40 protein-coding genes and 1 tRNA gene (1 of these 41 running past the window's edge) are annotated in these 57,671 nt (G+C 44.7%); 20 read left to right on the forward strand and 21 right to left on the reverse strand.

The features are described from left to right. Nucleotides 1-367: 367 nt before the first annotated feature. From IE103_RS05925 to IE103_RS05945, 5 genes are all read right to left on the reverse strand, one after another. Entirely contained in the window at nucleotides 368-2,965 is a 2,598-nt protein-coding gene (locus IE103_RS05925; protein WP_189345138.1) for a DUF1631 family protein, read from the reverse strand. A 37-nt stretch (nucleotides 2,966-3,002) separates the two neighbouring features. Further along, on the reverse strand, nucleotides 3,003-5,591 hold the full coding sequence (locus tag IE103_RS05930; RefSeq protein ID WP_189345139.1) for a DNA topoisomerase III: 2,589 nt from the start codon (nucleotides 5,589-5,591) through the stop codon (nucleotides 3,003-3,005). Between the two features lie 182 nt (nucleotides 5,592-5,773). Further along, nucleotides 5,774-6,268 (reverse strand): Smg family protein, encoded by a 495-nt coding sequence (locus tag IE103_RS05935; protein ID WP_189345140.1) that lies wholly within the window; start codon nucleotides 6,266-6,268, stop codon nucleotides 5,774-5,776. A gap of 73 nt (nucleotides 6,269-6,341) precedes the next feature. Further along, on the reverse strand, nucleotides 6,342-7,451 hold the full coding sequence (gene dprA, locus IE103_RS05940) for a DNA-processing protein DprA (protein ID WP_229827128.1): 1,110 nt from the start codon (nucleotides 7,449-7,451) through the stop codon (nucleotides 6,342-6,344). Between the two features lie 31 nt (nucleotides 7,452-7,482). Beyond that, nucleotides 7,483-8,580 (reverse strand): LysM peptidoglycan-binding domain-containing protein, encoded by a 1,098-nt coding sequence (locus IE103_RS05945; RefSeq protein ID WP_189345142.1) that lies wholly within the window; start codon nucleotides 8,578-8,580, stop codon nucleotides 7,483-7,485. Between the two features lie 183 nt (nucleotides 8,581-8,763). Between IE103_RS05945 and def the strand changes: the two genes are divergently transcribed. The 5 genes from def to IE103_RS05970 all read left to right on the forward strand — a co-directional run bounded on the left by def (nucleotide 8,764) and on the right by IE103_RS05970 (nucleotide 13,321). Continuing rightward, a complete protein-coding gene (def, locus tag IE103_RS05950; RefSeq protein WP_189345143.1) occupies nucleotides 8,764-9,288 on the forward strand; it encodes a peptide deformylase in 525 nt (174 codons plus the stop codon). Then, nucleotides 9,285-10,250 carry a methionyl-tRNA formyltransferase gene (gene fmt, locus IE103_RS05955; RefSeq protein WP_189345144.1) on the forward strand — a complete coding sequence of 322 codons (966 nt, stop codon included), beginning with the start codon at nucleotides 9,285-9,287 and terminating at the stop codon, nucleotides 10,248-10,250. Before def ends, fmt begins: the two co-directional genes overlap by 4 nt. Before the next feature lie 119 nt (nucleotides 10,251-10,369). Further along, nucleotides 10,370-11,389: a transporter gene (locus tag IE103_RS05960; protein ID WP_189345145.1), complete on the forward strand. Its 1,020-nt coding sequence runs from the start codon at nucleotides 10,370-10,372 to the stop codon at nucleotides 11,387-11,389. A gap of 94 nt (nucleotides 11,390-11,483) precedes the next feature. Continuing rightward, the gene (locus IE103_RS05965; protein ID WP_189345146.1) at nucleotides 11,484-12,704 is read left to right on the forward strand and encodes an MFS transporter; all 1,221 of its coding nucleotides are present in this window, start codon (nucleotides 11,484-11,486) and stop codon (nucleotides 12,702-12,704) included. Continuing rightward, nucleotides 12,701-13,321 carry a helix-turn-helix transcriptional regulator gene (locus IE103_RS05970; protein ID WP_189345147.1) on the forward strand — a complete coding sequence of 207 codons (621 nt, stop codon included), beginning with the start codon at nucleotides 12,701-12,703 and terminating at the stop codon, nucleotides 13,319-13,321. The genes IE103_RS05965 and IE103_RS05970 overlap by 4 nt, the downstream gene beginning before the upstream one ends. 9 nt (nucleotides 13,322-13,330) lie before the next feature. Here the strand turns inward: IE103_RS05970 and IE103_RS05975 are convergent, their stop codons facing one another. The 3 genes from IE103_RS05975 to IE103_RS05985 all read right to left on the reverse strand — a co-directional run bounded on the left by IE103_RS05975 (nucleotide 13,331) and on the right by IE103_RS05985 (nucleotide 16,993). Further along, a complete protein-coding gene (locus tag IE103_RS05975; protein ID WP_189345148.1) occupies nucleotides 13,331-14,017 on the reverse strand; it encodes a riboflavin synthase subunit alpha in 687 nt (228 codons plus the stop codon). An 18-nt stretch (nucleotides 14,018-14,035) separates the two neighbouring features. Next, on the reverse strand, nucleotides 14,036-15,019 hold the full coding sequence (locus IE103_RS05980) for a LysR family transcriptional regulator (protein ID WP_189345149.1): 984 nt from the start codon (nucleotides 15,017-15,019) through the stop codon (nucleotides 14,036-14,038). A 126-nt stretch (nucleotides 15,020-15,145) separates the two neighbouring features. Continuing rightward, complete coding sequence (locus IE103_RS05985; RefSeq protein WP_189345150.1) at nucleotides 15,146-16,993, reverse strand: phosphoenolpyruvate carboxykinase (GTP); 1,848 nt, start codon at nucleotides 16,991-16,993, stop codon at nucleotides 15,146-15,148. A 350-nt stretch (nucleotides 16,994-17,343) separates the two neighbouring features. On the opposite strand from IE103_RS05985, the gene IE103_RS05990 reads away from it, so the two are divergent. The 3 genes from IE103_RS05990 (at nucleotide 17,344) to IE103_RS06000 (ending at nucleotide 23,303) form a co-directional block, all read left to right on the forward strand. Next, nucleotides 17,344-18,312, forward strand: coding sequence for a D-2-hydroxyacid dehydrogenase family protein (locus tag IE103_RS05990; RefSeq protein WP_189345151.1), 969 nt, complete (start codon nucleotides 17,344-17,346; stop codon nucleotides 18,310-18,312). Between the two features lie 189 nt (nucleotides 18,313-18,501). Continuing rightward, nucleotides 18,502-19,908, forward strand: a complete 1,407-nt coding sequence (locus IE103_RS05995) for an L-cystine transporter (RefSeq protein ID WP_189345152.1) — start codon at nucleotides 18,502-18,504, stop codon at nucleotides 19,906-19,908. 335 nt (nucleotides 19,909-20,243) lie between these two features. Next, nucleotides 20,244-23,303: a TonB-dependent receptor gene (locus IE103_RS06000; protein WP_189345153.1), complete on the forward strand. Its 3,060-nt coding sequence runs from the start codon at nucleotides 20,244-20,246 to the stop codon at nucleotides 23,301-23,303. A 729-nt stretch (nucleotides 23,304-24,032) separates the two neighbouring features. Here the strand turns inward: IE103_RS06000 and IE103_RS06005 are convergent. From IE103_RS06005 to IE103_RS18640, 3 genes are all read right to left on the reverse strand, one after another. Next, nucleotides 24,033-25,685, reverse strand: coding sequence for a TonB-dependent receptor domain-containing protein (locus IE103_RS06005; RefSeq protein WP_373295233.1), 1,653 nt, complete (start codon nucleotides 25,683-25,685; stop codon nucleotides 24,033-24,035). 24 nt (nucleotides 25,686-25,709) lie between these two features. After that, nucleotides 25,710-26,423, reverse strand: a complete 714-nt coding sequence (locus tag IE103_RS06010) for a TonB-dependent receptor (protein ID WP_189345155.1) — start codon at nucleotides 26,421-26,423, stop codon at nucleotides 25,710-25,712. A 301-nt stretch (nucleotides 26,424-26,724) separates the two neighbouring features. Then, complete coding sequence (locus tag IE103_RS18640) at nucleotides 26,725-26,988, reverse strand: DUF6289 family protein (protein ID WP_373295230.1); 264 nt, start codon at nucleotides 26,986-26,988, stop codon at nucleotides 26,725-26,727. 913 nt (nucleotides 26,989-27,901) lie between these two features. On the opposite strand from IE103_RS18640, the gene IE103_RS06015 reads away from it, so the two are divergent. The 5 genes from IE103_RS06015 (at nucleotide 27,902) to IE103_RS06035 (ending at nucleotide 38,068) form a co-directional block, all read left to right on the forward strand. Next, nucleotides 27,902-30,778: a TonB-dependent receptor gene (locus tag IE103_RS06015; RefSeq protein ID WP_189345156.1), complete on the forward strand. Its 2,877-nt coding sequence runs from the start codon at nucleotides 27,902-27,904 to the stop codon at nucleotides 30,776-30,778. Nucleotides 30,779-30,939: 161 nt separating this feature from the next. Then, nucleotides 30,940-32,904 carry a S9 family peptidase gene (locus tag IE103_RS06020; protein ID WP_189345157.1) on the forward strand — a complete coding sequence of 655 codons (1,965 nt, stop codon included), beginning with the start codon at nucleotides 30,940-30,942 and terminating at the stop codon, nucleotides 32,902-32,904. Between the two features lie 235 nt (nucleotides 32,905-33,139). Further along, on the forward strand, nucleotides 33,140-34,735 hold the full coding sequence (locus IE103_RS06025; RefSeq protein ID WP_189345158.1) for an amidohydrolase family protein: 1,596 nt from the start codon (nucleotides 33,140-33,142) through the stop codon (nucleotides 34,733-34,735). Between the two features lie 121 nt (nucleotides 34,736-34,856). Continuing rightward, nucleotides 34,857-36,167: an HD-GYP domain-containing protein gene (locus IE103_RS06030; RefSeq protein ID WP_189345159.1), complete on the forward strand. Its 1,311-nt coding sequence runs from the start codon at nucleotides 34,857-34,859 to the stop codon at nucleotides 36,165-36,167. Beyond that, a complete protein-coding gene (locus tag IE103_RS06035; protein ID WP_189345160.1) occupies nucleotides 36,164-38,068 on the forward strand; it encodes a PAS domain S-box protein in 1,905 nt (634 codons plus the stop codon). Before IE103_RS06030 ends, IE103_RS06035 begins: the two co-directional genes overlap by 4 nt. Nucleotides 38,069-38,092: 24 nt before the next feature. On the opposite strand, the gene IE103_RS06040 is transcribed toward IE103_RS06035, so the two are convergent. Both IE103_RS06040 and IE103_RS06045 read right to left on the reverse strand, forming a co-directional pair. Beyond that, complete coding sequence (locus IE103_RS06040) at nucleotides 38,093-38,557, reverse strand: nuclear transport factor 2 family protein (RefSeq protein ID WP_189345161.1); 465 nt, start codon at nucleotides 38,555-38,557, stop codon at nucleotides 38,093-38,095. A 52-nt stretch (nucleotides 38,558-38,609) separates the two neighbouring features. Next, nucleotides 38,610-38,957 (reverse strand): hypothetical protein, encoded by a 348-nt coding sequence (locus IE103_RS06045; RefSeq protein ID WP_229827129.1) that lies wholly within the window; start codon nucleotides 38,955-38,957, stop codon nucleotides 38,610-38,612. Nucleotides 38,958-39,288: 331 nt separating this feature from the next. On the opposite strand from IE103_RS06045, the gene IE103_RS06050 reads away from it, so the two are divergent. Both IE103_RS06050 and dinB read left to right on the forward strand, forming a co-directional pair. Further along, nucleotides 39,289-40,059, forward strand: coding sequence for a DUF481 domain-containing protein (locus IE103_RS06050; protein ID WP_189345162.1), 771 nt, complete (start codon nucleotides 39,289-39,291; stop codon nucleotides 40,057-40,059). Nucleotides 40,060-40,115: 56 nt separating this feature from the next. Continuing rightward, a complete protein-coding gene (gene dinB, locus IE103_RS06055; RefSeq protein WP_189345163.1) occupies nucleotides 40,116-41,174 on the forward strand; it encodes a DNA polymerase IV in 1,059 nt (352 codons plus the stop codon). Nucleotides 41,175-41,254: 80 nt separating this feature from the next. Here dinB and IE103_RS06060 read toward each other — a convergent pair whose 3' ends face one another. From IE103_RS06060 to IE103_RS06070, 3 genes are all read right to left on the reverse strand, one after another. Beyond that, nucleotides 41,255-42,709: a pyridoxal phosphate-dependent decarboxylase family protein gene (locus IE103_RS06060; RefSeq protein WP_189345164.1), complete on the reverse strand. Its 1,455-nt coding sequence runs from the start codon at nucleotides 42,707-42,709 to the stop codon at nucleotides 41,255-41,257. Nucleotides 42,710-43,149: 440 nt separating this feature from the next. Further along, on the reverse strand, nucleotides 43,150-43,530 hold the full coding sequence (locus tag IE103_RS06065; protein ID WP_189345165.1) for a flagellar protein FlaG: 381 nt from the start codon (nucleotides 43,528-43,530) through the stop codon (nucleotides 43,150-43,152). Nucleotides 43,531-43,801: 271 nt separating this feature from the next. After that, nucleotides 43,802-43,878, reverse strand: a tRNA-Arg gene (locus IE103_RS06070). 230 nt (nucleotides 43,879-44,108) lie between these two features. Here IE103_RS06070 and IE103_RS06075 point away from each other — a divergent pair. After that, nucleotides 44,109-44,648: a c-type cytochrome gene (locus tag IE103_RS06075; protein ID WP_189345166.1), complete on the forward strand. Its 540-nt coding sequence runs from the start codon at nucleotides 44,109-44,111 to the stop codon at nucleotides 44,646-44,648. A 72-nt stretch (nucleotides 44,649-44,720) separates the two neighbouring features. Here IE103_RS06075 and IE103_RS06080 read toward each other — a convergent pair whose 3' ends face one another. Continuing rightward, on the reverse strand, nucleotides 44,721-46,754 hold the full coding sequence (locus IE103_RS06080) for an NADPH-dependent 2,4-dienoyl-CoA reductase (protein WP_189345167.1): 2,034 nt from the start codon (nucleotides 46,752-46,754) through the stop codon (nucleotides 44,721-44,723). Nucleotides 46,755-47,041: 287 nt separating this feature from the next. On the opposite strand from IE103_RS06080, the gene IE103_RS06085 reads away from it, so the two are divergent. Continuing rightward, nucleotides 47,042-47,665, forward strand: a complete 624-nt coding sequence (locus IE103_RS06085) for a hypothetical protein (protein WP_189345168.1) — start codon at nucleotides 47,042-47,044, stop codon at nucleotides 47,663-47,665. Between the two features lie 32 nt (nucleotides 47,666-47,697). Here IE103_RS06085 and IE103_RS06090 read toward each other — a convergent pair whose 3' ends face one another. Continuing rightward, on the reverse strand, nucleotides 47,698-48,099 hold the full coding sequence (locus IE103_RS06090; protein WP_189345169.1) for a BLUF domain-containing protein: 402 nt from the start codon (nucleotides 48,097-48,099) through the stop codon (nucleotides 47,698-47,700). A gap of 89 nt (nucleotides 48,100-48,188) precedes the next feature. Continuing rightward, nucleotides 48,189-50,684, reverse strand: coding sequence for a zinc-dependent metalloprotease (locus tag IE103_RS06095; RefSeq protein WP_189345170.1), 2,496 nt, complete (start codon nucleotides 50,682-50,684; stop codon nucleotides 48,189-48,191). 333 nt (nucleotides 50,685-51,017) lie between these two features. On the opposite strand from IE103_RS06095, the gene IE103_RS06100 reads away from it, so the two are divergent. The 3 genes from IE103_RS06100 (at nucleotide 51,018) to IE103_RS06110 (ending at nucleotide 55,106) form a co-directional block, all read left to right on the forward strand. Continuing rightward, nucleotides 51,018-51,806, forward strand: coding sequence for a substrate-binding periplasmic protein (locus tag IE103_RS06100; RefSeq protein ID WP_189345171.1), 789 nt, complete (start codon nucleotides 51,018-51,020; stop codon nucleotides 51,804-51,806). A 43-nt stretch (nucleotides 51,807-51,849) separates the two neighbouring features. Beyond that, nucleotides 51,850-53,202 carry an MATE family efflux transporter gene (locus tag IE103_RS06105; protein ID WP_189345172.1) on the forward strand — a complete coding sequence of 451 codons (1,353 nt, stop codon included), beginning with the start codon at nucleotides 51,850-51,852 and terminating at the stop codon, nucleotides 53,200-53,202. A 395-nt stretch (nucleotides 53,203-53,597) separates the two neighbouring features. After that, nucleotides 53,598-55,106: a peptide MFS transporter gene (locus IE103_RS06110; protein WP_189345173.1), complete on the forward strand. Its 1,509-nt coding sequence runs from the start codon at nucleotides 53,598-53,600 to the stop codon at nucleotides 55,104-55,106. 214 nt (nucleotides 55,107-55,320) lie between these two features. On the opposite strand, the gene IE103_RS06115 is transcribed toward IE103_RS06110, so the two are convergent. Further along, on the reverse strand, nucleotides 55,321-56,835 hold the full coding sequence (locus IE103_RS06115; protein ID WP_189345174.1) for a YdgA family protein: 1,515 nt from the start codon (nucleotides 56,833-56,835) through the stop codon (nucleotides 55,321-55,323). Nucleotides 56,836-57,092: 257 nt separating this feature from the next. Next, nucleotides 57,093-57,671, reverse strand: partial view of a sensor domain-containing protein gene (locus IE103_RS06120; RefSeq protein ID WP_189345175.1) — the 3' end only. Its footprint extends 1,857 nt past the window's final position; the window shows 579 of its 2,436 coding nt (coding positions 1,858-2,436); the start codon falls outside the window, past its right edge; the stop codon is at nucleotides 57,093-57,095.

Raw genomic sequence — 57,671 nt, forward strand, 5'->3', positions numbered from 1 at the left:
ACCTAAGCAACTAGTCGCTATCACTATCAAGTGCCCACATTTATTGACTGTTAATTGTTAAAGATCTTCAATTCTTTTCTGCTTTTGCTTCGAAGCGTTGTGTTCGTCAGCAGCAGAGAAACGAAATTATGCAGCACTTCTAACTTCTCGTCAACCCCCTGTTTTTAGTTTTGATTTAAATCGTTTCTTGCTACTCGATTCAAACCTCAGGAATATCAACGCCTTACTGTTTGCATTACTCTTATTTCAAACCCAGCATTTCTGCGGGAGGCGAACTATAGCAAAACAAAAGGCATCTGACAAGCAAGTTGTCAGATGCCTTTTTATTATTTTTACTAATCAGTGAAAGGCCAGAATTAACTGCGCTTCACGCTAATTTAGGGGCTTCAGTCACATCAGCTGATTTCAGCAATGACTGAACCGCACGCTCAAACAAAGGTTCCGTTTCCAGAAACTTGACCCTTCCATGCGCGATCATACGTCGGAACATACGAACACTCAGCATCGATGGTTGCTCTTGTCCATCCAAAGTTAAGATGACATTGGTCAAGGCTGGGTCGATCCAATTTAATTTTCCCTGGCTAGGCTCACCACCCAAGTTAATTTCAACCAAGACACCCGTCTTCAATTGCTCCATCACTTGATCAATGCCCGCATCTTTAACAGCCGGAATCTCTTCACTACTCTCTTTTGGCAATTCTTTGACATAAACTTGATCGAGTAATTGAACCTTGATGTCTAGTTCTTTAATCGCATTATCGAGAAACTTGTTTACATCAGAATCATCAGGCTTCTTCAGTGCATCAAAATTCTGTAAATCAGGATCCGCGAAAAAATTATTGAAGTGCTGATGAATCGCCGACAACGAAACTTGCTTATGAATTGTGCCTGAGTGATTTAATCGCATGGATTTAGTATGCGCATCTACCAACCAATTCATGAGGCCTTCTTGCAATGCGGGATTACAATTGATACTAGCCATCCCTTCTTTCAGCGTGCGCAAAATAATCGGCAATAATGCCAGTAGCTGCGTGCGCTCTTCTTCATTCGATTTTGGAATGATGCTCCACAGAAGATCCGGTACTAGCAAGCGCAGGCGATGCGCCAGCTTAGGATCTTCTCGATCAGCAAGCTCTAAGGCATAAACCCAAACCGTTTCAAAGAAGTTTTGCAAGTATGGGTCGATTGTCAGACCCAACAAGGCTTCATGCAGTTGTGCGGAAGTATGTGCAAAGCGTAATGTGCGATTACGAATTTGCTCGGCACCTTCAATTGCGCTCTCGGTTTGACTATCACTAGCACGGAGTTCTTGCGCAATGAAAGCATCGAATTCATCGAGCATTTTTGAAAAAATATCAGGGTTTTCACTCTCATCCTGAAGAATAATTTCAACAATACGGCAAATTTCTTTGGTGATCTTGATGCCACTTGGATCAACTTGCTTTAAGCCCAAAGAAATCGAGCCAATTCGATTTACCAACAATCGTGCTGGATGACCTTTTTGCGTCAACAGCGTATTGTCTTTTAGCGCTAACTTTAAAACCAAGAATTGAAGGCGTCCAAGTTGAGCACGAATCTCGGCGGGCACTTGCGTATCACGCAAGATAAACTCAAACAACATAGCAACAATATCGATGGTCATCTTCTCATCGATACTAGAAGCTAAGTTATTCAGCGCCCCTCGCTGCTCCAAAATCAAATTACGCAGGCCACCTCGTCCATCAAACATTTCCTCACCGGATGGCGTGTATGTCTTCTGGAAACTTGGAATAGAACTAGATAGCGAACCTCGATCAAGCGAAGAACCTGTGTGTGAGAAATCACTTGTTGAATGTGTTGAGGATTGCGTCACACCTGCAATCCCGCCTGCTGCGACACTCGCACTAGACGAAAATTCACCCGCTTGCTCAGAAGAAGCACCACCCCTTGATTGATTAACCGACTGTGAGCCACCGAAAAATCCACGGATTGCATCACTTACCGCTTCACCATTTTTCAGCCAAGAAAACGGCCCCGTCGAAACAGCTTCATGACTACCTGAATGCCCCACTTCGGCTTGCCCAACGACGCCATCATAAGACGCGTCACTTGGCGTAGCTTCACTTCTTTTACCCGTTATTAAATTCGAGGCACGGTTCATCGCGGAACTAAAGAATTGCTCAAACTGCGAGCCACGTCGCACTTGTGGCTGCGGCATAGCCGGCATTCGAGGCGTGGACGCTCCACCAAAAGTCTCATCAGCAACATCTGAGGTCTCGTCGACTTCTTGATCAGTATGAGGCTGTACGCTATGTCCTGAGGCAGTTGGCGATTTACGTATTTTTAGCTGGAGCTGTGCAGCGATTCCATTTTGTGCCAAGTAGTTATTTACCGATGCGTAAATAGATGGGACAAAGCTTAAAAAATTATCCGAAATACGATCAAGCAAAATATCAAACAGAACCGGATTGATTTCCAAGCGCTCAATCGTGCTCGATATGCAACGAGAAAATAAGTATGGCCTAAATGGATTTTCTCGTTCGTTAGTAACTTCTTGTTCGAAGATTAAAGCGATTCGAATATTGAGATCTCGCAGTTGATCCTCGGCCTCACTTCGGAAGCGACTTGTAATCTCTTCTAAACGCAAGCCACCCTCAAACGCGGTGGGATCAATTAGGGTGAGGTTATCCGTATTAAAGTTTGCACTAGGTCGATAAGTACTATAAGTAGTCTGAAAACTGCGCGCCAACAAATGTTCCATGCCATTTGTCAGTTGCTCAACCAAGTAGGCGCCTCGCTCAACCAAGACCGTCCGAGCATCGAGTAAGCGACCTTGCTCCAATGAAGAATAAGTATCGTCTGCTTTAATAAAGCAATCTTCTATACAACGCGGCACGGTGCGTTGCATTGCTTCAGTAAAGCTGCGCATAAACTCAGCACGTGCGTTCGTTAATAGCACATTCGGATCGACACTTCCCTTAATCACGCAGCCTCCCTAGGGTGAGAAATTTTCCAGCGCAACACTAAACCGCCTTCTTCTTCCTTGCCACTGCCTTTTTAACGGGCGCGGCAGCTTCATCACTTTCTACTTTCTCATTAGCTGCGGACTTCGCAGCCGATTTTGCCGGCGCTTTCGCTTTGCGCTCCTCAAACTCGAAACTTGTCTTACCATCTTTTCCGCGCACTAAAAATGCTTTAAATGGACGACGCGTACGTTGAGAGACAAATCCTGGTAGCAAATCAGTCTTCCCTTCGACCAGTAACTTGCGCATTTGTTCGGGCACGATCTCTTGCTGCAAAATAATGCGTCCACTTCTAAAATCACAAGCTTTCGGCTTCGCAACAGTTTTTTCGCATACGTATGCCAAGCCTAATTCAAATACATGACTGCCACATTTTGGACATGCACCGAGCGGTTCGGATTGCGAGAAATCATGATCTTCAGCTTCATCACCTTCGTCTTGATTTTGCCCAAAATCAAACTCGAGTTTCAGATTTTTAATCTCTTCGTCACGCACAATCTTTAGAATTGCAGCGAATGGCCGCCCCATTTTTGAACGGAAGCCCTGCAAAGGACCAATTTCGCGTTTCTGTAAAAGCTCTTCAACCTCTGCGATCTCAAACTGTCGACTTCCCGGTGTCTTACTCATCGAGAATTCACATTGAGTACAGGCAAAACGACGGTAATTTTCTTTTACAACGCCACCACAATTTGGGCACGGAGTGTGTAAGGTCGCGTAATCACCAGGAATCGTATCGTTATCAAATTCTTTCGCGCGCTTAACGATAACTTGTGTCATCTGCGCAATCTCGCGCATGAATTCATCGCGGGTAATCTTACCGCGCTCCATTTGCGCTAGTTTATTTTCCCACTCGCCAGTTAACTCAGGCGACGTTAATTCATCCACACCCAATCCGCGTAGCAAAGTCATCAATTGAAATGCTTTTGCGGTTGGAATCAGTTCACGACCTTCTCGCAACAAATATTTTTCGTACAGCAGACCTTCAATAATGGCCGCACGTGTAGCTGGCGTACCTAAGCCCTTATCAGACATCGCTTCACGCAATTCTTCATCATCGATCAGCTTGCCTGCGCCCTCCATTGCCGACAATAAGGTCGCTTCTGAATAGCGCGCTGGGGGTTTTGTCACTAAGCCATTAGCAAAAACTTTTTCTGTTTTTACTTTTTCACCTTTTGCTACCGCAACCAAATTACCTTTATTTTCAGGATCGCTCTCGTCCTGCGCTTCCTTGCCATAAATCGCCAACCAACCTGGATTGGTCATGACTTTGCCCTCAGTCTTGAACTGATGCCCTGAGACCTCGGTAATACGTGTTGTCACTTGATACTCGGCTGCAGGGAAGAACACAGCCATAAAACGTCGCGTCACTAAGTCATATAACTTTTGTTCTGGCTCCGACAAATTCTTCGGCAAATGGCCCGTAGGAATAATGGCAAAGTGATCGCTAATCTTGGCGTTATCAAAAATCCGCTTATTTGGCTTAATCCAATTGTTATTTAATATCTTGGCCGCAAACTGCTGGAAATTATTGATTTCGCTAATCTTGCCGAGCGTGTCTTTCACTGTTGGCAAATAATCTTCCGGCAAATGGCGGGAATCAGTACGCGGATAAGTCAATACTTTATGCTTTTCATACAAAGCTTGTGCCAAGCCCAAAGTGTTTTTCGCGGAGAAACCAAATTTGGAGTTGGCCTCGCGCTGCAAACTGGTCAAATCGAATAATGCAGGCGCCATTTGGGTCGCAGGTTTAGATTCTTCAGTGACATTACCTTGCTTGTTACGGCAAGCAGCCACAATCGATTCTGCAGCAGCTTTGCTCCACAAACGCTCGGCTTTTTTCTCTGGATCAGTTTCATCTTTCTTAAACTGATGGTCTAACCAACGTCCCTCATAAATTCCCGCAGCGCAAATAAATTCAGCACGCACTTCCCAAAAATCACGTGGCACAAAATTTTTGATCTTTTCTTCACGCTCGACCACGATCGACAAAGTTGGCGTTTGAACACGTCCAACCGTCGTCAAATAGAAACCGCCTTCCTTTGAATTAAAGGCAGTCATAGCACGGGTGCCATTAATCCCAATAAGCCAATCTGCTTCGGAACGGCAGCGTGCCGCATCCGCTAACGGTAACATTTCCTCATCACTGCGCAACTTTTTAAATCCGCTACGAATCGCATCGGCAGTCATTGACTGCAACCACAAACGCTTCACCGGTTGCTTCGCTTTTGCGTGCTGAGCAATTAAACGAAAAATTAATTCACCCTCACGCCCCGCGTCACATGCATTAATGAGCATGGAAACGTCTTTGCGCTTAATTAATTTATTCAGCACCTTTAGACGAGACTCAGTCTTGGCGATTGGGTTCAAAGCAAAATGCGGCGGAATCATCGGCAAATGTGCGAATGTCCATTTACCACGTTTAACGTCGTATTCTTCAGGAACCGCAATTTCCAATAAATGACCTACTGCCGAGGATAAAACGTAATCATCGGACTCAAAGTAATCGTCGTGTTTGGTGAACCCACCCAAGGTCTTTGCGATATCATTCGCAACCGAGGGCTTCTCGGCAATGATGAGGGTTTTTGTCATAGTGGGCTTAATTTTTTTATATTTCGTGCGATTGAATGCAACTTAGAAAAGATACTGATGCCATTCTTGCCACTTCAGCAAGAGAAACGCTATATATCAGCGGGGAATAATAAACGGAATGAATCAACTACGGCAATAGAGACACAATATTTGTCACAAATAAAGAATAATTATGTGAAAACTTAGTGGAAAAGCCGCGAACTACCACTTTCATCACTTAATAAAAACTCATCAAACATCAATATGTCGGTTGCTTGCCCCTGACTCCACAGTATCATTAGTACAATAACCTTAAACTTTGACAAGGACAGCGGTGCTTCATCGACCGCCATTGCTCGCTCAATGACTATCTCTCGCTGTTGTGCATCTAACACTTTGGTGCTTTGCAAATAATACAAATAGCCAATTGCCTCACTACCTAAAACCGAGGCCTCTTCTTCGGTAAAAACACGAAAGCCTGTGGTATTCACAAGCGAAGATTGTGCCATTGACACATCAATTGCATCAGAAGCAAGTTGGTTGCTGGTGTCCGCCAAACCACTCAACCAATCGAGCGCTGCAATAATCTCATCCTCATCAAAACCCACCGATGACAACTTTTTTGCCAGTGCGATCGAATCCGGACAAGTATCCGGTCGGTAGTAGGTCTCGTACAAGTAAACCAAAATGTCAAACATATACTTCAATCAAAATCATTTGTTACTAAGGGAAATTATGATGCGTTCTACAACACAAGTTGCACCATCAAAGCTAGTACCCACTTACACGTTGAAACATACCAGAAGGTAGTGTCTCGATCAGTCCTTGTAACTCTAATGTCAATAATTGCGCGGATAAATCAGCCATATCAATGCCGCTGCGCAAGGCTAGGTGATCAATGTGAACCGGATCATACCCGATAATCGATAAAAGCTCGTTGTCGGCATGATCGGGCACAGACTGTTGGAGTGGTACTTCAACTTGCTGGGATGGCATCGAGAATCGCAACTCATCCAAAATATCTTGCGCGGATTCGACCAACTTGGCACCTTGCTTAATCAATTGATGACACCCTTTTGCCAATGGTGAATGGATCGATCCAGGAATTGCAAAAACTTCTCGCCCTTGCTCCGCGGCCATTCTAGCCGTGATCAACGAACCTGACTGTGCGGCAGCCTCAACCACCAAAACCCCTTTTGCCAATCCAGAAATAATCCGATTTCGACGCGGAAAATTCCCAGCAATCGCTGGCGTACCTAGCGGATACTCACTTAACAAACAGGCTTGGTCAACGATTTGATGCGCCAATTGTCGATTGCGTGCAGGATAGACAATATCAGCACCAGTACCAATGACAGCAATAGTTGCACCTTTTCCCCGCAAGGCACCTGTATGTGCGGCGGCATCTATTCCGGCAGCAAGTCCAGAACTAATGCAAATACCAGCATCACTTAAGCACTCGGAAAATTTCTCCGCATTCAAAACACCTTGTGCTGTCGCATTACGGCTTCCAACAACTGCGATTGTGTCAACATGAAGTAAATCGATCCGCCCCTTCGCGTACAGCAACAAAGGCGGATCGGGAATCGTCAACAGTTGTGCGGGATATTCTGTATCGGCTAGTGAAAGAAGGTGATTACCCGACTGCTGCAACCACTGCTGAGTCAAGGCAATCTGCGCCTTCATCGCATCATTTGGCGCCTGCAACAAGGCATGTGCCAGCTTCGCTGGAATATGTTCGACTAATTGGGAAAACTCAGTTGAAAAAATTTGAGAAGGTAAGCCAAACACACTCAATAACTTCCGCGCTGTCTCATTCCCAATGCCTTTGGTTAGAGACAAGCGCAGCCAATCGTATTGATCTTGTTCGTGTTCGCTCAAATGCAATCTCAATCTAATTCAATACAAACACTTATTTGACTGGGGTACGAACAATATCGCCAACGCTCACTACATCTGTCACTTGCATGACTAAGCCATATGAAATGTTATTAAATACACGGAAAATAAATAACTGTCCGTACATTTCGTCAGGCAATCGAATTGGTTTTTTATCATTGGTACGATCTGGAATGATTTTGCCGTAGCGTCCCAATTCGAGCACGGTACCAACGTCGATACCGGAACTGCTACCACGATTGATACTCACAATATTGTTCTGCCCCGCAAAGCTAACACCACCATAAACCGCCACTACGCGTGCGGTAATGTCTTTATCAGGTGCATGCGGAACATAATTAATGATCGGTGTTGGCGGAATCGGGACTAGACGATCACCAATTCCCATTTCTTCTTTTGAAGTAACGATGGTGAACGAATCGACGCCATCTTCAGTTTTTGCAGTACGCTCTAGCTTAACCGCACCGATATACACAGCCTCATAACCGATGATGGCTTTGGTATCAGGGTCTTTGAGCGCTGTACCAGGTCGGAAAACTTGGAATGAGGTGCCTTTTTTGAGATCACCTTTCACATAAACTTTATCCCCACGCCCCACATACACGCGCCCCTCAGGCGCAGCAACGATACGAGGCGCATTAGCAAACTCATCCTTCTCAATAATCAAGGGTTGAGATAAATAAGGTTCAATCAGATTATTCGGAATCGCAGAAATCGCGTCCATCCCATTGCTGGTCACACTTCGAGTCTGCGGTGTGAGTTTTGTTACACCTGTCACACCGTCACCCAATGGATTTGCCAAGCGTAGACGTCCATTCGCGCGATCAAAATAAACAATCTGCTTAGGATAAATCCAATGCGGATTACGAATTTCTTCTTTATTCATGCCCCAAACTTCTGGCCAACACCAAGGATTCTGCAGAAACCGTCCAGAAATTCCCCATAAAGTATCGCCTTTGACAACCACATGCTTATCCGGCGCATCGGGCAAAAATGAACACTTACTACTCAAGGCTGGCGGCTGTGTACTTTCATTCTCTTGAGCGAAAGCGGACACAGAAACCGCGAGCGGAAAGGCAAAAGCGAGGGCGATTGTGCTAAACTTTTTCATGAAATTTTTCCGATGCAGGTAACTGATTTCAGGGAATGGCAATTAAATTCTTTTGTTAGAGAAACTTCTAAACAAGAAAGGTTCTTGCCAAACTTACCAAATTGAATCAAATTCTGCCCATAAATCCTTGAACTAGCAAGAAAAACCGCAATCTTGGCATTCTTGCTTGTTGTGAATTGTCTTATGCCGATACTAAATATTCTCCGTTATCCTGATCCACGCTTACACAAAGTTGCTAAGCCAATCACCATTTTTGATGAGCGCTTGAAACAGCTCGCCGCTGATATGGCCGAAACCATGTATGACGCACCGGGCGTGGGCTTGGCAGCATCACAAGTCGATGTCCACGAACAACTGGTTGTCATTGATACTTCCGAAGACAACTCGCAATTACGCGTTTTTATCAATCCAGAAATTATCTGGGAAAGCGAAGAACGCAAGGTCTATGACGAAGGCTGCTTATCCGTACCCGGCGTTTATGATGGTGTTGAACGTCCAGCAGAAGTCAAAGTACGCGCACTTGATCTTGATGGCAAAGCTTTCGAACTGCACGCGGATGGTTTGTTGGCCGTATGCATTCAACATGAAATGGATCACTTGAAAGGCAAAGTTTTTGTCGAATACCTGTCGCCACTCAAACGCAATCGGATCAAAACAAAAATGATCAAAGAAGAACGTGAGATGAGCAAAAAGGCGAACCGTCGATGAAAGTGATTTTTGCCGGCACGCCAGAGTTTGCAGCTGTCGCTTTAAAAGCGATTATCGATGCTGGATATGAAGTTACTTTGGTGCTGACTCAACCTGATCGCCCAGCAGGGCGTGGCATGCAGCTACAGGCTTCCGCCGTCAAACAGTTGGCGCTCGCCCATCAAATTCCAGTCGCGCAGCCAATCTCGCTGCGCTTAGATGGTAAGTACCCAGAGGTCGCACAAGAGGCGCATGAATTGCTACGCAATACGCCACATGATGTCATGGTAGTGGCGGCCTACGGTTTAATTTTGCCACAATCCTGTCTAAGCATTCCTCGTTTGGGCTGTATCAATATCCACGGTTCTTTATTGCCACGTTGGCGCGGCGCAGCTCCAATCCATCGTGCAATTGAAGCCGGCGATGCAGAAACAGGTATCACCATTATGCAAATGGAAGAAGGCCTAGATACTGGCCCTATGCTGATGCGTCGTGCAATCCCAATTACAGCCACCGATACGACGGCGAGTTTGCATGACCAATTGGCGACATTGGGCGGTGAGATGATTGTTGAGACTTTAGGTCAACTAACAGTCGCGCCGATGCAAGCGACAACACAGCCAGAAGATGGTGTTTGTTACGCCGCCAAAATTAGCAAAGAAGAAGCTGCGATCAATTTTGATGCGAGCGCAACTGAGATCGACAGAAAGATCCGCGCATTTAATCCCTTCCCAGCGGCCCACGCCAATATCGATGGTACGATCATCAAGTTTTGGCGCGCCGAAGTTGCCAAGGGCGACAGTCAATTACCGAGCGGGAGCATCATCGATGCGTCTGGTCAGCAAGGAATATTCATTTCTTGTGAAGGTGGAAAATCTGTTTTGCGTGTGCTTGAACTGCAAAAGCCGGGAGGCAAACGCTTAGCAGTCCAAGATTTCTTACAAGGCTTTCCGCTTAAAGCTGGGCAAGTGTTTCAGTCTTAATCAGCATTGCAGATCCTCATCGTTCTTGCGAAGACATTTTCACCACTTCGCAAGAACTGTCATATTGCCATCACTCAAAGCCTTTACAATTACCGGCTAGAACAGAGTTTGGAATGGCTATGAATAAAGAACGCTTACACTATGGCTCCGATCAATCGGGCTTAATTTGTGCTTATCTTTTTACTGGACAAGAAGCTGGCAAAGCCTTGCGAGGCGATGAGGTATTGCAGTATTTAGATCAAGCACAAAGCTTAGCGCCGACCCATTTCATCTGGCTACATTTCAATCTGGCAAATGCATCCACTGAGAAATGGCTGCGCGAGCACAGCCAATCGCCCGAAGAGTTCTATGAAAGTCTACATCAAGGCTCACGCTCAACACGGATTGAGCATGCCGATCAACATCTAATTGCCATTGTCAACGACGTACTGCATGACTTTAGTTTTGATCCTTCAGAAATTGCGACACTATGGCTCAATGTCAGTCGCAATATGATGATTAGCACCCGTCGCAAGCCACTGAAATCAGTTGATCACTTACGCAACGCCGTTAATGCTGGAGAAATCTTCCATTCACCTATGGAGTTGCTCACGCACTTATTACGCGATCAAGCTGATGTACTGACAGGTATCGTCAGAGATGCGACCACCAAAATCGATGAAGTTGAAGACCATTTGTTAGCGGAACGATTAAGTCGTAAACGCGCGAATCTCGGTGAGCTGCGTCGTCTATTAGTTCGACTACAGAGATTACTCGCTCCCGAACCTGCTGCACTGTTTCGACTGCTACAAAAACCACCTGCATGGATGGCAGATAACGATGTGCATGAACTGCGCCAATCGACGGAAGAATTCTCCGTCGTTTTAAGCGATATGGCATCGCTACAAGAACGCATCAAATTACTACAAGAAGAAATTGCTGCCCATGTTGGTGAGCAAAATAATCGCTCACTATTTGTACTGACGATTGTGACGGTGCTCGCACTTCCGATCAATATCACTGCTGGCTTAATGGGCATGAATGTCGGCGGAATTCCGTGGGCACAAGATGAAAATGGTTTTTGGATAGTTGTTGCCTTGATCAGTTTGATTACAGCGATTGCTGCTTGGGTCGCCCGACATTTTAAGAACAAAGATTAATGCAGAAATGGAAGCACATTATTAAATAAACTTTTTAGTTTACTTAATAATGTATTTCAACTATGCTTGCGACATTCACCCTGATTGATGTCGTATGAAAACACCCTTACTTATCGCCGCGGCTTGTCTACTCACGCTACTCTCAACTGTGGGTGCAGCATTACCGTATCCAATTTTGCCGCCACTCTTTGCGGCCAATGCTGCGAATGATTTCAACCACTTTTTAGGATTACCACCAAAGCTGTTGTTTGGAATTGCTTTGAGTATTAACCCTTTGGGTTTATTAATCGGTTCAACCTTACTCGGTCCATTGTCAGATCGTTTTGGTCGTCGCCCAATTTTATTAGCCAGCGCAACAGGTGCCGCACTTGGTCATGCGATTACCGCATGGGCACTAGTGCTGCAATCCTATCCTTTATTCATCTTAGCGCGCTTTATCACCGGCCTATTAGAAGGCAATATGCCGGTAGCACGCGCCATGCTCGCAGATCGCTTAGAAGGCAAGCTGCGAGTACAAGCTTTGTCATGGCTAAATGGTGCAAACTATTCTGGTTGGTTAGCTGGTCCTTTGTTGGCTGGACTCACATTAGGCTGGGGCATCACCGTACCATTTTGGATAGCCGTGATTGCCTTGCTAGGCGCTGCTGTTTTAATTGCGGTTACGCTCCCGCGCGAATTACCATCGACACATACAACTTCGTGGTTGCAGGTCGCCCGCAACAAACATGCATTTCAGCTTCTACGCACACCTAGCTTGCGCCAATTATTTTATATTCAGCTAGCCTACACCTGTGGCGTCACGGCATTTTATGAATTTTACCCACTATGGTTAGTCGAATTTGGTGGCTATCACTCCAAAGGAATCGCGTGGATGACAGCAGCCTTGTGTGCAGTGATGACGCTCTCCTCATTGGTAGCAGGACGCTCAAGCGAAATAATGCCATTGGAACGCGTCCGATTTCACGCCTATGTGGCAGCAGCCGCTATTGCGGTTGTTGGCTTCGGCAATACTTGGTTAGGTTTAGCTGCGATCATCTTATTTGGATTTCCAAATGCGTTTTATAATGCACTCTTACCGAGTTGGTGCGCCGAACGATTTGGCCACCACGGACAAGGCGCAGTGATGGGATTAATTTCGACGACCTTCTGTCTCGCCAATATCATCATGGCGATTATCGGTTCGGTACTAACGCTAATTGATACTCGACTAATTTTGATCTTGGGTGCGGCACTGAGCGCATGGGCAGCGTGGCGCATCGGTCATTGGCAAAAAGAATTAGCAGAGCTCGATCAAAGAGAATTGGAAGCTGTATGAATACCGCAGAGCGTATTTTGTTTTTGCTGAAAACACGTGGTGCACAAACCGCACAAGAGCTCGCAGATCAACTCGAACTCAGTTCTATGGGCGCGCGTAAACATTTAGAGAGTTGGTATGAAAAAGGCTTAGTCAGTTTTGAAGACAGTGCGGAGAAACAAGGTCGTCCATGTCGACGCTGGCAACTAAATGAAACCGGACACGCTCGCTTTCCCGATCGACATAGCGAACTCACAGTACAAATGCTGCAGCAAATACGTCAATTGTTCGGCGACAAAGGACTAGATCAAGTCATCACTGCACGCGAATCAGAATCGCTACAAAACTATACGCAAGCAACTAGTAAACTAAAAACCCTCAAAGGCAAACTACAAGTGTTGGCAGAAATACGTAGTCGAGAAGGTTATATGGCAGAAATTTTGCCACATGAAGACGAGGGTTTTTTACTGATAGAAAATCATTGTCCCATCTGCGCGGCAGCGAAAGAATGTCAGCAATTTTGTCGATCTGAGCTAAGTGTTTTTCAACAAACCTTAGGCGATAGCTTTATCATCGAGCGTACAGAACATCTGCAAAATGGCGCGCGTCGTTGTGTCTATTGGGCAAAGACGCGCTAAGCAAAACACTCACTTGCTAAGTAAATCTTGTGTCGATTTTCCTTGTTGCGCTAACAATGTTTCCAATGCCGGCATCAACGGACCCAAAGTTTCTTGCAGCATATTGCGCACGGTATCGACCACCACCTGAGTCTGTCTTTCGATTTCAATATTCAGTGAATCACCGACCTTTTTCTGTCCAAATACCGTCATGCGCAAGGTCTCAGGAATCAACCACACCTCAAACCAATTCGCGTCACGATCAACTTCGGCAATCGTTAAACTCGCGCCATTGATGGCAATATAGCCTTTCGCAAAAATGTAGCGCATCCATTCTTTGGGCACAGCGATGCGCATCACATAGTTATTCTCTAATTGACGAATTTGCGCAAGTTGAGCGACAAAATCAACATGCCCCGATAAAGGGTGACCACCGATTTCAGCACCGTCTTTGGCGGCACGCTCTACATTGACTTGTGCGTTCTCTGCATAACTACCAAGTGTTGTGATCGCTAGAGTTTGCTGCATGATGTCAAACTCAGCAGCATCTTCAAATAGCTTGGTCACAGTTAAGCAAACCCCATCAGTCGCCACACTGGCGCCGATTTGTAAATCGTAATCAAACCCAGCTGGAAAGGCGAGTTGTATCGTCCGCAAGCCGGTTTGATCTTGGATTTTCTTAATATTGGCGACGCCTTGTACAATTCCTGTAAACATAATGTGTATTTCACCTGATTAATTCAAATTCGGATTGCCGGATTTTTTCATCTCAGCAAGTGGCGCAAACATTTCATGCGTCATATTCACGAAGTGATCACGCAACCATTTATGCGCTGGATTGCGCGCATCGCGTTCATGCCACAACATATCGACATGCACATCAGGCGTTTCAAAGGGTAACTCTTTCCATACCAAGGCATCGCTCATTCCTGTCGAAGCAATGAAGTGGAAAGGCAAGACCGTTAATAGATCCGAATTCGCCACAACCTTACCGCCAGTAAAGAACTGGTTCACCGTCAACAAAATGCGCCGTTCGCGTCCCATTTTCATTAGTTCATCATCAATCAAACCATGCGCTCGACCAGAAAAACTGACGAGGCAATGATTCGCGGCACAATAAGCGTCAAGCGTTAATTCTTGATTGGCGAGTGGATGATTCTTACTCATCACACAAACGTAATGACCGGAATACAGACGTTCATGGCGAATCGGACTACGTGCCGCGCCCTGTCCACCAGACAATTGTGCTACCACACCTGGGAAGAAACCAACTGCAATATCAATATCACCCTGTGTGAGCAAAGGCCGCGGTTCACGCGTCGTGAGCGGCACCATACGCGCATTCATATGCGGTGCTTCGCGCTCAAATGCGGTGATCAAGGTCGGCATCCACAAGGCGGCGGTGGAATCGGCCATCGCCATTCGAAAAGTCGCCACGGCTTTAGAAGGATCAAAACTACTAGGTGCAATCGCTGCTTCTAAGGTTGATAGCGCTTCACGAATCGACGGCCATAATATTTCAGCACGGGGCGTCGGCTTCACGCCATACGCAGTACGAATTAATAACTCGTCATTAAGCGAATAACGTAGCCGCTTAATCGCATTCGACACCGCGGGCTGCGTCATCGCCAATTTGTCTGCAGCGCGCGTTAGATTTTGCTCGACCATCACAGTATCAAATACACGCAATAGATTTAAATCTAAGGTCAGAAAATTCATCGGCAGCCTTTCCGCTTATGCAATGGAGTGAAAGATTATCCCAGATTTAAGCAAAATTTTGCAATGCACAAAAAAGCGCACTTCAGGTTACCCCGAAGCGCGCTTTTTCCTAAGACGAAAAATTGATTACGCTAAGCGACTCGCCAATGTCGCTTTGGTCGCTTCCAAAGCTGCAGGCAAACGGTATTTCAGCTTATCAAACAATTCGGTGTGTAAATCCAACTCGGCTTTCCATGCGTCTTTATCAATAGAAGTGATGAGTTCAAATTGTTCAGACGTGAAGTTCAAGCCATCCCATGTCAGATCTTCATATTTTGGGCTGATACCAAAGATATTTTCTGTGCCGCTGGTCGAACCATCGATACGTTCTAACATCCACTTCAACACACGCATATTGTCGCCAAAACCTGGCCATACAAACTTGCCATTGGCATCAGTACGGAACCAGTTCACGCAGTAAATGTTTGGTTGTTTGCCACCGAGCGCTGTAATCTTCTCGCCCATATTCAACCAATGCTGGAAATAGTCGCTCATGTTGTAGCCCATGAACGGCAACATTGCGAACGGATCACGACGCACCACGCCTTGTTGACCAACTGCTGCTGCCGTAGTTTCAGAACCCATAGTTGCAGCCATGTACACGCCTTCGACCCAATTGCGCGCTTCTGTTACCAATGGCACCGTGGTCGAGCGACGACCACCGAAGATGAAAGCTGAAATTGGTACACCAGCTGGATCATCCCATGCTGGGTCGAGCACTGGATTTTGCGTTGCCGCCACCGTAAAACGCGCATTTGGATGCGCTGCTTTACGACCAGTTTCTTTCGCGATTTCTGGAGACCAATCTTTACCTTGCCAGTCGATCACGTGCGCTGGTGCTTCTTTCGTCATACCTTCCCACCACACATCGCCATCATCGGTCAAAGCAACGTTGGTGAAAATGGTGTTCGCAGTCAAAGACGACATGCAATTCGAGTTAGTCGCGGTATTCGTGCCTGGAGCGACACCGAAATAACCGGCTTCTGGATTAATCGCATACAAACGACCATCGGCACCCGGCTTAATCCAAGCGATATCGTCGCCAATCGTTGTCACTTTCCAGCCTTTAATTGCTGGAATCAACATCGCAAAATTCGTCTTGCCACAAGCGGACGGGAATGCTGCCGCGACATAATGTTTTTTACCTTCTGGAGATTCCACACCCAAAATCAACATATGTTCAGCCAACCAACCTTGATCGCGTCCCATGGTGGAAGCAATACGCAATGCGAAGCATTTTTTGCCCAACAATGCATTACCACCGTAGCCCGAACCAAACGACCAGATTTCACGTGTTTCTGGATAATGGACGATGTACTTCGTGCTATTGCATGGCCAAGCTACATCTTTTTGACCCGCTGCCAATGGTGCACCTACAGTATGTACGCAAGGGACGAAATCACCGTCTGTACCCAATACGTCATAAACCGCTTTACCCATACGCGTCATGATGCGCATATTCACGGCAACATACGGCGAATCCGATAACTCAACACCGATATGCGCGATTGGTGAACCAAGTGGCCCCATCGAGAATGGCACTACATACATCGTACGACCTTGCATGCATCCGTCAAATAATGGATTTAATGTCGCGCGCATTTCCGCTGGTGCCATCCAGTTATTAGTTGGCCCTGCATCTTCTTGTTTTTCGGAACAGATATAAGTACGATCTTCAACACGTGCTACGTCGGAAGGATCAGAACAAGCGAGGTAGCTGTTTGGACGCTTTGCTTCGTTCAATTTTTTCATGGTGCCAGCGGCCACCATTTGCGCGCACAGGCGATCATATTCTTCCTGTGTACCGTCGCACCAATAAACGTTTGCTGGCTTGGTCAACGCGACCATTTCAGTAACCCAGTTAATGAGTTTTTGGTGCTTGACGTGTGCTGGCACATTGATTGCCGTCACACCTTGCATGCTAGGTTGATTCATAATAAATACTCCAATGCCATTTCAATAAAAAAATCGGTGTAGCGGCACGGCAAGAACGGCTAGAAGGCGAGTAGATAAGGCAAGTGGTATTATTCTGGTTATAATTGTTCATCCACACTACTGGCACGATAGCGGCATTTTTTGTCGGAATCAGGAAGGCAGACGAGGTAACAACTATGGTCTGAGATCCAAGCTTTCGCCCGGTAGACTGCACGGTACGGAAGATTCAAAAAGCTACGTGCAACGTATTCTACACCGACATACGACAATCTGCTGAGTTTTACGTCACAAACAGTATCAAAAAGAAATCATTTTTGAAAATATACTTACCTACAAGACAAGCTATTCCCATGAAAATCGCCATCTTAGATGATTATCAAGACGTCGTTCGGCATCTTAAATGCTTCTCTATGCTCAACGAACACGATGTGAAAGTGTTTAACAATAAGGCGGTCGGTGTCGGTCAACTCGCTATTCGTCTCAATCAATTCGATGCACTGGTATTAAATCGTGAACGAACCAGCTTGAGCCGTGCACTGCTAAGTAAGTTGCCAAAACTAAAGCTGATTTCTCAAACGGGCAAGGTGTCGGGTCACATTGATCTCGACGCTTGCAAAGACTTCAATATAACCGTGATGGAAGGTGTTGGCGACCCCTATGCTCCAGCCGAATTAACTTGGGCATTAATTCTAGCTTCATCAAGAAAAATCCCGCAGTACACTACATATTTACAAGAAGGTTTATGGCAAACTTCATCATTACATCCAGCACAAAATCAACTTGGGCGTGTGCTGCGCGGTAAAAAAATCGGTATTTGGGGCTATGGGAGAATTGGTAAGTTAGTCGCCCAATATGCCAAAGTATTTCAAATGAAAGTGGAAATTTGGGGAAGTATCGATAGCCGTAAGCAAGCAATCAAAGATGGATTTGGGGCTAGTGAATCGAAAGCAGATTTCTTTCGTACATGCGACATCATTTCCTTGCACTTACGCCTGAACGAAGAAACCCGCCACTTTGTTCGTCAAGATGACCTAAGCAGCATGAAAACGGATGCACTATTCGTCAATACCAGCCGCGCTGAACTGATAGCGCCGAACGCACTCGAAATAGCATTAAATCTTGGCCGCCCCGGCTTTGCTGCACTCGATGTATTTGAAAGCGAACCGCTATCACAAGAATATGGCCTGAGAGGAAAGGAAAATGTTTTGCTCACGCCACATTTAGGTTATGTCGAACAGGATAGTTACGAATCCTATTTTTACGCAGCCTTTCAGAATATTTTGACGTTTTGCCAAAAGCGAGAAAGTAGCAGCACTTAAGCATAATAGCTCTCAGGTATTGTTTACAGCGCAAATCAAATCTGCGCAGGCCAACCACCTATTCTTACTAGGATTGGGATGACGGTTGTTTCAACAAAAAATCCATAAGCAAAGAATTTTTTCTACGTATCAATTTAATAAAGATATGGGCTAGAATGCCCAATCCTCGATAACTAAAAAAGCAAAGCAATGAATTCTCACACTTTCCAACTCATTCTCAATATCAGTGTTGCTGCAGGTATTTGCGGACTTCTTTATTGGCTACAGAACAAACATGTATCGTTCACAAAACGTGTGTTTGTCGGTTTGGGATTGGGTGTGTTGCTTGGCGCAATATTTCAGTTTATCTATGGCCTTGAATCGAGCACCTTAAAAGATACTCATGCCTACCTTGACGTCGTTGGCACAGGATACGTCAAGCTCTTACAAATGGTAGTGATACCACTCATATTGGTTTCTATCATCAGTGCTATCCTCAAATTGAAAGATGTGAGCTCGCTAGGAAAAATCAGCAGCTTAACGATCGGCACTTTAATTGGGACAACCATCATCGCTGCATTAATTGGCTTATTGATGGCAAAAGTGTTTGGATTAACGACTTTAGGTTTGAATTACAGCTCTGCTGAATTTGCCCGCGGCCAATATCTAGAAGGCACCTTAGCTAGCGCAAAGGCGATTACCTTGCCGAGCATGCTACTCAGCTTTATCCCTGAAAATCCGTTTCTTGATATGACAGGTGCACGCAAGACATCCACCATTGCGGTGGTCATTTTTGCCATTTTGATTGGAATTGCAGCAACCGGCATTGCGGAGAAAAAAGCTGAAGCATTCAAATCATTCAGTCACTTTATCGAAGTTGCACAAGCCATCGTGATGCGTCTTGTCACTATCATTTTACGTTTAACTCCTTACGGCGTATTCGCATTAATGACGCAAGTAGTCGCAAAATCGAACAAAAATGATATCTTTAATTTAATTAATTTTGTACTGGCCTCATACAGCGCCATCATCATCATGTTTGGCGTTCATCTTGCAATTGTTGCTGCATGCGGACTCAACCCAAAACGCTATCTACAGAAAATTTTCCCTGTCCTTGTGTTCGCTTTCACATCACGCACTAGTGCAGGCGCCATTCCTATGAGCGTACAAATTCAGCACCAACGTCTAGGAACACCTGAAGGGATCGCCAATTTTGCAGCCTCATTTGGCTCCACAATAGGACAAAACGGCTGTGCTGGCATTTATCCAGCCATGCTGGCATTCATGATTGCACCGACCGTTGGCATCGACCCAATGTCATTTTCTTTTATTGCATCCTTAGTCGGCATTATCGCAATTAGCTCGGTAGGTATTGCAGGCGTAGGTGGCGGTGCAACTTTTGCGGCGTTAATCGTGCTCTCATCACTTGATTTACCTGTCGCGCTAGCGGGGTTGTTGATTTCAATTGAGCCATTAATCGATATGGGAAGAACCGCACTGAACGTGAGTGGATCTATCGTATCAGGAACCGTTACAAGCAAAATTATGGGCTCCACTGATATGTCTACGTTTAACCAAATCGATTCGGGAGAACTTGAAATGAAATCAGAAAGTTAATTAAATGACTAATATCTAGCTCGACTTGTAAATTTTCACTTAAATTAATTAAAAATATTTTTTTGCAATTTATTACCCTGATTTCTGTCGCAAATTTGTTGTATTTATCACGCATTTTATAGCGAAAGATTGACACTTTACAGGGCAAAGTGTTTCCATACATAGCGGTTGTTTTTGTGAGTATTTTTTTTAATTCACAAGCACAAAGTATTAATGCGATTGTATCCATTAGTAGGAGGGGGAGTCCCTACTAGTACCCGCTAGCAGGGTTGGTCTTAAATTTATAAGTGACCAACTTGTAAATTTATGTTTTATTTTTTAACTTAGGAAATTACATGTCCAAGAATAATTCTGTATTCAAGAAAACCTTGGTTGCACATGCATTAACAGTTGCCTTTGGTTTCGGTTTTGTTGCCGTTACCGTTCCAACTGAAGTTATGGCGCAATCCAATGCTGCAGGTTCTATTTTCGGTAAAGCGAAACCAGGTACTACAGTTCAAGTCTTGAACTCTGACAACGGTGTTCGTCGCTCCGCAACAGCTGACTCAACCGGTCGCTTCCAAATTACTGCGTTGCCAATCGGCACTTACAAAGTGGATCTGATGAACGGCGGCAAAGTTGAGCAAAGCACAACTGTTGATGTTTCTTTGGGTCAAGGTTCAGAGGCTGTATTCGCTGCGGCAGCTGGTTCTATCCAAGTTGTTCAAGTTTCAGGCGCACGTAAGCCGATTGACATCTCCTCAACAAATAACGGCGCAAACTTCACTGCACGTCAATTAGAGAACTTGCCGGTGGCGAAGAGCGTTGAAGCGATCGTTCAGTTAGCACCGAACACAACTCGTGGCGATACACGTTTTGCAGGTAACGGCGCATCTTTTGGTGGTGGTGCAGTTACAGAAAACTCCTACTACATCAATGGTTTCCCAGTCACTAATCCATTAACAGGTTTCGGTGCATCTCAATTGCCATTTGGCGCGATTGCTGAAGCGCAAGTTCTGACTGGTGGCTTCGGCTCCGAATTTGGTCGCTCTATCGGTGGTGTGGTCAACGTGATCACTAAGTCCGGTAAAAATCGCTGGGAAGCTGGCGCGACAATGGCTTGGACACCAGATTCATTGCGTTCTGATCCAAAAGATATCTACTATCCAAAAACAGGTCGTACATACAATGCTGCGACTGATGGTACTTTATATTTGCGCCGCAACCAAAATACTGCTGACTCTAAATTGTTCGGTGGCTATGTAAGTGGTCCGATCATTCAAGACAAGTTGTTTATGTTTGTTTCTGCTGAGCAAACTAAAACAGATCAAGGCTTCGTGAATGGTTTGCGTACGTCTACATCCAACGCAGTAAATGGTTGGAATGATACAAAAACTACAGTTAATCGTTATTTAGCAAAGTTTGACTGGAATATTGCAGACGAACACCGCTTAGAATTCATGTCTATTGGTGACTCTCCAGTCGTTAAGATTGATCGCTCTGGCTATGACTACGCTACTGGAAAGCGTGTTGGTGGTGTAACTTCCTCACAAACAAATCGTAATATCAACGACAACGGTAATCAGTTAAATGGTTTGAAATATGTTGGTGAAATTACACAAGATTTGACTTTCACAGCGGCTTACGCACAAGCAAAATCGAAGCATGAAACAACCTTAGTTGGCTACAATCCAACAGCAATGGGTGTTGTTGCTGATCCAGCAAACCGCGTTCCTGGCTTGACTTATACAAATCCACAATCATTTTCCGCAAATGTACCAGGTGCTGGCAGCCAAGATCTTGTTAAATCTCTTCGCCTCGACTTAGAGTACAAGCTGAATAGTCACACTATTCGCGCAGGTTACGATAAATCCAAAGTTGACTCACTGGGCGGCTCTACTACACCAGGTGGCGGCACATGGACCTATTTTAAAACTGACGATCCAAACAAGGCCATTCCAGTCTCTGGTGGCTCAGTTCCTCCAACTGCCTCTGGTGGCGGTTATGGTGCGCAAGGTTATTACGTTGCAAAAACATACTTCTCCGACGTAACAGAATCACATGGTGAACAGACAGCGCTGTACATCGAAGACAAGTATCAAGTAACTAAAAACTTGATGGTTGTTGGCGGTATTCGTTATGAATCCTTCTTGAACAAGAATAAATTGATGCAAAAATTCTTGGATCAACCAGGTGAAATTAATCCTCGCGTAGCTGTGTCTTGGGACGTTAATGGCGATGCGTCATTGAAAGTGTTCGGTACTGCTGGTCGTTACTCTGTACCAATTCCAACCAACATCGGTTTGCGTGCTGCAGGTGCAACGTCTAATACAACGCAATACTTCACTTACACTGGCACTGATGCAAATGGTCAACCGCAAGGCTTGAAACAGTTGACAAACCCATTGTCTCCAAACAATGAGTTTGGCCAACCAAAAGATGCTAGATCATTTGCTGTAAAAGACATGAAACCAACTTTCCAAGACGAAATCACTTTCGGCTTCGAAAAGCAATTGGCTCCTGAATGGAATTCTGGTGCACGTGCGACCTACCGTACTTTGAAATCGACTATCGACGATTTGTGCGATGCTCGTCCATTTGAAGCTTGGGCAAAACGTACGAACACAACGATTACCAATCCAACTTTTGGTCATGACTGCTACTTATTCAACCCAGGTATTGCAAATACTTTCGTATTCGATATCGATGGTAAGGGTAATTACAAAGAAATCGCTTTAAGTGCAGCAGATTTGGGATTTGAAAAAGCGAAACGTACTTACACTGCATTGGATCTGTTCTTAGAACATCCATTCCGCAATGGTTGGTATGGTAAAGTGAACTACACTTGGTCACGTAGCTATGGTAATACTGAAGGTCAAGTACGTTCAGACAACGGTCAAGCTGACGTTTCTGTAACAGCGACTTGGGATTACCCAGAGATTATGCGCGGTGCAATGGGCTTGTTGCCAAATGACCGTACACATCAAATCAAAGCATTCGGCTTCTATCAGTTGAATAACGAATGGTCTGTTGGTGGTAACTTATTGTTGGCCTCTGGTCGTCCACGTTCTTGCTTAGGTGGTGATCCTAATCCAGGCGATTCTCCAAACTACAACAACCAAGCATTCTTCTGCTTCGGTGAAACTAGTGCGCAGAATCAATTGGTACCACGTGGCAAAATCGGTAATTTGCCATTTGACAAACGTTTAGATTTGAATGTAACTTACAAACCAACATTCTTGAATGGTATGGCGTTCAAGATGGATGTATTTAACATTACAAATACTCAAACATTGCAAAACGTGATTGAAGCATACAATAGTGGTACACGTATGAGCAGCCAGTACGAACGTCCAATTAGCTACACAAACCCACGTTCTGTACGTTTCACAGCTGAATACAACCACAAGTTCTAATCTTGTAGTTTGATTTAGTGTTGGCAGAAAAAGCCCCGACTTGTCGGGGCTTTTCTTTTGGAAAATTCCAAATTGATGTATTTGAAAATATGGAAGCTAATTCAAGTTAGAAAATAGGTCGAGCCTTCAAATACAATAGGCAAGTTAATATACGACATGAATCACAACTATTCACCCTACTATTTACTCTATGAGATGTGGTTCTGCTAAGAAATCTCGATACTCACCCTGCACAGCCCAAACCAGAAGATCTAGATGAACCTCTACAAAGACTACTTTTTAGATTCTATCGTCGATTATATGATCCGAATCGGCACATTTTGATATAAGAATCCAATATTTGGCATTTACTTGCTAGCTTTTTATCAGGCAACTGAATCATGAAAGTCAAAGCCTAGAGGGATTCAACAGTTCAATATAAGTTCAAACTTACGTACCGCATAAGGCAGAAACCATCTTTCAATTAGAACTGGTATTGCGGTGACCCAACCACAAAGCGAGTCAGACATCGCTATTTCAAAGGTCGGTAGAACAGCACTGACATTGTCTCGTAAATATGGCCATCATTACTATATGAAATATCGAGATGCAAACGCTCATGCGCAGCAATCAAATTAATGAAATAAAAATCAAGATCCAAAAATAAAAATGCCCGATGAAATAATCATCGGGCATTTTTTCACCAATTAAAACAAGTGAATCTTAACTTATAAGATAAGAATCAACCTATTAGAACTCGTAACGTGCAGTGAAGCGTACCGAACGTGGTGGTTGGAATGAAGAAGGCAGACCGTAATCTGGATTACGCTTACCTTGATCTACCGTATCACGGCTATAGTCACGACGCTCTACAACCTCTTGCACTTGTTGGCTGTTCAACAAGTTGAAGATATCCATAGACAATGTTAACTTACCATCACCAACTTTAGGCATGTAAGACAATTGCATATCAACTCTTGCGGACCATGGTGTACGACCAGCAGTACCACGTGGCACCAATACTGACTGACCTTTTTCATTCAAGCAGTAGTAAGAAGATGCTGTTGTGTAGCCAACTGCGTCAGAGAAATCTAGACGAGAAGCTGGTACAAAACCGATACAGCTATATGGACGACCAGAGCTTGCAACTGCATTCATACCCAAACGGAGTTGGTCGTTGATCATGTAGTTACCAAACACTTTAATAGTATGGCGACGATCATTAGACAAGTAGCCATTGGAGCCATCTGTCAAAGAACCAAAGTCGAAGTCTTGAGAAACACCTGCATCTTCTTGGTTAATAACAGAGTTCACATAGCCTTCAGCTGAACCACGAGTTTTTGCCAAAGTGTAAGAACCTTGTACACCCCACTTACCATCAAATGGACGCTCCAAAGTAAATTCCAAAGCATTATGTGTACGTGTATACTTAGATAAACCGAGGTACTTCGCTGGCATTGTTGATTCAACCAGTTTGCCGTCATTGTTGACATCAATCATCAAAGTAACGTCTTTACTTGAGTTCAACAAGATACATTGCGCCATCGTGCTGGAATCAAAATTCGCGTAACCCTTGTCTTTTGCCCAGTTTTCGAAACCGATATGTGAGCAATAATCGTCCATACCGCTATTGATACGGCGACTGATACCCTTCATACCAAAGGTCCAGTCTTTGGTCAACGCTTGTTGGAAGCCCAAAATCAATTCGTCTTGATTCATAGGACTCAATTTCCTGTCAGCGATTGTTGCTGGATTTGCTAATTTTCCGTCGCCAATAATTTGAGCGGAGCCAATTTCTGGACCTAAACCCACTGGAGCCTGTGTGCGAGGATCTTTGCTCGCAAAACTGTAGAAGCGATGTTCAAACAGCTCGCCGCGAGTCATACGAATGTTGGTATTTGACGCAACAGGGATGTAATAACGACCCAAGTTACCGTAGATCTTCAATGATCCATCGCCCTTCGCATTCAAAGAGAAACCTAAACGCGGTGCGAGCAAATTATCTTTTTTTACAAAACTAACGCCGTCACCGTTACGGTTATCGAACGATTCTGAACGCAAACCACCGTAAGCCATCAAGTTCTTATTAACTTTCCATGTATCTTCAATGTACATAGCGTTATTTTCAACCTCGAATGCACCTGAAGTACTCAATATCAAACGGCGACGCACATAGCTCTTGCCTGGGGCAACAGCATTCGCAACACCATTTACTGTGCCGTTCGTGCTAGTAACATAACGCCAGTACATACCACCAGAATATGTGGAGGCACCAGCAGCAACCGAAGTAAATTTTTGATTATCAATACCAGCACGAATTACATGATCGCCAATTGAATAATCAATATCGAAACGGAATGCACGGCGTTTGTCTTCATCATCAAGTGCGTTGATGTCACGAATAGATGGCCCAGGGAATGGTTTTGCCTAGCACCCAACCTCGTTCAAACCTTCATCCAATACCACTGGACAATCCAAATTGGCCATGCGAGCGCCAGTAGTCTTGGTTACTTTGTCATTAACACTACCTACCAAAGCAGACACAGTCAAGTTATCTGTCACGTAGCCTGTGTACTTACCAATCAAAACATCACCACCGGAAGTTTGAATACTCTTACCTGCAGCACCGGAATGGCTCGTTTGATAATTTGTGGCACCGACTGGACGAATATAGTCAATAATCTCTGTTTCTTTCTTATTCGAGATACCAGTAAACTCTAAACGGTGTGATTCATTTGGCGTGAAGTCAATCTTGATAATGCCATTTGGTTTACCTGCTTTAAAGTTAGTGCTGCTATTACGACCAAATGTATCGGTTTCGTCGCGATTACCAGTCAAAGCGCCGAAGAAGAACAAAGTATCTTTGATGATTGGACCACCGCTATACGCGTTATATTCCAAAGCGGAATCTTTACGCGCACTGCTGAATACAACATAACCTGGTGCTTCCGGATCACGTGATGCAACATCTTTACCATCGCTGCGTAGTGCATCCGGTGCCCAAATAACTGATACACCAGATTTCCATTTATTTGTTCCGCGTTTCGTCGCCAAGCTGATAACACCGCCCAAAGAACGGCCATACTCCGCACCATAACCACCGGATTTAACTTGTTGTGAGCAAATCGCATCAAATGACAATCAGCATAAGACAAGAAGTTACGAATGTTGGTAACGTCAAAACCGTTAATCTAGTAGCCATTCTCTGCGACGGATGCAAAGCAAAATAGCCTAAAGCCGAGAAGATAACGATGCAAATGATTTTTGGTTCACTGAAATGATGCAACGTGTGCTCAAAAACTGCACCTTATCAAAAGTTAATTTCTTCATCAATTGGGAAGCACTATGTCCTCAACTGACACTCAGTCAAACTTTTGGAGTCCCCCGGCAAAACTGGGGGATTACCCTATTTATTTGCTAGTGAAATAATTGGATACAGGCCCTAGCAATTATCCCGATTTTTTTGTGGGAAACTACATGGGCACTCAATAGTCTCTATTTCCACGAATGGACTTTCTGTTCCTACCATCGATCTTGCTCCATTACAAAGCATAACGCGAGAACCAACTTGAGTCGTTTTGGACGCGTCACTATAGTATGTTATGAATGCTGCATGAGTTGGTACTGCGAAGACATAGCCGATAGACGAAAAAAGTGCGCCTAAAATGGATGCGGAAAAAACTATTTTCTTTAGTTTTACATTCATGTTTTCTATCTCCTAAAAGTTGGTATAAGCACGTACTGTGCGAGTACATTTTGATATAAATTTAATTTATTTACAATAAATATTATTACCTTGTTGTGCTTTTGTGATTTTTAACAAACCTTTCAAAGCTCGTGGGCTTTTATAAATCTAGTTTGATTAGGGGGCGCCCTTAATCATGGTTAAGTGATTGAAAGAACTTAAATTTTTGCTCATTTCTGAGATTGTTCGATAGTTCCTAAGATTTTCATCCCTCGCAAATCGATTCAGCACAATTCGAGCTTACGCAAAACTGACGCTTACATCACAACCTTCGCCTGGCCGTAGAACGGCGCTGTCTTCAACTTCATACCGAATCAGCACAATCCCGCATAAGTCCTAACGATTGTGTCTGAGTATGACTTCGCTTAACGACGAGACCTTTTCTCTATCCTTCCGATTCTTCCTTCCTATCAATCTTTGCCATCGACAAATTATTTTAATAAAAGTTTAAAATAGTTTCTCTTTCTTAAAATGCAAAAAAAAATAAAAATTTCTTTACAAAATTATAGACATATGCAATCTTTAATTAAAAAAATAATCAAATTAAAAATATTATTTATCAAAAAAAATAAAGAAACCTTGGAAATGTTTTCAAAGATGTCGTCTTGAGACCACAAATTACCCCTTCAAACTAAGATCGTTGCGATAATTCTCAGCGGTTTATGAATTTACATAAATGATGTTTAGCTTTATTTCGCATTACTTGGGCAAATTTTTGTTTTTGTAATTCAATTTACTTATTAATATCATTAAATTTGTAGAATTCGTAAATGCTTCTTTCAGATACTTGTCTGTAAAAATAAATCGATCGGAAAGAACAGCAAACACGCCACAATCGTGTAGAAACTCAATAAAACACATCGAGGAGTAAATCTTGGCTAGTCAATTCACTTTAAAACGCAGCGTTATTGCTGTGGCGCTAACTTTAGCGTCGTCACAAGTTGTCTTCGCGCAGCAAACAGCTAGCGAGCCAGTCGTACAAAAAATTACGGTTACTGGCTCCAACATCAAGCGTGTTGATAAAGAAGGCACATCCCCAATTCAAACAATCACAGCGAAAGAAATTGCTGAGAGTGGTGCAGGTAATATCGCTGAATTGATGAAGCAAGTCCCATCAATGGGCTCTGATATTAATCAAGATTTAACTGGTGGCACTTTTGCTGCAGGTGTTTCTACGGCATCATTGCGCGGCTTGGGCTCTACTTCAACCTTGATCTTGTTGAACGGTCGCCGTATGACACCATCGGCTTATGCCGATCCAAACAATGGCAACTCAACACTGTATGACTTAAACAGTATTCCTTTGAGCGCGATTGAACGTGTTGAAATTTTCAAAGACGGCGCATCTGCTGTATACGGATCCGACGCGATCGGCGGCGTTATTAACTTCATCACAAAGCGTAACTTCCGTGGTGCAGAAGGCGGCGTCAATATTGCAGCCAACGACGATGGCAAATTTGGCCGTAAACGCGCCAATGCGACTTTTGGCATGGGTGACTTCGAAAGCAATGGCTACAATGCCTTCTTCGCAGTTGATTACTCCAAGCGCGATCGCGTCGCACGTGCTGACGTGACCGATATCGAATATGACAAATATTTGATTATGAATGGTCGCTATGCGTCTCCATATTCCAGCACTGTTTCTAAATATCCATGGATTTATAAAGAAACAGCACCAGGTAGCCGCAACTTCGGTGTGACACGAGCGACAATGGCAACCAATCTGATCACAGATATGAGCTGCCCTGACTCTCAAAAATTAACTTTAGGTGCACGTGAAGCTATCGCCCCAACAAGTATTTTGTTTGGTCGTACAGTTTGTAACTACAACGCTGACCTATATAGCGAAGCACAAGGTGAAGCAACCGACTTGAGCATGATGGGTGTAGGTAGCTTAAAAATTACCGAAAACGTCAGCGCATTTGCAGAAGTTGCTTATACCAAATCCGAGCGCCCATATACTGGCGCTGGTGCTACTCTAGGCACAGGACAAACAACCAATTTCAAATCTACAGGCATCGCTGATCCATTTCAGATCATCTTGCCGATTGGCCACCCAGACAATCCATTTCCAACCGCACGTGCTTCGGTATCTGTACGCTTGGAAGATAAATTGCGCACACAAACCACGACGAACGAAAATGCGCGTGCATTAGCTGGTTTGAAGGGTTCCAATTATGGGTTTGATTGGGAAACTGCGGTCTTGTGGAATCGCTCAGAGCGTTTGCAAGAGTATGATAATTTCTTCTATATTCCAACTTTAAAGAAGATCAATACCGGCACGTCAATGGCAGAACTGTTCAAAGATCCAACTTTGACAAAGAATGTTAAAAACAACGGTAGTGCAGAAATCATGCAGTGGGATGCGAAAGCAACGACTGAATTCGGGAAATTGGGTGGTGGTGCAATTGGCTTGGCAACCGGTGTTGAGTTCCGCGAAGAACGTATCGTTTTGACACCAGATACCGATTTAGCATCAGGCAATATCTTGGGCTTATCCAACTCTGTTATCGATGGTAGCCGTAAAGTATCTTCTGCATTTATCGAATTGCGCACACCATTCCTGAAAAACTTCGAAATGGATTTCGCAGGCCGTTTTGATAAATACCCAGGTATCAAGGTCAACTTCGTACCTAAAGTTGGTGCCAAATGGAATGTCAACAGTAGTCTGTCTTTCCGCGGAACTTATGCAGAAGGCTTCCGTGCACCAGCATTGGTTCAGGTTTTACCAGGTGGCTCTCAGTTCTTCTTGAGTGGTTTGTGGGATCCAAAACGTTGTGAAGATGATGAACAAACACCAAAACCAAATGCGACAGCAGCTGACTGCTCCAAATCCGCATCTGGTACTGGCGGTGCCAATCCTGATCTGAAACCAGAAACAGCAAAAAGCTATTCTTTCGGTTTGATTTTCTCACCTACACGTAACTTTGACGTGTTAGTGGATTGGTACAAGATCCGTAAAGAAGGCGAAGTCATGTTGGGTAGTGAATTCCAAGCCTTGAAAGATGAAGATCGCTTCCCACAGAACATCGTACGTGATCCAAATCCAGTTAACTGGGTAACAAAAGATGGCGTTCCAGTTCCAGGTACAGGTCCATTGCTGTCAGTAAAATTGCCATGGATTAACCAAGGCGCGACCGAAGTTACTGGTCTCGATTTTGAAATGCGTATGCGTAATAACTTAGGTACTTGGGGTAATTTATCCTCCACGTTCCGCGGTTCTTACCAAATCTCTTACAAGATCGCGCAAGTTCTCGGTGACATCGAGAACAATGTAGCTGGCAAACGCCCAGGTTTGTATGACTGGAATTTGAGCAGCGGTCCAGACACACCACGTTTCAAAGGTGGTTTGTCAACCAATTGGTCACAAGGCCCACATAGCGTTTCTGGATCTATCGCTTACGTTGGCAGTGTTTCCTTAATGCGCAATCGCGATGCTGGAACAATTTATCCAGCAGAGTTCTGCCATTACGGCACAAGAAAGGCAACAGATGCAGTGCCAAATCGCAATACTTCTAACCCACGTTTTGAAGAATTCGAAGAAAGCTGCAAAGTACCAGATTGGACAACAGTTGGTTTGGGTTACACCTACACTGGTTTCAAAAATTTAGGCCTGTCTATCAACATCGCCAATATTTTCGACTCCAAAGCACCGTATGACCCAGCATATGTGACATCTGGCTACAACACAGGTTTACATAACAACCGTGGTCGTTACTTCACATTGAGCGCGAACTATAAGTTCAACTAAGTTTGCTCTCAGTAAAAGTTAAGCCTGAATAAGGCTTAATTAGCACAATCAAACGCCCCGGCAACGGGGCGTTTGTGCTTACACCGTATGAATATAAATGCTTATTTTTCTCAAAAGGGATTTTTTTAAGCATTCATCAAATAAAAAATCAGGAACTTCATATGAAAAAACCAAATTGGAAATACCTCTTGATTGCAGCCTGCCTTTGCTACAGTTCGATTGCACAAGCAGAAACCAAAGCTGTTCCAGCCATCGAAAGTTTTTTTAAACTAGATAATTTCGGCGGAGCGAGCTTAGCGCCCGACGGCAAGCATGTCGCCATCCTCTTGGCTGGACCAGATCAGCGCTTAGCGCTGACCATCATGGACACCGCGACGAATAAATTACAGGTGATTGCGAGATACTCAAATCTCGACATCACTAGTGTTTCTTGGGTTAATAATCATCGCGTCGTTTATAGCATGGGTGATCGTCAACTTGCTGCGGGCCAGCAAAGAATGGGACCGGGTCTGATCGCCATCGATATCGATGGTAAAAATGAACGTGAAATCATCGAACGTACCAGCACAGGTAGTGCAAAATTTCGTGTACTAGGTGCTCGCTACCAATTCTATAGCGTCGTTGGAACGCCGGACTCCAATGATATCTTCGTGATTCAAGGAAGTGGCACGCGGAAGAACCCATCTGCCACTTTAATGCGCGTCAATACCGTTGATGGTGTGATGACAGGAATTAATAGTCCTCTCAATACCAGTGGCTTCTTGATGGACTATCAAGGAGAACTTCGCATTGCCGTCCGTCGCATCGAAAAACAAACTGCGATTCTTTACAAAGATCCTAAAAATGATACCTGGCGCACACTAACTGAATTTGATAACGTCAATGAAGATGGCTTCTCCCCTTTGACCATCGGTCCAGATGGAAGTCTCTATGTGGTCTCACACAATGGTAATGATACGAAATCCGTCTACAAATACGACTTAGAAAACAATCGCATTATTTCCACCCCATTAGTTGAACTTAGCGGATTTGACTTTAATGGAAGCCTGATTTTTAGCAAATCAAAAAACAAACTGATCGGTGTACGCTATGAAACCGATGCTCAAGGTACGACTTGGTTAGATGAGAACATTCAGAAAATTCAGGAAAAGGTAGACGCTCTGCTGCCAAATACCATCAACCGCATTACTACTCCACGCAATAGTGGGGAAATCGTACAAATCAATTCTTTCTCCGACACGATCCCTGGCTTATCGTTTATCTACAACACGGTTAGCGGAAAATTATCACCGTTAGGAATGAGCCGCCCAGAAATCGATGAACGTCAAATGTCTTACAAAAATTTTGTCAGAATTAAGGCACGTGATGGCTTAGAGATACCGAGCTACATTACCTTACCACGCAATTCCAACGGCAAAAATTTACCCTTAATTGTGATGGTTCATGGTGGCCCCTATGTACGTGGCGGTTCATGGGGTTGGAACCCACAAGTTCAACTGTTAGCATCTCGCGGCTATGCAGTGATCGAACCAGATTTCCGTGGCAGTGAAGGTTACGGCAAGAAGTTATTCCAATCTGGCTGGAAGCAATGGGGATTAAAAATGCAAGACGACCTTGACGATGCGCGTCAATGGGCAATCGATCAAGGCTATGCCGATCCTAACCGCGTATGTATCGCTGGTGCCAGCTATGGTGGCTATGCGACTTTGATGGGTCTCATTCGTAACCCCGATTTGTATCGTTGTGGCATTAGTTGGGTTGGTGTCTCTGATATCAATCTCTTATACGATGTTTCTTGGAGTGACAATTCTGAACAATGGCAAAAATATGGCATGCCATTCTTGATTGGCGACCAAGAAAAAGATGCTGCACAGCTCAAAGCTACTTCACCATTAGAACAAGCCGCTCGCTTGAAAAATCCTTTGCTGTTGGCTTATGGTGCAGCGGATTACCGCGTACCTTTGGTACATGGAACCAAGTTTTATGATGCGATCAAAGATCATAACAAAGAAGTCGAATGGGTCGTGTACAAAGATGAGGGACATGGCTGGCGTCGCTTAGACAACAATATTGATTTCTGGAGTCGCGTTGAAAAATTCTTAGATAAACATCTAGGTAAAAAATAAGCAAAAAAAGGCCGCAAACAGAAATGTATGCGGCCTTTTTTACATGCCAATATTTATCAATTTTTTCCACATCAGCTGTTCAACCTCGAATACGCTAACAATCGCGACACGCTTTGATCAAATTTCCACAAATCGCAAGTGTATTGCTTGATGAAAGCGGACTTATGTTTGATACTCAATATTCGAGCTAAATAACCAGTCTCGAACATAGATGTTGTGATCTTAGGATTTCATCATGAATACGAAAAAAATCTACCAATACACCTTCTTATTTGCCTGTCTGCTAAACATCAAGTTCGCTTTAGCCGATACCAATCATTTCCAAGTCACGCCCGCTCCAGCGCGTCAAGAAGGGCAAGGTCCCTATTCTCAATTGATCTTGCGAGAAGTTACCGTGATCAATGGTACTGGTGCACCTGCGTTTGGTCCAGCGGATATCGTGATTGAAGGTAACAAGATTACACAAGTCGCGATCGTTGGTACGCCGACTTCGACTGTTCGTAGTGGTCGTCCAAAATTAAAAGAGGGTGGTAAAGAGTTAAATCTTGCGGGGCATTACGTGATGCCGGGCATTGTGGATATGCATGGGCATATTGGCGGCAGCGAACAAGGTACGCCAGCAGAATACGTCTACAAGCTATGGCTAGGGCATGGCATCACCACAATTCGCGATCCGTCTTGTGGTAATGGTTTAGCGTTTTGTTTGAATGAAAAAAAGCGCAGCGCCGATAATCAAATCACTGCACCTAGAATTCTCGCCTATCCATATTTTGGACAAGGTCAAAAGACCGCGTTTACCGAACCCGAACAAGCGCGTGCTTGGGTGCGTGAAATGAAAAAGCAAGGTGCCGATGGCTTGAAATGTTTTGGTTATCGTCCAGATATCTTGCAAGCCGCTTTAGATGAAATCAAAAAACAAGGCATGCGCTCGGCATGTCACCACGCCCAAATCGATGTTGCACGGGTTAATGTTCTGAACACGGCTCGCTGGGGATTGACCACAATGGAGCATTGGTATGGTTTACCTGAGGCCTTGTTTGATGGGCAAACGGTACAAGACTATCCAGCAGATTACAATTATCAAAACGAACAACAACGCTTTGGACAAGCTGGACGCTTGTGGGCGCAAGCGGCAAAACCTGGTAGCGCCAAATGGAATGCGGTGATGGATGAATTGCTCAAACTTGATTTTACGATCGATCCTACCTTCACGATTTATCAAGCAACACGAGATGTCATGCGCGCTCGCCGCGCGGATTGGCAGGATGCCTATGCACTGCCAAGTTTAACGAAATTCTTCACCGCCAATCCAGATTCACATGGCTCCTTCTTTTTCGATTGGGGAACCGAAGAAGAAGTCGCTTGGAAAGAAAATTACCGCCTATGGATGCGATTCGTCAACGAATACAAAAATCGTGGCGGTCGTGTGACAGTAGGCTCTGATTCTGGCTACATTTATAAAGTGTATGGTTTTGGCACCATCGAAGAACTAGAGCTATTGCGCGAAGCTGGTTTTCACCCGCTCGAAGTCATGAAAGCAGCGACACTGTCTGGCGCGGAAGCGCTCGGTATGCAACAAAGCATAGGCAGTATCGAAGCTGGTAAATTAGCTGATCTAGCGATCTTGGACGAGAACCCTTTAGCGAACTTCAAAGTTTTATATGGCACAGGTCATATGCGTCTCGATAAAACTGGCAAAGTAAATCAGGTTGGTGGCGTAAAATACACGATTAAAGACGGTATTATTTATGACGCAAAACAATTACTTAGCGATGTCAGAAATATCGTTCTTAAAGCGAAGCAAGCTGATCAAAGTAAGCCTGTTCAGTAACAAGGATGGATCGCTTTGACAAAGATTCAATGCATATCACGGCATGAGGAAGTGCGCATCGAAAAAATTGCCCACAAAAGTGATCCATTCAAACTACCGAATTTATCGATGAAAAAATAGAATGTCTGATGACGCAAAACTGATCGCGATTGATCAACTCAAAATTGGCATGTTCATTAAGCTCGATTTGAGCTGGTTCGAGCATTCGTTTCCTATGAGTTCGTTTAAGATCACCAATCAAGATCAGCTCAACGAGCTACACGCGCTGAAATTGAAGCATGTACGCTACTTCCCTTCCAAATCGGACTTATTGCAGGTAAATGCGCCAAGCAACCCAAATGTCGCAGGCAAATCGACCACAAACAATCTTCCTCCAACCGCACAAGTTTTCAACAATATCATTGAGGCGAAACGCGCAAGATTTGAAAAATTAACTAAGCAGCGAGAAGAACTAGCACGTTGTGAAGCAAAATTTGTTGAAGCGGCGACGGTGGTAAAAGGCATCAACAAAACAATATTCTCACAGCCAGAGCAAACCATTAAGGAAGCGAATAAATTAGTTGATAGCGTTGCTGAGATATTTCTCAATTCAAATGACACGGTAATGCATTTGATTCAGCAGACGGGCGCCAATGAAGAGTTGTATTTTCATACGCTAAATGTCTCGGTGTTAGCGATGATGCTGGCAAGTGAAATGAAATGCACCGAGGCGCAAATCAAATCGGTCGGCTTAGCCGCTTTGTTCCATGATTTGGGCAAAGTGAATGTGCCAGAAAAAATTCTAAATAAAACAGAAGCACTGACCAAACCAGAACAAAATTTCTTCGAACTGCATCCTCAATATGGTGTAGAGGTCGGCAAAAAAGCCGGCCTACCGAATATCGTTTTAGAAGTAATCGAAAGCCATCATGAACATCTAGACGGCAGTGGCTATCCAAAAAAACTCAAAGCAGATGCGATTCGGATGCCAACAAGAATCGTCACGATAGCGAATGTGTACGACAATCTCTGCAATCATATCGATCCCAACCAATCACTAACGCCACACGAAGCACTATCAACCATGTACGCGCACCGACGCGCGCAGTTTGACCCTGCAGTGATGGCCACCATGATTAAGAGTTTAGGTGTCTATCCACCTGGCACCATCGTGCGACTTTCGAATGAAGCGATAGGTTTGGTAATGAACGTGAATATCGGGAAGCCATTGCGACCTCGCGTATTGGTCTATGACGCAGATATCCCGAAAGAAGATGCGATTATTTTAGACCTTGCCGAAGAAGGAAGCGATCTATCCATTAGTGCAAGCATACGCCCAGGACTGTTACCAAAAGCGATTTTCGATTACTTAAATCCGCGGAAACGCGTCAATTATTATTTCGACTCTTCAGCAAAACAATCTGGCAACCAATCGCAAGCTGGTAAGGCATGAGCAATATGACCTCGACCACGTTCACCTCGCTTAGTCAGCATGTATTGCAGCATATCCTGCAGCATGTCGATCAAGCTTTGGTCGTGGTATCTGCGGGTGATTTAGTCATTCTCGAATTAAATCAAAAGAGCTGCGAACTTTTAGGCCGCACGCGTGATGAGCTTCTGGGTCAAGCATTATCAAACATCGAATGTGCCTTGCAGGACCTCTTTTTTTGGGATGATATTAGTGCGAATCCACCGTTGAGCGGGCAACGGATAGCGGAAAGCGAATGGCTAACAGCAGATGGCGTAGCGCTTCCCATCGAGAAGCGTGTATCGGCTTTTCAAGATGGCGAAACGCATTGTTGGTTGATTCAAGCAGAAGATCTCACTGCACGTCGACACATTGTGCAAGAACAAATTCAACTTGCTTCGCAATTACAAAGTTCCTTAGAGGCGACTGCCGAAGGGATTCTCTCTGTTGACTTACACGGTAAAGTGGTCAATCTAAATCGCCGCTTCAGCACGATGTGGGGGCTCAGTGATGATTTGATTGTGACGCGCGATGAAGCAGCAATGATGGCTCACGTGCAGACTTGTTTATGCGATGCCGATTCGTTTACTGCGAGGTTAAGATATCTGGAGGAAAATCCCGAATCAGAGAGCGAAGATCATCTCAGTTTATTAGATGGGCGGCATTTTATTTCAGTATCCAAACCAGAGTATCTGCGTGATCGTTTGGTCGGACGGGTTTTTAGTGTGCGCGACATCAGTGCCATGAAAAAAGCGGAAAATGAATTAGTCGATGCACTAGCACTAGCTGAACAAGCCGTGCAAGATAAATCACAAATGTTGGATGCACTCAAACTAAGTGAATCACGATTGCGCCGCTTAATTAATTCGAGCATGATCGGCATCTTTCAAGGCGATATGAGTGGGCAGTTAACGCTCGCCAACGACGTGTTACTCGATCTACTCGGCGTCGAACGACATGAACTGTTGAGCAAACAAGTACAATGGCTGCAATTGACATCGCCAGCCTATCACCAAGCGCACCAAGCAGCGCTCAAAGAATTGCAAGAGCACGGACATGCAGAACCATTCGAAGCTGAATTAAGTCGATCTGACGGCAGTAAAGTGCCAGTGATGGTTGGGCTCGCGCAACTCGAAGGCTCTCGATTTGAGTGGGTAGGATTTGTACTTGATCTCACCGCACAAAAAAATGCGGATCGTGTCAAAGCCGAATTCATTTCCGTTGTCAGTCACGAACTACGCACTCCGCTGACTTCAATTCGTGGTGCCTTAGGTTTACTTGAACATGGCGCTGCTGGAAATCTTTCACCCAAGATCCAACATTTAATTCAAATCGCACATAGAAACAGCCAGCGTTTAGGTAGTCTGGTCAACGATTTGCTCGATATGGAGAAATTGGTATCCGGCAAAATGGAATTCAAATCAGAGGTGATCGATTTAATTCTACTCACGCAGCAAGCGATTGAATCAACCAGCAATTATGCGGCGGCACTAGAAGTGAGTTACCGCTTTCAAGAGCCAACTCAAGCAGCGCGTGTTCAGGGCGATCCGCAACGCGTCATGCAAGTCTTCGCCAACCTCTTATCGAATGCTGCTAAATTCTCACCGAAATCGGCGTTTGTCGAAGTTCGTCTGATTAAAGAGCAAAGTCTCTGGCGTGTGGAAGTGGAAGATCGCGGTGCGGGAATTCCGCTTGAGTTCCGCGACAAAATATTTTCTAAATTTGCCCAAGCCGATGGCTCAAGCACACGACAACAAGGAGGCACTGGATTGGGCCTCAATATTGCAAAATCCTTTGTTGAAAAAATGGGCGGCGAGATTGGCTTCGAAAGTGAAGTTGGAAAAGGTAGTTTGTTTTGGTTTAGCTTGCCATCAAGTACCAACTAATACATAGAATAAAAAAATACTTAACTATTTCGACGAGAACTTCTGCAAATTCTTCGCGGCTTGCGCGCGAATCTTATTCTGAACAAATGGTAATCCGCCTAATAGCAAACCCTTCACCCCCATCGCTTGTTGACTCCATTTCCACAGATCGAAATGATCGCGATGACGGCAAATTTTTCCATCACGGAATTCAAATTTAGCGTGAATATCGTTCACAATGAAACGTCCTGTTTGACTAAAACTATAGCTAGCGACCCAATGCGCACTGCCTTCAAGATCGTTGGCTTCTATCGAATCAAACACCAAAGAAAAATCCTGTGCCCGTGCGGTTAACATGCGCCACATATTTCCTGCTTGCACACCGCGCAAGTCTGTGAAAACCGGATCAGAGAATTGAATATCGTCGGTATAACATGCGCACATTGCCTCGGCATCTAAGCGTTGAAAAGCCTGATAAAACTGTGCGATCAATTGTGCGTTCGGATGCATAAAATTCCTTCTATTCAATCAAATTTCTTTTCGAGATCTTAATTCAAAATCTTCAGTGCGCACTGGCAGAAGCAGATGCTGAGGCGGATGCAGAAGCTGCCTCCTCAGAAGCCGCACTTGCCGCGACTTCGACGCTAGGTTTAACCTCAGCGATATTATTTTCGCGCATGTAGTCGTTCATTTCTTTCCAGCCCGCATAAACTGCGGCACGAGCTGCCTGCGGATTCAAGGCGTAACAATCTTCAATGCCACGTCCAGCATGTCGACATGCACTACCCGTGGCGCGCGCATCAGCTTCAAGTATTGCGGCTTCTTTGGCAGGATCGGGAATACCCAAACGATCACATGCTGCCAAACTCAAACAAGCTAGGCTGAATAAGATTTTGAAATAGGTCGTCATCGTGTCACCCATTGTTATATCAATTTGACATAGAAAATTCATGCTATCACAAAATAGTTGCGAAGCATGCTTCAAACAAATCTATCTAATGCTGCTTATTCCCACTTCTTATAAAAAATCCAGCCAACAAGGCTGGCATTTATCTGCAATCACATCCATCGAACTTACTTACATGAGCACTGTCCTAAGTTCGATCGCTATCATCTGTCAACCAGATCAAATTCGCTAGCGTTAGGCATTGCCAACTCAGCAGTAAAAATACACGGTCACAATTGAGTTATATAATCGACCGCCTTTAGCTTTAATTCGGCTTTATTTTAGGATCTTTTTCATGTTTCAAATCCATCTGCGTCAATCGCATTACGCTCTCGCAATTGCTTTTTGTAGCCTCTCGTTCAGTCAACTCATTAGCGCTCAAACCTTACAAGATAATCAATGGCATGGTGGTATCGCGATTGGTGGAAGTTACGCATCAAGCAACAATGTCGCTCAAACATTCAACTTAAGTGCGAATGGAACCAAGGCGACTATGGAAGATAAGTTAGGTCTCTATTCCGTCATAAATTACGGCAGTAACACAGTCAATAAAGTAAAAACCAACACAGCACAGTTACTACGTATTGGTGGTCGATATGACTACAATATGTCTGCCAATAGTTTCTTCTTTGGTGGTAGTGAGCTTGAAACCAATAAAATCCAGAACATTGACTCCCGTTACTCGTTCAATACGGGTGCGGGTTTTAAGTTGATCAAAACCGAAGACACTTCATTTGATTTATTCACGGGTCTTGGTTATTCGAATACACGCTTTGGGACCACCATACCACCGTCCCCCTCAAGCAAAAAAGGTGTTGAATTTTTGCTCGGTGAAGAATCAACGCACAAACTCAGTAATACCTCTAGTGTCAAACAGCGCTTAGCAATTTATCCTGGTAGTTCGGATATTGGTACACGCGGTACCTTCGATGTCAGTTTAGCGACGGTCGTTGCAAACGGTTGGACACTCAATGCGAGCGCAGCGGTCAGCTACACCAGCAAACCCAGCAATAACTTCAAACGCACCAACAGCTTGGTGACGTTTGGCTTTGGCTACAAGTATTGAAAATCTCGACGATCGGTTAAAATACTGGATAAATAAACAGTGCCTTAACCGATCCTATGAAACCCGCTCAGCGCAAAATTATTCACTGCGATTGTGACTGTTTCTACGCGTCTGTGGAAATGCGCGATGATCCTCGTTTACGTGAATTACCGTTAGCGATTGGTGGACAAGCTGATCAACGTGGTGTTATCGCAACCTGTAATTACGTCGCGCGCAAGTTCGGGGTGCGCTCTGCAATGCCTACCTCACAAGCTTTAAAGCGCTGCCCTGATCTTGTCGTGATGCGGCCGAACATGGAAAAATATCGCCTTGCTTCACGCAAAATTCTTGATATTTACCGCGATTACACCGAACTCGTAGAGCCGTTGTCCTTAGATGAAGCTTATCTCGATGTCAGTAGTGCCAAACAATTACATGGAAGTGCCACCCGTATCGCTCAAGAAATACGACAGCGTGTATTTGCTGATGTCGGTATCACCGTATCCGCAGGCGTAGCGCCTAACAAGTTTCTCGCCAAAATTGCTAGTGACTGGAATAAGCCAGACGGCATGTATGTGATTTTGCCTGAGCAGGTGGAAGGATTCGTCAAACAACTTGAGGTTGCGCGTTTATTTGGCGTTGGTAAAGTCACTGCGAATAAGCTACACCAACTTGGCATTCGCACTTGCGAGGATTTATTGCAATGGTCGTTACCAGATTTGTTAAAGCAATTTGGTAAACTGGGAGCGAGTTTATTTTCGCTGTGTCGCGGCATTGATGAACGGGCAGTAGTGTCAAGTCATGCCAGAAAATCCGTCAGCATCGAAGAAACATACACGCACGACTTGCTTGATTTTCAGCATTGCATCGCAGAGTTACCAGTGCTGTACGCTTCATTGCAAAAACAAGTGGAACGTACAGGTAGCGCTAATCTAATACACAAATTGAATATCAAAATCCGCTTCAATGATTTCAAACAAACCACTGTGGAGTGTCGCGCGAATCAACTAGATCAGCAAGTATTCGCTGATCTGTTGCAAATCGGCTACCAGCGTAAGCAATTACCCGTGCGTCTAATTGGATTGGGAATTAGTCTTTGCGAAGAAAAAAACGACGAGCAATTACCCTTATTTTGATTCAGCTGTCAAGGTCACACGACAGCAAGGCTTATGCTTGGTAAATCTACAGTTTAATTAGAAGAAGCAGCTTCAACTCCTCAAGGCTTGGGAAGCTGACTCAACTGCCCACCAAATCGCAGAACCGCATCCAACATTTGATGGATGTCTTCTTCACGCGTACGATGGTTCACAAGCGCTGCACGTATCGCCAAGTGTCCATTCACTTTGGTGGTGGAAGGTGCGGCAATACCTGATTCATGCAATTCAAAAACAATGTCACGATTCAATGCATCCAAATCGAGCTCACTATCTCGGTAGCGAAAACAAACAATATTCAAGTTCACTGGCGCTAACAATTCTAATTTAGGTTCATTTCTTATCCGCTGCTGCAAGCGCTGTGCCAATGCACAGGTGTGTTCAATCATCTGTCCTAAGCGTTCAACGCCATAAACCTGAATCGTGAACCAGGCTTTTAATGCACGAAAGCCGCGCGACAAATCAGGACCAAAATCACAAGGCCAACGCTCACCAGCAGCAATACCGCGAGTTTCACGTTTCAAATAACTGGTAGGCGTAGCAAAGGTGTCGAAATGGGCTTGACCATCTCGAACCAAAATATAACCTGCGTCGTATTGCACCTGCGCCCACTTGTGAAAATCAAACGCAATCGAGTCAGCACGTTCAATCCCTTTTAGGCGCGGCGCAATTGCGTCGGACAACATCGCTAGAGCACCGTAAGCACCGTCAATATGAAACCATAGTCCATGTCGCTGCGCAAGCGTCGCAATCGCATCTAAATCATCAATCGCACCAACGTCGACCGTGCCTGCGGTGCCGGCGATGAGGAAAGGTGACAAACCAGCAGCACGATCGGCTTCAATCTGTTGTTCCAATTGCTGCAAATCCATCGAGAAATCTGGGTTAACTGGAATCAAACGTAAGGCATCGATTCCAATACCTGCCATATCAATCGCCTGTGACACACAAGCATGCGCACCAACCGATGCATAAGCAACCAGATTTTTTTCGCTGTTTGCAATGCCTGTCCTACGGCTGGCCAAACCCAAAGCCTTGGTACGCGCAACTAACACAGCAATAAAGTTAGCAATCGAGGTACCCGTTACGAAAAGTCCGCTCGCGGTGGATGGAAACTGAAATAACTCACGCATCCACTGCGTTACTTGATTTTCCACCTCAATCGGCATTTGATCACGACCACCCAAATTGGCGTTCAAACCAGCGGCTAACATTTCTGCCAACATACCGACCGGGGTACCACCGCCTTGCACCCAGCCCATAAATCTTGGATGTGAATTCCCCACCGCATACGGCAATACATCTTGCATAAAACGTTGATGCACTTGTGCCAAGTCACTCGATTGCTTAGGCAAGTTTTGCTGAAACTTGCCTCTAACTTGCTCGGGAATATTTTGCCAAACGGGTCGCTCACGAATGCCTTCGATGTAATCGATCATATCATCGAGCATACGATGTCCTTCAGCACGCAGGCTGGTCCAATCTTGTGGGTCTAAGCTATGAGATGGTTCTGTCATGACGCAGTTGTCGCTATAAAAATTCGCCCAAATCATCAGGCAAAATCGAATGAAGCCGAAGAATAGCAACTATTTTGAGTTTCTGCCGCAAAGCTAGCGGACAAATCGTTTGAAAAATTTAATAGTGATTAAACTTATTGCATTTTTTTGTGAGTAAAGCGGCGAGTACAGTCGCATTCGATTAAATGCAAGGCAAGGCTAGGCAAGTTTTGAATGTAGATTTGAATGTTGGTTCGGATTTGTAAAAAGATTGTTTTTACTCAGGATACTTACGGTACTGGCTATTATGGCCACAACAGCAAGTAGTTAAACCGCGCGCGGATCTTATCGACTTCCGTTGCAATGCAAATTGTAGATATGGGTTATCTAACAAGATCACCATTCACCTGTTTAAGGATACAAAATTCAAAGCTAAGCGCAAAAAAGTTCAATCAAGCTTATTAAGCTTGTTCACGGATGAACATGCCATTTTTTTTATCGAGATCTTTTGCCATCTCGATTACCTCTCTCGAAGGAATTTGACGGATAACAGTATTCGTTTCTTTATCAACAATCTGGACTAAAACTTTACCGGTCTCTTGGTCGACATTTAAATTGACGCTGTTATTAGCGTTTAAAAATCGATTCACTATTTCTACCGATTTTTTCAATTCTGCATCGCTAATTGGATTCGATGCATCAGCTACCAAAGGCGCTTTAACATCTGCTGATTTCCCTGTGTCTTTTGTCGCTACGCGCGACTCTGCGGTAGAAGAAGCCCCAACAACAGCCGCAACGCCAGCAATACGCGAGACCGCCGAGCTAATTTGATTGATGCTCATTATCTTCCCCAATACTTAATGACTAATTAAAAATTTGTGCGGATTGACCCATATAGTGATTATCGGAACGAATCACGAAAAGTTTAGTGACTTGCGCGAATATTCAGCACCATCGGACTTCCCTAATGAATAAATGAATACCGTGTGTTGCGAGAGGGTTAACGTAACCACTTCTGGAGTCATATGCATCGCTTTCAATGCGTCATTAACTAAGTGACACTAAGAAAAACTTTGCAAGAAAAATAGTGAGATGTCGTCGAGATGAGACTAGTGGCGCGCCAGACACGATTCGAACGTGCGACCCCAGCCTTCGGAGGGCTGTACTCTATCCATCTGAGCTACTGGCGCTATGAGAAATACAAAAATAGGCGCGTATTCTACCCCAATTTACCCCGCAGCTCTTGAGCAATTCTTGCCTATTTTGTGGATATATTCTTTAAATGAACCGACTCCAATGCTGCAAAACCCTATTTTTCATTCCAAAACACTGGCTTTAGCTCTATAATCTGATGTTTTACGCTTGGTATGATTTGTCATACTAAGAGCAAACTTCACATTATTTTTGTATCGAGGAAACCATGAGCGACGCCCACGACGAACACGAATCAGCGATTAAGACGCCTAAGCAACTGATCGTTGCCGTTCTTGCTGGATTTATAGTTCCTATTATGATTATTGTTTTGCTAGTGAAATTTGTTGCTAGTGACGATACAGTTGGCGCAGGTTCAAACGCGCAAACACCAGAAGCGATTGCCGCAAGAATTAGCCCAGTTGCCAATGAAGGTTTCACTTTATTAGATGCAAATGCACCAAAAGTATTGCAAACTGGTGAAGCTGTTTACAAAGCCGCATGTGCAGCTTGCCACGGCACTGGCGCTGCTGGCGCACCGAAGTTAGGTGATGCTGCTGGCTGGGGTCCACGTATTGCACAAGGTTACGATACTGTATTGAAACATGCGATTGAAGGTATCCGTGGCATGCCAGCAAAAGGCGGCAATCCAGATTTGGACGAAGTTGAAGTTGCACGCGCAGTTGTACACATGGTCAATGCCAGCGGTGGTAAATTCAAAGAGCCTGAGGTCAAAGCGGCAGCAGCTACTGAAGCATCTGCAAAATAATTCACCGAATTTTCTGCAATAAAAAAGCCAGTCGACGACTGGCTTTTTTTTCAACCTGAAATCACGATCAAATTACAAAGAAGCTGCTAACTCAGCGCCTTCTTTGATCGCCCGTTTCGCATCTAATTCGGAAGCTAAAGCAGCGCCACCAATCTTATGAAACCGCGGCCCAGTCTCACTGGTTTGCACTGGCATAAGTTCAGTCAAGGATTCTTGACCTGCACATAGAATCACATGATCCACATCCAGCACTTGGTTTTTTCCACCAACGCTAATGTGCAAACCTTGGTCGTCGATTTTTTGATAATCAACACCCGCTAGCATTTGAACATGATTCCGCTGCAAAGTAGCGCGATGTACCCATCCTGAAGTCTTACCCAAACCAGCACCTACTTTACTTGCTTTACGCTGCAACAAATAGATATCACGAATTGGATGTGCTTCTTCTGGCTTGATCAAACCACCATTTTGTTTTGCTTGTAAATCAATACCCCATTCACCTAGCCAGGTCGACAAGGGAATTGGCAAGGGCGTTGCAGGATCATGTAACAAATACTCCGCAACATCAAATCCAATACCACCAGCACCAATGATCGCCACTTTTTTACCAACCGCTTTTTTGTGTAACAACACATCTAAATAAGATAGCACTTTGGGATGATTGATCCCTTCGATACGCGGTGTGCGAGGCGTAATGCCAGTGGCAACGATAATGTGGTCGAAACCTTGCGCCAACAACTCTTCACGTGTTACACGCTTACCCAGATGAAGCTTAACGCCGGTCACCTCTAAACGTTTGGTGAAGTAACGCAAAGTCTCTTTAAATTCTTCTTTGCCGGGAATTTGCATCGCGATCTTAAACTGACCACCAATGCTGTCAGAGCTATCAAACAAACTAACATCATGCCCACAAGATGCTGCCACTGTTGCAGCAGACAAACCGGCAGGTCCAGCACCAACCACAGCGACACGTTTCGATACTGATTTTTTTAAATACTGTAATTCCGTTTCATGCGCAGCACGTGGGTTGACCAAACAGCTCGCACGTTGATTTGAGAAAGTATGGTCTAGACAAGCTTGATTACAAGCGATACAAGTATTGATCTCATCAACCCGACCTGCTGCCGCCTTGTTGACGAATTCAGGATCTGCCAAAAATGGTCGCGCCATTGACACCATATCGGCGGTACCACTGGCGATAATCTCTTCAGCCTGCGCTGGCATATTAATACGATTAGACGCAATGACGGGAATAGAAACCGCTTGCTTTAAACGACCAGACACGGCGGCAAAAGCAGCACGAGGAACCGATGTAACGATAGTTGGCACGCGTGCTTCATGCCAACCAATCCCTGTATTAAATAAAGTTACACCGACTTTTTCTAAAGCCTGTGCGACCGCAACCACTTCGTCCCAACTATTGCCACCTTCAACCAAATCGAGAATCGAATGACGATACATAATAATAAAATTGGGACCTACCGCGGCTCGCACACGACGCACAATCTCTACTGGCAAGCGCATGCGATTTTCAATTGAACCACCCCAACGGTCAGTTCGGTGATTAGTGCGTACGCACAAGAATTGATTCAGCAAATACCCTTCACTGCCCATGATTTCCACACCATCATACCCAGATTTTTGCGCCAATTTAGCGCAGCGTACATAGTCACGAATCGTGCTTTCTATGCCCGCTTCGCTTAAAGCTTTCGGTTTGAATTTGGAAATGGGCGCTTTTTTATCGGAAGCAGAAACGATGAATGGTTGATAGCCATAACGACCAGAATGCAGAATCTGCATCACGATCTTGCCGCCCTCTTCGTGAACTGCGCGCGTCACTTTGCGATGATTGAAAATGTCACCCAAACTATTCATGGTGCCGCCAAATGGCAACAACCAACCACGTCGATTCGGCGAGATTCCACCGGTCACGATCAAGCCCACACCACCGCGCGCACGCTCTCTAAAATACGCGGCTAATTTTCCGTAGTGATAGAAACGATCTTCTAAACCGGTATGCATAGATCCCATCATCACGCGATTGCGCAATTGAGTGAAGCCTAAATCCAATGGTTCGAGCAAATGAGGAAAATGTGCGTTAGCCATACCTGAGCCTATGTAAAAAACAAGATCGAATAAGAATACACAAGCTCAGCCTAAATGGCGACGATTTAGCTAGGTGAGATTCTCTAAATTGCACAGCGCAATAGCGACTAGATGAAATCAAACAGAATTGCCTTTTTCTTAAATGATGAGTACGGGAAAAGATTTATAGTGGCAAGCACCACTTATCACTAAATTTTTGTATCAACTGTAAAGAGATGTAATAGTTTTTGAAATCATTCGATATGGCAACTAACCTGCCTAGTGAAGTTTCAATCTAACTCATCGCTATGCAGAATATTTTCATTAATCAACTACCGCCTGGGCAATTATCCGAAGATCTGACCCAGCTCGTCACCGATTTCGACTATCTTGGTCTATTCGACGAATACGGGCGCTGCTGCCTTTTTATTAATCAACTTCTGCAGCAAGTTTTACAGTCAATGAACTATGAAGTGCGGCTAGTCGAATGTTATGCGAAGATGGAGAGCGGGAATCAGCGTATATTTTTGGGGCATCGTGATTACATCCAAGCAGGCCAATTGGCTGGCCACCTGAGCTGCTTAGTAAATCAAACCTATATTGTCGATTTTGGATTAGGCAATTTACATAAGCTTTACAATAGCGCTCCACAAGCAATTGCCAGCCAAGCGACGCCAAGTCAAGAGCCATTCGGCGAACTCTATTTCGACAACGTGACCAAAATAACTTGGCACACAATCACGCAAATTCCCAATTTAGAATATGAAATCTTGCGACAACAGCTCAAGCTGTCGGAAGTATTCAAAGGGCTGCAAGACTATCAACGGAATCGTCTCAAGTTCGCTATACATCGAGCCTTATTCAAAAAGCGCAGAAAATCAAACGCAGCCAAAATACTTGCGCGCACCAATTTTGATGAAACTTATTTTTAAGCTCCAGAATTAAGCTCGAAAATTAAACCAAGCTAAACGAAGGTATTGATAATTTCCAAGGCGATCAAGGGCTGTATTTGTAACGCGGAAAAATCATCTTTAAAATAGGCTTTATACGCGGGATATTGCTCAAGCTCCTGCTCTTGCACATGCCGAAAGCCCATATTCCAATGTGCGTAGGCGCGTTCACTAATGGCTTGCTCCATCAATAGCGTGACATCACTATGACGTGGATCCGCTTTGATATGCTCAAACGTACGATGAACTTGCGCAGGCTCTCCTTCTAGCACTTGCAAAAATCGACCACTGCAGTACAAAAGTTTACCTGTGATTACATGCGCCGTATTGTTTCTAACCGCATGACTATGAATAGAATGCAGTACCGATTCATCGCCCACCAAACGACTTGCGTAGACCAATTGTATTAAGTGCATATTGCTACTCCAGCGTAGATTGATGAACACCATTCTACGCTCGAAGTTAACGAATCACTAGTCGGCAATTGGTCCCTCGCACGAGCTAATTAAATGGGTGCGCCAGGTGGAATTGGTGGCAATGGGCGCAATTTGATACTTGCGGGATCGCGTAAATAATTCAACACCATGTCAGCTGCTTGTTGACGACTACTTGCAGTACTTCCCTTGCCAGGATTCTTTTGCATCCATTGTGCCAATTCGGTAAGGCTTTGACGCACCTCTGCCTGCACTTGCGGATGCAGTCGACCGCCATCAATTAAATTTAATACGGCATCAAGAATCACCCAATTAGAAGCGAGTTGTACCGTATCCGCGGCCACTGCCTTTGCAGCGACTTCGTTACGCTGCCAAGTTTGTTTAAATACTTGTTGGAACAGCTCACGCACACCTAACTGTTGCGAATCAATTGCATGTTGCCACGCTAAACGATTGATGCGCGCAGCGTCGAATAAAAACAAACTACTCTGCGCAGCACCGGCTTCGACCGCCGACAGCGCATCGAACACGATATTCATGCGCCCCGAAAAATACTCCGGCGTACGACTATAACCTTCTGAAGGTGGTGTCAAAATATTGAGCACATTTGCTGGCAGCGCCAAATTCTCGGCGCGCAAGCTATCAATCAGTTTTTGTAAAGCTTGTCGTTGGATGCTAGCCGCAACAGGTTTGGTACCTGCGGTAATTCTTCCTGCATTCGCATCGCTTGCTAGGCCATATTCATATTCCGCTCCACCAATTAATCGCGCTACCGCTTCGGTTTGATAACGATGCAGTAAATACACAGGAACTAAGCGAGCTTCGAGTTCACCCACTTGTCGTTGCGGCGGCAATACCGCCAAAGAAAAATTATCTAAGGCACGTTGCCGCACCTGCATTAATTGATCGTAGGTTTTTAAGGAATCAGCGCCAAAATCCCACAGCAATCCATTTGGATGTGCTGCGCCAGCCGCGCGCGAATCTGTATCCGAAACATATTGCAAACCTTGCGCCTTCGCTTTCTCGCGTAAGCTAGCCAATGCAGCATCTTCATCTTGTCCTGGGAAAGTTGCGTACAAATGCTTAACGACAAAATCATCCCAAGGTCCGACACCAACACCATAAGCGTTTTTCAGTTCTACTTCGCCTTTGCTGTTTAAGCACAGCATAGGATGCGGGTAATCCATCACTGAGCCATTGCCATGACGACTAGGTGCAAAGTTATGTGCGATACCCAAGGTGTGTCCAACTTCATGCGCGGACAACTGGCGCAAGCGCGCCAACGCCATCTGTTCAGCTGCTTGTTTTTTTTCGGCGCTAGTGGATTTGCCATAAGGCGCAAGCAAACTCTCAGCGATCAAAATGTCTTGTCGCACACGTTGCGATCCTAGTGTTACCGCTCCCTTAATAATCTCACCGGTACGCGGATCAGTTACCGCATTCCCATAAGACCAACCACGTGTCGCCCGATGTACCCACATAATGGTGTTGTAGCGAACATCCATAGGATCTACACCTTCGGGTAATAACTCGACCCGATAAGCATCTTTAAAGCCCGCTTTTTCAAACGCACTAGTCCACCAACGCGCCCCCTCCAACAATGCGGTACGCACTGGCTCTGGTGCACCGCGATCTAGATAATAAATAATTGGTTTTTTCACCGTGCTAATTGCGGCGTTTGGATCGGTTTTCTCTAAACGATATCTGACCTGCCACTGCACATTAATACTATCTGCTAACGGCGTTGCAAAATCCATTTGTTCGCTATCTAAACCACCTGAACCTGGGTGATAGACGCGTGGATTGTATCCTTCCGGCAGACGAATCAAGCTAACATGTTGGTGCACTCGCAAACTTTTTGGATCGGCGGCAACTTGGCGTACAAACTGTCCCTCACCCTGCCCAGCAAAAGTGAGTAAAGCTTCCAGTTCAGTATTATCAGGAAAACTCTTCGCTTGCTGACTTAGTACCGCACTGCGCTTGTCGTCAACCATGTAATTTCCTTGACGCGTGCGGCTAAGTACATCGGCGACGCCGTGTCGATCCGCGATCAGGAACGAAGAGAAGTCGATTAGGTTGGTGTTATTTTCAGTTGCGATGATATCGCCAGCCCACAGCACTGCACCTGCAAAAGCTTCGCGTACCGAGGCACGCTCATCAGGATTAGTTGACTCTGCGACGAAACGCGTATTTTCTTGTACCAAAAATAAACGTTTGCCATGGCGTTCGAATTTAACTAATTTACTTCGACCTGCTTGTCCTCGGTCTAAGCCAACATCATTCGATCCCAAACCAAATGGAAGTGAAGTCACCAACAAGAACGGCTTATCTGATTGTGGTACGGCCATCAGTACTTTCGCTTGCTCTTGGCTAGTCCAAATATCAAACAAACCGCTGTGTTTCTTCATCCCCATAGTCTGTGCCGAAAAACTGGCGGCGCCAGCCGCGTTCGATACTGGCGCAGTAGCAACTTGTGCCTGCAAGGAGGAAGCGAACGTGCCGCTGCACAAGACGATGCTGGCAGAGATCACGTTCAACACAAATTTGGATGATAACGACGATGGCATAAGAAGTCCTTTAGGCAAAATAAAGAGCATTGGTCGGAACTTAAGTTAGTTTGATTAGACACGCAAGTACTGCAATTAGTTGCGTCGATTTACATTCGTTTTGCTGCAATTTGATTACTTCTATTTTGATCAGATCGATCAATTCGATCGAAAGCACACATTCTCAATACTCGGATTCAACATCATTAAGCAGCATAACAAAAAATCTAACCAATCTTAAAAACCGACGGATAAGCAACATCAAAATGATTTATACGATATTTATGCAGACAAATAGTTGGCAATGTCAGCTGCTTTGCTACAATCAATTATCAAATCCGAGACTTAAGTGCTATGAGTTTCCAGACCGTTCTTCGCTGCTGCATCGTCGTACTAAGTTTGCATCTTAGCGGTCTCTCACATGCCCAAGAAATTGTGCAGCTACAAACCATCGAAGAATTTGATAAAGATGGCAAACCTCTCGCGCTCAACAAAACCAGTCGTGATTTACTCAATTACATAGAAAAGTCGCTCCACATTCGTTTTGAAGTCAAACGAGTTCCATGGAAACGTGCGCTGGATAACGCCCTACACCAAGATATCTTGTTAATGGGAATGTCCTACACCAAGGATCGTGCGCAACGCTATACATTTTCAGAACCTATCAATGCCAACGGCAACTGGTTAATTACCAGATGCGATACAACATTCAAATTTGATAGCATTCAAGACCTCAAGGGGAAACTCATCGGCATCGTGCGCGGCACCAGCGCTGGTGAAGATTTTGATCGGCAAATGGGTGTTTTATTTAGGGTTGAAGACGACGTCGGTGCCGGCATCTCTCGCTTAAAAAAGCTGATGGCAAAACGCATGGATGCGATCGTTTGGTATGGCGTCACCGGAAATCAACGCGATATGCAAGCATCCCTCAATCAAAAATATGCGGCACTCAACAAGACGACAGACGCAGCCAATCAAACGAATTTTTGTGTCTTACCTAAACCAATTGCGATTGTAAATAACCATTTTGCCATGCGCATCAATCCCCACAATCAAGCTTTACTCAATCGCATCAACCAAGCCGTTTCAAAAGGACGCAAAGAAGGCGTGATTCCGCCCGTCCAAACAACAATATTGGATTAATCCGTTACACTGGCGACTTCATGTTGTGTAGGCAGATGATGTCATGACCAGTACCCCAACGATACACGGAAAATTTGTACAAGGCTCAACCATGCGCCATGTCATTAATATGACTGCGACTGGTTCGATAGGTTTAATTGCCGTATTTTTAGTCGACGTATTAAACCTGCTCTACATTTCCCAGTTGGGCAAGCCTGAACTCGCCGCAGCGATAGGTTATGCAAGCACGCTACTATTTTTTCATACGTCAATTGCAATTGGCTTATCGATTGCGACCACCGCAACCGTATCGCGCGCCATCGGCAGCGGTGACAATGAATTAGCGCGCCAGTTTGCTGGCACATCCTTGATTTTAATTGCTGTCATTTCAGTATTCCTTACCATCATTACCTACCCCTTGCTCGACAGCTTACTCACGCTACTCGGTGCGCAATCAGAAACTGCATTGCTTGCCAAACGCTTTTGCCAACTCGTACTGCCGTCAATTCCGTTAATTAGTGTCGGCATGGGCTTAAGCGCCTTATTGCGTGCGCTAGGTGATGGCAAAGGTGCGATGTACGTGACTTTGGGAGCCGCTTTCGCAACTGCAATCCTCGATCCTTTGTTTATCTTTAGCTTGAATCTTGGCTTAGATGGCGCTGCTTTTGCGAATGTATTAGCGCGCCTTGTTTTAGTCAGTATTGGTGCATACAGCATCTTTTTAAGCCATCGTTTTTATAGCAAGCCAAAGCCAGCGGTTTTTCGTCGCGGAGCAAAAGCCTTCGCCACTATCGGCATTCCTGCAATCTTAACAAACGTTGCCACCCCTGTTGGGAATGCGGCAGTCACCTCCATGATTGCGAAGTATGGCGATCAAGCAGTAGCTGGTTGGGCGGTTGTTTCGCGTTTAATTCCGATGGCGTTTGCTGGGCTATTTGCGTTATCTGGTGCGGTCGGCCCAATCTTGGGACAAAATCTTGGAGCCAAACGCTTTGACCGCTTACGCTCCACCATGCGCGATAGTTTGAAATTAACGCTCATCTACGTCCTGATTGTCTGGTTTTTATTAGCAATCTTTAGTCACCTGATTGCACGCGCCTTCGATGCGCAAGGCGTTGCCGCTGACGTGATTGTGTTCTTTTGTGTTTTTGTTGCAGGCAGTTTTCTATTTAACGGTAGCTTATTCGTCGCCAATGCAGCATTTAATAATCTAGGTTATCCCTTGTACTCGACCATGCTAAATTGGGGTCGATCCACACTAGGCGTCATTCCATTCGTTTGGTTTGGTGGCCTATGGTTTGGTGCGCGTGGTGTGATTGCTGGTTACGGACTTGGCGTAGTGTTGTTCGGAATTGCTAGTGTCTATTTGTGTTTTCGGGTTTTAGGTAAATTAGAGCAACAAGCGCTTAACCATTAACTTGGTGCTTTCCGCATCCATTCACTAGCGCTGAATCAAACAGCAAGAAAGTTAGCTTTCTATATGATGCTTGCTTCGTTTTCATAAAGAAATTTCTTTTAATACATTTACATCCTATCCAAGCGATTAGCAAAATATACAAATCGATTGGATAAGAGCGCAGAAAATTGCGGCAATGGGCAACAAATCTTCCTTTCCTACATACGACAAATTGGTCTCACTGCGCCCATTTCTAGTTTAGAATGCACCGTCGTTGAAAATCCCTGTATTTTTTACAATCTATGAATACAGTCGATCTTGTCTGGCGAATGGGAAAGCCTAGCCATTTCAACGGAAATCTAAGCTTTTAATAAATTCAACAAATGTTTTGCAAAATATAAACAGGAGAAAATTGCATGAGCGGTGCTGCAATCACACCGGGTCAAGAGACCCCAATTCCAGAGTTTAAACAAATCATGGGGCACCCTGCTCCACTCTGGATGTTATTCATGTCCGAGTTCTGGGAACGTTTCGCGTTCTATGGTATTCGTTGGGCCTTGGTACTCTACATCGTCGAGCAGTTTTATAAAGGTGACGGTTCCGGCCAAGCGGCAGCGAATTTGACCTATGGTTCCTACCTCGCCTTGGTATACGCAGCAGCTTTGTTCGGTGGTTATGTGGCAGATCGCGTAATTGGTTATCAGCGTTCTATCTTAATCGGTGCGGTCTTTATGGCATCCGGCTTGTTCATGATTTCTATCCCGAATGAAGAAATCTTTAAACTAGGCTTGGCAACGATCATCATCGGTAACGGCTTATTCAAACCAAATATTTCAACCATGGTCGGTAAGTTGTACAGCATCGCTGATACACGTCGTGATTCTGGTTTTACTATTTTCTACATGGGTATTAATGTTGGTGGTTTCTTGGCACCAATCTTCACACAATTCCTGGCGCAAAAAGTATTCAGTACTGGCGATACACCTGCATACAAGATCGTGTTCATCGCAGCTGGTATCGGTATGTTGTTGAGTTTGATCTGGTTCGCGATTGGTCGTCGTACATTAAAAGGTATTGGTGCACCAACAGAAGGTACGGAAGGCATGTCTCGCGTCATCTACGTTGCGCTTGGTGGCTTATGCGTAATTCCTGTCGCCTACTTCTTGCTGTCTATGGGCGCAGCGAAATTGCAAGGTATTTTGACTGTATTGTTCATCGGTCTGGCAGTAATGTTGATGATCGAAGGTATTCGTAACGGTAAAGTAGCACGCGACAAAGTGATCGCGATGTTATTGATCTTTACTTTCAATATCTTGTTCTGGATGTTCTTTGAACAAGCGGGTAGTTCTTTCACATTCTTAGCTGAAAGCATTGTGGATCGTAACTTGGGCGGTTTCGTATTCCCAACTGCATGGTTCCAAAGCGTGAACTCCTTAGCGATTATTGGTTTCGCACCAATCGTTGCGGCTATCTGGGTGATGTTGGGTCGTCGTAATTTGAATCCATCTATTCCACGTAAATTTGGCCTCGGTTTGATCGGTAATGCTTTAGCATTTGGTTTGTTGATGTACGCGCTGACATTCTTGGTCGATGACAATAGCAAAATCCCATTCTGGACTTTGTTCATGGTCTACGTCATTCAATCCATCGGTGAATTGTGTTTGTCGCCAATTGGCTTGTCGATGGTGACCAAATTGGCACCAGTACGCTTGGTTGGCTTGGGCATGGGTGGTTGGTTCTTATCAACAGGCATCGGTAACAACTTGTCTGGTATTTTTGCCAGCCACGTGAGTGGTGATAGCGGTATGTCGGTTGCTTCTGCATTGAGCGGTTACACCTTCGGCTTCTATTCATTGTTAGGCGCTGGTATTGTCTTGTTCTTAATTGCACCGTTGATGCAGAAGTTGATGCATGGTGTGAAGTAAGCTGAAAAGCTAATCGCCTCAAGTAATAAAGTAAGAAAATATCCACCTTGATAGAAGAACTTCCGTTTTTCTGTCAAGGTGGAACAAAGAAAAAGAGCTGGAGTCCTAGGACTCCAGCTCTTTTTTTATGCTTCATCGAACAACTTATTCATTGAGAGATAGCTTCAAACTCTCTCAATGGCTATCAACTGGCCAGCAAATTTCAAGCACACTGTTATCGCATTTCCATCGGTGCAGCTTCTGCGCCAAGTGCGGCTGGATCAACAGCTGGTTTTGGTGGGAATGCTTTGCCATTCACCATTAGCTGCCCATTCTTCCAACTGATTTTAGAATTCAAAACTTTACCTTCACGTTTCAAGAAACCTTCTTTTTCCCACGCATCAATCTGCGAATAGTATTGACTGCGCATCATCGCGCGAGCATCAGGATCAGTCTGGCTTCCATCAATCAAATCATCGATCATCGCATCGGCCAAGCTGACTTCACCTGCGCTTTCGATTTTTGACAAAAGCAGCATAGGATTATCAAAGTCTTGCGCTTGCACACCGTTAAACTGGAATTTTGCTGAGGCCTTAAACTCACCATTCTTGCCAGCTAGGCTGAGTCGATCAAGTGAGATCACTGGATTATGCTTCAATATTTCTATGCCGTATTCTTTCCACTGTTTCTGCATTTCTAGCATTTTTTGTGGATCATTCTTATATTGATCGATGGTCGATAATTCAATAAACAATTTATTCACGCTCGGTCCATGCAAGCGTTGCAATGAATAGTCGTAGTGAAAATTCCCGATTTGCGTATCGTTCATCGTGATATTGGCAATGCCAAACTTCAAACCAGAATCCAACAAATCATTCTTCGCACTTGTCGTACTTTCCAAACTAATGTCTTTAATGCTGAAGCCTTTATTTGCTGCTTGTGCGTTCGAGAAACTCATAGACGCAATGCTCGCTTTCGATGTGCCGAGATAAATGAAGCCGTCTGGATAGATGCGCTCTGCATCACCTTGCATTTTGGTCTCACCGACTTTTACTGACGTTGCGCCTTTAGCGGCCAGCACATCCAATCCTGCAGAATACAAATCGAACTTCAATTTTTTGTAGGCGGCATCAAAAGCAACTTCCAAATTGACACCTTTCCAATCCAATTTATCTTGATTCATTCCAACTGTGGTATTCACGGCAGGGCTACTGATCTGCAATTTACCGCCACCACCGTAATTCAAAATGGTGCGAATTTCTAAGAATTTTTTATCGCCAAAAATACGTTTGATCTCTTCCTTAGTCGTCGCGTCGAGCACAAATTCGGTTTCTATCTTGCCAGCCGCTACGCCAAAGATCGCTGGAACTGGTCCATGCTGGATGTAGTTCACGACTTGGAACTGCAAGGGCTTGATCAACTTGGGTGCTGGCATTACCTGTTGTTCATCGAGTGCCGCTTGCGGATCAGCAGCATCTTGTTCACCTTGCTCACTTTGATCTTGCAAACTCATGGGTGCAGCCGCTGGTGACATGCTAGCTACATCAAATTCAATCGTACTCTCTTGCTTTGATGAGAAAATCCCGCGTGTATAGGTTTGCTTCACAATTTTAAAGTTGCTAAACAAAACATCCTTTTTATCGGATTGTGTCAGCTTGGTTTCCAGACGTTTTCCGGTCACCCATGAAGCGGCCGGATAAGCAATCGCTAAGGCGGCGACGACGGCGAGCGCAACTGAACTTTTTTTCATGCGAAGAAATCCTTCATTAAAGTAAGTGAATAATCGATCAATGCTTTTAAAGCAAAAAAGCAAAATACATATTGAAATAACAAAGCAATAGTGTAACGACAAATCCACGCAGGATGACGTGAATGTCCATAATATTTACGGTATGCAGACGCTGATGGCGAAATTTGTGGCGAAGTTGGCGACGACTAGGGCAAACAAAATCGCCAAAGAACCGAAGTGGCAAACCACAAGCAGCGATCACAAGCAAAGAAACTCGTTCACGGCCTCACAATACTCGCTTGTTCTAACGCTGTTTCGCTCTGTAAAAATCTCGCTTCAAACTCATGCGGATTAAGTGCTTTTGCGATCAAAAATCCTTGAATCTCATTACAACTTAACTGACATAGCAAGTCTTTTTGCTCTTGTGTTTCGACGCCTTCTGCGATCACCGCGAGCTTTAAAGCATGTGCCAAGCTAACAATCGCGGTCACGATGGCGACATCACTTTCATCTTTCGTCAAATTCATGATGAAAGAACGATCAATTTTTAACTTGTGTATCGGGAAGCGCTTTAAATAACTGAGACTCGAATAACCAGTGCCGAAATCATCAATCGACATTCTGACGCCTAGCTTTGCAATCGCATTGAGTTTCTTCAGCGTTTCTTCGACATCCCGAATCAAGATCGACTCGGTTAGCTCCAATGCGATGCAACTAGGATCGAGATGCGCATCATCTAAGGCATTAGCCAGATTATCTACAAAATTTGCTTGTTGAAACTGTAAGGCCGACACGTTGACAGAAATACTCAATCGCCGTCCATCTTTATTCCACGCTGCAGCCTGTGCGATTGCGGT

The organism is Affinundibacterium macrobrachii (assembly GCF_014652415.1).
GTDB lineage: Bacteria > Pseudomonadota > Gammaproteobacteria > Burkholderiales > Burkholderiaceae_D > Undibacterium > Undibacterium macrobrachii.

What these genes read in the sequence shown, in the direction of transcription:
- IE103_RS05930 (WP_189345139.1), bottom strand. Translation starts at nt 5,591, where the DNA reads ATGACAAAAACCCTCATCATTGCCGAGAAGCCCTCGGTTGCGAATGAT.
- IE103_RS05935 (WP_189345140.1), bottom strand. Translation starts at nt 6,268, where the DNA reads ATGTTTGACATTTTGGTTTACTTGTACGAGACCTACTACCGACCGGAT.
- IE103_RS05945 (WP_189345142.1), bottom strand. Translation starts at nt 8,580, where the DNA reads ATGAAAAAGTTTAGCACAATCGCCCTCGCTTTTGCCTTTCCGCTCGCG.
- def (WP_189345143.1), top strand. Translation starts at nt 8,764, where the DNA reads ATGCCGATACTAAATATTCTCCGTTATCCTGATCCACGCTTACACAAA.
- fmt (WP_189345144.1), top strand. Translation starts at nt 9,285, where the DNA reads ATGAAAGTGATTTTTGCCGGCACGCCAGAGTTTGCAGCTGTCGCTTTA.
- IE103_RS05960 (WP_189345145.1), top strand. Translation starts at nt 10,370, where the DNA reads ATGAATAAAGAACGCTTACACTATGGCTCCGATCAATCGGGCTTAATT.
- IE103_RS05965 (WP_189345146.1), top strand. Translation starts at nt 11,484, where the DNA reads ATGAAAACACCCTTACTTATCGCCGCGGCTTGTCTACTCACGCTACTC.
- IE103_RS05970 (WP_189345147.1), top strand. Translation starts at nt 12,701, where the DNA reads ATGAATACCGCAGAGCGTATTTTGTTTTTGCTGAAAACACGTGGTGCA.
- IE103_RS05975 (WP_189345148.1), bottom strand. Translation starts at nt 14,017, where the DNA reads ATGTTTACAGGAATTGTACAAGGCGTCGCCAATATTAAGAAAATCCAA.
- IE103_RS05980 (WP_189345149.1), bottom strand. Translation starts at nt 15,019, where the DNA reads ATGAATTTTCTGACCTTAGATTTAAATCTATTGCGTGTATTTGATACT.
- IE103_RS05985 (WP_189345150.1), bottom strand. Translation starts at nt 16,993, where the DNA reads ATGAATCAACCTAGCATGCAAGGTGTGACGGCAATCAATGTGCCAGCA.
- IE103_RS05990 (WP_189345151.1), top strand. Translation starts at nt 17,344, where the DNA reads ATGAAAATCGCCATCTTAGATGATTATCAAGACGTCGTTCGGCATCTT.
- IE103_RS05995 (WP_189345152.1), top strand. Translation starts at nt 18,502, where the DNA reads ATGAATTCTCACACTTTCCAACTCATTCTCAATATCAGTGTTGCTGCA.
- IE103_RS06000 (WP_189345153.1), top strand. Translation starts at nt 20,244, where the DNA reads ATGTCCAAGAATAATTCTGTATTCAAGAAAACCTTGGTTGCACATGCA.
- IE103_RS18640 (WP_373295230.1), bottom strand. Translation starts at nt 26,988, where the DNA reads ATGAATGTAAAACTAAAGAAAATAGTTTTTTCCGCATCCATTTTAGGC.
- IE103_RS06020 (WP_189345157.1), top strand. Translation starts at nt 30,940, where the DNA reads ATGAAAAAACCAAATTGGAAATACCTCTTGATTGCAGCCTGCCTTTGC.
- IE103_RS06025 (WP_189345158.1), top strand. Translation starts at nt 33,140, where the DNA reads ATGAATACGAAAAAAATCTACCAATACACCTTCTTATTTGCCTGTCTG.
- IE103_RS06030 (WP_189345159.1), top strand. Translation starts at nt 34,857, where the DNA reads ATGTCTGATGACGCAAAACTGATCGCGATTGATCAACTCAAAATTGGC.
- IE103_RS06035 (WP_189345160.1), top strand. Translation starts at nt 36,164, where the DNA reads ATGAGCAATATGACCTCGACCACGTTCACCTCGCTTAGTCAGCATGTA.
- IE103_RS06040 (WP_189345161.1), bottom strand. Translation starts at nt 38,557, where the DNA reads ATGCATCCGAACGCACAATTGATCGCACAGTTTTATCAGGCTTTTCAA.
- IE103_RS06045 (WP_229827129.1), bottom strand. Translation starts at nt 38,957, where the DNA reads ATGACGACCTATTTCAAAATCTTATTCAGCCTAGCTTGTTTGAGTTTG.
- IE103_RS06050 (WP_189345162.1), top strand. Translation starts at nt 39,289, where the DNA reads ATGTTTCAAATCCATCTGCGTCAATCGCATTACGCTCTCGCAATTGCT.
- dinB (WP_189345163.1), top strand. Translation starts at nt 40,116, where the DNA reads ATGAAACCCGCTCAGCGCAAAATTATTCACTGCGATTGTGACTGTTTC.
- IE103_RS06060 (WP_189345164.1), bottom strand. Translation starts at nt 42,709, where the DNA reads ATGACAGAACCATCTCATAGCTTAGACCCACAAGATTGGACCAGCCTG.
- IE103_RS06065 (WP_189345165.1), bottom strand. Translation starts at nt 43,530, where the DNA reads ATGAGCATCAATCAAATTAGCTCGGCGGTCTCGCGTATTGCTGGCGTT.
- IE103_RS06075 (WP_189345166.1), top strand. Translation starts at nt 44,109, where the DNA reads ATGAGCGACGCCCACGACGAACACGAATCAGCGATTAAGACGCCTAAG.
- IE103_RS06080 (WP_189345167.1), bottom strand. Translation starts at nt 46,754, where the DNA reads ATGGCTAACGCACATTTTCCTCATTTGCTCGAACCATTGGATTTAGGC.
- IE103_RS06085 (WP_189345168.1), top strand. Translation starts at nt 47,042, where the DNA reads ATGCAGAATATTTTCATTAATCAACTACCGCCTGGGCAATTATCCGAA.
- IE103_RS06090 (WP_189345169.1), bottom strand. Translation starts at nt 48,099, where the DNA reads ATGCACTTAATACAATTGGTCTACGCAAGTCGTTTGGTGGGCGATGAA.
- IE103_RS06095 (WP_189345170.1), bottom strand. Translation starts at nt 50,684, where the DNA reads ATGCCATCGTCGTTATCATCCAAATTTGTGTTGAACGTGATCTCTGCC.
- IE103_RS06100 (WP_189345171.1), top strand. Translation starts at nt 51,018, where the DNA reads ATGAGTTTCCAGACCGTTCTTCGCTGCTGCATCGTCGTACTAAGTTTG.
- IE103_RS06105 (WP_189345172.1), top strand. Translation starts at nt 51,850, where the DNA reads ATGACCAGTACCCCAACGATACACGGAAAATTTGTACAAGGCTCAACC.
- IE103_RS06110 (WP_189345173.1), top strand. Translation starts at nt 53,598, where the DNA reads ATGAGCGGTGCTGCAATCACACCGGGTCAAGAGACCCCAATTCCAGAG.
- IE103_RS06115 (WP_189345174.1), bottom strand. Translation starts at nt 56,835, where the DNA reads ATGAAAAAAAGTTCAGTTGCGCTCGCCGTCGTCGCCGCCTTAGCGATT.